The organism is Acinetobacter sp. PFS20, assembly GCF_052261015.1.
GTDB lineage: Bacteria > Pseudomonadota > Gammaproteobacteria > Pseudomonadales > Moraxellaceae > Acinetobacter.
On sequence record NZ_JBPVZE010000001.1, the window covers coordinates 2,594,486 to 2,652,156 of the forward strand.

Here is a 57,671-nt window from a genome sequence, read left to right on the forward strand (position 1 = left end):
TTTGGTTTTTATGCTCGTTATGCTGTTGATCTGCTAAGAACAGCTTTTGCCAAAAACTCATAGAGCCTTCATATACAACTTAACATAGATCGAAATATAGCCAGTTTAAAATAAAATACAAGTCTCTATAAGTGATAAAATCACCAATTGAACTCAAGAATTTTCGATAGGAATGCTTGAGTTAAACGAAATTATGACGAATAGATGACTTGATATTTTTTGAAAATTTAAATACTTAACTAATAAAGTGTTAAAAAATAAGGAGGTACAAAACCTCCTTATTTAAAACTTTACAATGAAAGATTTTGTTTAAATCTTCTCAAGTAATACACCTGACTCAACATGATGCGTATAAGGGAATTGATCGAACAATGCAAACTTAGTAATACGGTGAGTTAAACCTAATATTTTTAAGTTCTCATACAATGTATCCGGGTTGCATGAAATGTAAATAATACGTTCAAAACCTTGTAATAATTTCAAAGTTTCATCATCAATCCCTGCACGTGGGGGATCAACAAATACGGTATCAAAATCATAACTCTGAATATCAATATTCGCTTCTTGCAGACGGCGGAACTCACGCTCACCTTGATAAGCTTGAGTAAATTCTTCAGCTGAAAGACGGGCTACTTGAATATTATCAATCTGATTTTGTTCGATGTTCCATTGAGCAGCATAAACAGAGGATTTTGCAAGTTCTGTTGCCAAAACGCGTTCAAACTTTAAAGAAAGCGGAAGAGTAAAGTTACCGTTACCACAGTAAAGCTCTAATAAGTGTTTTTTCGATCCTTCCGCCGCATCGCATGCCCATTGCAGCATTTTTTTGCAAACCTGTGCATTTGGCTGAGTAAAGCTACTTTCAATTTGTTTGTATTTAAATGAACGGTTTAAAAGTTCAAATTCTTCAACGACGAAATCATCGCCAATAATAATTTTCTGGCCACGACTGCGGCCCATAATTTTAATGTCTAACTTCTCAGCAAGTGCTTTAGCTGCCTGTTCCCATTCTTGATCTAATTTACGGTGATAAATTAAGGTAACTAACATTTCTCCGCTAAGTGTAGCGAGGAAATCAGCTTCGAATATACGGCTAGAAAGCTTGGGTTCCGCTTTGAGTTCTTCCAAAAGCTTTGGCATTAAATCATTAATGCTTTGGTCTGCAATCGGAAATTCATCAATGCGTACAACAGTTTTTTGCTTGTCATCATCGTTACGTTCAAACATGGCATAGAACATGTCATTTTCTGTATGCCAGATACGAAACTCAGCACGCATACGGAAATGTTGTTCAGGTGACTCAAACACTTCTAATGTAGGTGGAGTAAATTCAGAAAATTGGGCAGTAATGCGGTCAATTTTAGTTTGAAGTTGTTGATGATAAGAAGAGGTCATAGACAAAGAAAATTTAGACAGAATCAAATAGTGAATGGTATCAAAAAAAACGGGGTTACAGGAGCCAATTTTAGCTAGATATCAATAAGCAAGACTAACGTTAAAATTAAGGATGTTTCAAAATGCGATTAATAAAATCTGCTTTTATTGTTCTATATTGGTCATGGTCTAAATAGCTACACTCTAATTTTAACTGGTTATATTCGTTGACTAGAGCTGGAGAATCCATAAGTTTATTTCTAAATGTTAAGAAAAATGTGAATACTGAATCCGTTACTACAATTTGAAATGCCACATCATCGTTGTTGAGTGATTCGAGCATACAAAGCTCATCTGTTCTTAGTGTATTTTGCTTCTCCATAAAATTAAGTGCTTTTAACTGCGCTATGGCGAATTCAAATTGATCAGGTTTAACTTCAACGTAAATATCTAGATCACCTTTTGAAATTGCATTAGGTATTGCAGATGAACCAATGTGTTCAATTTTGGCAAAGGGTAGAAGTGTAGAAATATCTTTTTTATACGAATTAAAAAGTTGAACGCATCTTTGTTGATATTGTTCTGGTTCTAAAAAGACCATTATGAAAATCTCGATTTGATAAAATTTATATATTTAAGAATAGATTACTTTATTAAATAAAAAAGCCCAAATACTGAGATTTGGGCTTTTTTAGAAAATTATCGATTAATCAGTCATTGTCATTAAGCTTGCGTTACCACCAGCTGCAGCTGTATTCACACTAATTGCACGTTCAATCACTAAACGTTCAAGTGGAATAGTTTCATTCGGCTCAACGTGTGTAATACCCACAATTGCACCAGAACGTTTAGCAACTTCTTGCTGTAATGAGAAGATTTCTTCACGGTTACCATGATGTAAAACTGCATCAAAATCATCTGATGTGATGTTTTTAACCGTAGTAATTGCTGCAAGCACATCTTTTGGCAAAGTTTGTTTGTATTTTGCCAATAATGGACTATTTGGCATTACTGCTGCTTGGCTACCCACTGCAAAAATTGCGAGCAACTGATGCAATTGATTTTGTTCAGTGTCTGCAATTGAAAGAACACGATGACGCGGTAAAATAATATATTGGTTACTTTCCCCAGTAGGGCCTTGTAACTCATAGAATTTACCAACACCAAATGGTTCGATATCACGATTAGCTTGCGGTAAATGCTGTTTCGTCCAATTTTGTAAGCTCTGATAAACCTCACGGTTAAAGCCTTCAAAAGCAGTTTGTTCAGTCTTCATGGCAAATGGTGTTGCCAATACTTTGTTTGAACAATGTTGCATTAAGCGATACATGTAAAGCGGACCGCCAGCTTTTGGACCTGTACCAGATAGGCCTTCACCTCCGAATGGTTGAACACCAACAACAGCACCAACAATATTACGGTTGATATAAAGGTTACCCACTTCAGCATGTTGAATGACTGTTTGGATGGTTTCATCAATACGGGTATGTAGACCCATTGTTAACCCATAACCTTTGGCATTAATTCGTGAAATGAGTTGTTCAAGCTCACCATACTTATAGGTAATGATGTGTAAAACTGGACCAAAAACTTCGCGTTGTAAGTCATCAAGATTAGGAAGTTCAATTGCTGTAGGTACAACAAAAGTCCCTTTATCTAATTTATTCTGGCTTGTTGCGCCGAACATCAACTGATGTACTGGGTAGCCTTTAGACTTCATTTTTTGAATGTGTTGGTCAATCGTTTGTTTTGCTTCGTCATCAATAACAGGACCAATGTCAGTTTTTAAAATTGCAGGGTTACCTACGATCAACTGTTGCATTGCACCTTTAAGCATTTTAATAACGGTTGCAGCACTGTCTTCTTGTACACATAAAATACGTAAAGCAGAGCAACGCTGACCCGCGCTATCAAAAGCAGAACTAACAACATCAAGCACAACTTGTTCAGTTAAAGCTGAGGAGTCCACAATCATGGCGTTTTGACCGCCAGTCTCTGCAATGAGAGGGATAGATTGCCCATTATCAGATAAGCGTTTCGCAACGGTCTTCTGCAAAATTTTTGCAACTTCAGTCGAACCTGTAAACATGATGCCATCGATACGGCTATCTTGGCTAAGCTGAGCACCGACTGTCTCACCGCGGCCAGGAAGTAGCTGTACAGCACCATGTGGAATACCAGCTTCCCATAAAATCTGAACTGCTTGAGCTGCGATTAATGGTGTTTGTTCAGCCGGTTTAGCAATAACACAGTTACCACTTACTAATGCGGCAGCAATTTGGCCAGAGAAAATCGCAAGAGGGAAGTTCCATGGGCTAATACAAAGTACCGTACCTAGTGGCTGAATAGCTGTATTTGCAGGAAGATTCTCAACTTGAGTTGCGTAGTAACGTAGGAAATCTACAGCTTCACGAACTTCTGCAATGGCATTGGCATAAGTTTTCCCGCTTTCACGGCAAAGTAAAACCATCAATTCTTGAATGCGACTTTCCATTAGGTCAGCTGCACGTTTTAAGTGTTGAGCACGCTGTTCTTTAGGCGTATTTGACCATTCTGATTGAGCTTGTTCAGCTGCAGTAAGAGCGATTTCGACATGCTTAAGATCAGCTTCTTGTACATAACCAACAATTTCATCATTTTGTGCTGGGTTTGTAATTGCAACAGAATGACCTTGCTCTAATGAATCGTTATTTGCCAATAATGGATGGCTTTGCCAAACACGATTACGCAATTCTTGAGCTGTGCTGTCTAGAGCTGCAAGTGGAGCATCATTTGCTAAATCATAGCCTTTAGAGTTTTTACGAAGTGTTCCGTACGTATCTAAAGGTAAAGGAATAGATGGATGTTTTAAACCAACTGAACCTTCAAGCTTAGCAGCATGACGAATGTCGTAAATTGGAGACTGGATAAGATCTTCAACTTTAAGTGTTTTGTCTGCAATACGGTTAACGAATGAAGTATTCGCGCCATTTTCAAGTAAACGACGAACTAAATAAGCTAATAACGTTTCATGGTTACCAACAGGAGCATAAATACGGCATGGCACGCCTAATTTATTTTGTTCACGTGGACCAACAACTTGTTCATAAAGCGGTTCGCCCATGCCATGTAAGCATTGGAACTCATATTGACCAGCATAATATTTGTTTGGATCAGCTAAATGATAGATTGTTGCCAATGTTTGAGCATTGTGAGTTGCAAATTGCGGATAGATAAATTCTGGCGCAGCAAGCAATTTTTTAGCACAAGCGATATAAGATAAATCGGTATGTACTTTACGCGTGAAGACAGGGTAATCGTCCATACCTTCGATTTGTGCTTTCTTAATTTCGCTATCCCAATACGCACCTTTCACAAGACGGATCATGAGGCGTTTTTGGCTGCGTTTAGCAAGGTCAATAATATAATCAACCACGAAGAAACAGCGTTTTTGATAAGCTTGAATAACGAAACCGATGCCTTTCCAGTTTGCAAGTTCTGGCTCGAAGCAAAGACGTTCAAGTAATTCAAGCGAAATTTCTAAGCGTTCTGATTCTTCTGCATCAATATTTAAACCAATATTGTAATTTTTAGCCAAAAGAGCGAGTTCAAATACTTTGCCGTAAAGCTCTTGATGAACACGTTCAATTTGCGCGCGTTGATAGCGAGGGTGTAAAGCAGAAAGCTTGATTGAAATACCTGGGCCATCATAAACGCCTTTACCATTAGATGCTTTACCAATTGCATGAATAGCTTGCGTATAATCGTTAAAGTAACGTTCAGCATCATGTTCGGTTAAGGCTGCTTCACCCAACATATCGTAAGAATAACGGAACCCTTTGTCTTCGAGTACTTTCGCATGGTCTACAGCTTCTTCAATGGTTTCACCAGTCACAAACTGCTCACCCATCATACGCATTGCGACGTCAACAGCTTTACGAATAATGCCACGACCACTACGTGCTAAGAGGCCAGTAAGTACACTTGAAAGACTGGTTTGCTTTGGAGTTTCCATAAGCTTACCAGTTAACATGAGGCCCCATGCAGCAGCATTTACAAACATTAAGCTGCTTTGGCCAACATGTTCTTTCCAGTTACCCTGATTGATCTTGTCTCGAATAAGCAAATCACGTGTTGCTGAATCTGGAATACGAAGCAAAGCTTCAGCAAGACACATGAGTGCCACGCCTTCTTGTGAAGAAAGAGAAAATTCTTGTAATAACCCTTGAACAATACCTGCTTTACCCGAAGAGGTCTTACGTTCACGTAAATTATTAGCAAGATTAAAAGCAAGATCATAAATTTTATGATCTAAATCATCAGATACCGCAGCAGCTTGTAAAAGCTCTTCTACAGCTTCTGGTTCAGCACGTCGCCAAGCTGTATTGATGCGTTGTTCAAACTCACTTTTATCGTTGAATTCGGTGATATAGCCTTGGTGAGATTTATCCATTTGATGAAAAGTATCCATTGTGTTCATATCTGTTTCCGCCAACCAGCTCTCGTAAACTCATCTTGAGTAGAGAGGTTTAGATAATTTATCATTACAGAAGAAACACCGAATAACTCACTATATTTAACCAATTTTTTAGAGGAAAATTCAGATGAATGGCCCAATATTAAGCCTTGACCGCACTGATTTAAAAATTTTGGATATTCTTCAAACAGATGGGCGAATTTCTAATAGTAAATTGGCCGAACTTGTGAATTTATCTCCAACAGCTGTGATGGCCCGAGTTCAGAAATTAACGAAAGATGAATTCATCTTAGGATATGAAGCTAAATTAAATCCAGTTAAGTTAAATGCTAATTTTCTGGTGTTTGTTGAGGTATTACTGGATAAAACGACACCTAACGTTTTAGATGAATTTATTGATGCTGTGGTGCACTATCCGGAAATTGTTGAATGCCATATGGTGAGTGGTGGCTTTGATTTTCTAATTAAATTACGCAGTGGCAGTATGGAGGAATTTAGACGCATTGCTGGGCAGGTGTTGTGGCAATTGCCGGGAGTCAAAGAGACTCGTAGTTATCCAGTCATGCAAGTGGTAAAAGACACTTCTAAAATTAAAATTAAAACCAAGAATAAATAAAGGGGCCGAAGCCCCTTTATTTATTTCAATAACTTATACACTTTCTTTGTAGAGTTCATCTGCTTTTTCAAAACGCCCAGTTACCGTAGTATTTGGCGCTTTAGTTAAAAGACTAACAACAATGATGCTAATAAATGCAAGGATAAAGCCTGGAATAATTTCGTAAACACCTGTGCTTGCGAAAAGATTTTTCCAGCCAATTACTACAACTGCACCAACGATCATACCAGCTAAAGCACCTTGTAAATTCATACGTTTCCAGAACAATGACAAGATGATAAGCGGACCAAACGCTGCACCGAAGCCAGCCCATGCATAAGCAACAAGACCAAGAACCTTACTATCAGGGTTCCCTGCAAGAAAAATTGCAAGAAGAGCAATGGCAAGAACCATGAGACGACCAACCCATACGAGTTCTTTTTGAGATGCATTTTTACGGAGGAAACCTTTGTATAAATCTTCAGTTAAAGCACTTGAACATACCAAAAGTTGACAGCTTAGCGTGCTCATAACGGCAGCTAAAATTGCAGCCAAAATGATACCCACAATCCATGGATTGAATAAAATTTTAGTCAATTCCATGAATACAGTTTCAGGGTTTTTACTCACAACTGCTGCTAATTCAGGGTGTTGTTCAAAATAAGCAATACCGAAGAAACCAGCACCTACAGCACCGATTAAGCATAAAATCATCCACGTCATACCGATGCGACGAGCAGCAGGAATAGATTTTACTGAATCAGCCGCCATGAAACGTACAAGGATGTGGGGTTGACCAAAGTAACCGAGGCCCCATGCCATGGAGGATAAAACTGCTACCACCCCAAAATCTGAGAAGATGTTAAATGCATGTGGACGAGCAGTTTCAATGAGGGTAACAAAATGTGTTGTGTCCCCGATTGCAAGATAAGTCACAATTGGTGTTAACAATAGAGCAAAAATCATCAATCCAGCTTGGAATGTATCAGTCCAGCTAATTGCTAAGAATCCACCAATACAAACATAACTGATGGTTGCAATAGCACTGAGCCAAATGGCTGTGTTGTATGACATGCCGAATAAATTTTCAAATAAACGGGCACCAGCTACCATGCCTGAAGCACAGTAAATAGCGAAGAAAACCAAGATGATAACGGCAGAGAAAATGCGAAGTACTTTTTTCTGATCATCAAAACGGCTTGTAAAATAATCTGGCAAAGTTAATGCATTGTTTTGAATTTCAGTATGAACGCGTAATCGACCAGCAACCAGTAGCCAGTTAAGCCAAGCACCGATAATTAGACCAATTGCAATCCACGCTTCAGATAGACCAGAAAGATAAATCGCTCCTGGTAAACCCATGAGTAGCCAGCCACTCATGTCTGATGCGCCTGCGGATAACGCAGTAACGAAACTGCCTAAACTACGACCACCGAGAATATAATCGGAGAAGTCGCTTGTAGCACGGTAGGCAAATAAGCCAATAAGTACCATTGCTACGATGTACACCATAAACATGATGAGGGTGGGATCAAAATAACTCATGATGGATGTGTGTCCTTATATCCATAATCCGTGATTGTAACCTAATCCAGGTCGCTGTTTTCTTGTACGGCATTCAAGAGGTTGAGATTCAACCACAAAAGATTTTTTTTACTCTGTTATTTTTATATTGTACTTTTGTATCATTGTGTAACTTAAAATAAGTGGTTTTTTAAAGAGAAAAATTATAATATTAATCATTAGCTTATAATTTTTTAATATTTATTTTTTTAAAATTTTGGGGAGAATAAAAAATATTTCAAAAAAATAACTCTAAATCTAGTTACAAAATGGTTAGGAGATAAAGTTTTATTGAGCAAAATTGAAACAATGTTAGGAAGTTTTATCTAAAAGATAGTAGTTTTTATTCAAATTACATTTATTTAATCCTTAAAATTAGCAATTAATTGATTAAATTTTCAAAAAGTTCATGCATTCCTTGAGTCGCTGACATCTTTAATAATTCATATTGGTGGGGAACACGCCTATGATCTGCTTTGGGATCTATATAGTATGCTTTACATTGAGCTGTAACTTCATGCACTAAACCCGCAACTGGATATACGCTTAATGTGGAGCCGATTACAATAAAAATATCTGCACTTTGCACGACTCTAATGGCTTCCTCATAAGCAGGTACAGCTTCACCAAACCAAACTACATGTGGACGAAGGGGATAACCATTTGGGCAAAAGTCATGTTCTAAGTCTAGTTTCCAACCGTTAATGTTATAAAACTGGGTTGTAAATTGTGCATTGGGGCCAGAACTTTTTGCTAACCGAATGTTTCCATGCAAATGTAAAACGTTGAAACTTCCGGCACGTTCATGTAAATCATCAATGTTTTGAGTAATAACTTGTACGTCAAAATAGTCCTGTAACTTGGCAATATATTGATGAGCTGAATTGGGTTGAGATTCTAAAATATTTCTACGTCGTTCATTATAAAAGCGTTGAACTAGAGCAGGGTTCTTTTGCCATGCTTCAGGTGTGGCAACTTGCTGAATGTCGTAATTTTCCCATAGACCATTACTATCACGAAAAGTGCTAATTCCACTTTCGGCACTCATTCCTGCGCCAGAGAATACAACAAGCTTTGTCATAGAAGTCACCGATTCATAAAAGTGAATTTGAATAGATAAAGAAAAAACCAGTTTAAGACTAAACTGGTTTTTATTAAATATGAAAAGCTATGACTATCTTTTATAGGCCGGCTTCATATTCTGCATTTGTTAAAAGTTTTTCAACATCGGCAATATTGTCTGGTTTGATTTTATAAATCCAACCCTTACCGTATGGATCGTCATTTACAAAATCAGGATCATCTTCAAGGTCAGTATTTACTTCTACTACAGTGCCTGAAACTGGAGCATGGATATCAGAAGCAGTTTTTACTGATTCAACTACACCAGCTTGTTCGCCCGCGGTAACTTGGCTTCCAACTTCTGGAGTTTCAACGTAAACCAAATCGCCAAGTTCATCTTGTGCATGATCGGTAATCCCTGTAATAACAAGATTACCCTCAATCTTTACCCACTCATGTGTACGTGCATACTTCAGTTCCGAAGGATGATTCATGGTAACTCCTTAAGCTTGTGTCCAATAGTTTTAAAAATTATAAGTATGGGTCTTTACGCCAGTTGCTCGGACTGCGGCCGCTCCAGCGTTTAAAAGCACGGCTAAAATTTGCAACGTCCGAATAGCCAAGTTCATCAGCAATTTGTTCAAGACTATAATCTGTACGTGAAAGTAAAGATGTTGCATGTCGATAGCGTACTTCATCAACTAACGTTGAAAATGATGTTCCTTCCGCTGCTAATTGACGTTTGAGCGTTCGATCAGACATATGTAGACATTCAGCTACATTTTCGATGCTTAAATAATGTTGTTCAGAATTACTTAAAATATCACGAACTCGCATTGCTAAACGACGGCGTTCACCTAAAGCGGATAGTTCAGCTTCGCACTGATTAATAGCAACTTGACTTGCGATAGGGTCAGCATTAACCAATTTTATCCCTAAATATTTTTTATCGAAACTTGAAATTAAATGAGGTTGGTTAAAGCGAATTGTGCTGCTTAGCTTATTTCTATATTTGTCAAAACCTTCTGGTTCTGGGAAATCTAAATCTACATCACCAGCTAAATCTTCAATACCAGTAATCGCTTTCGCCATGCTCATGATACCAATGGTTAAACCTAAAACGATTTCTGTACGCAAAGGTTCAAGTTCAATATCACACTGTAATTGTAAGGTTGCTTTGGGCCCAAAAGTTGAGAAATATAATTGTAAAAAGGGTAAGCGTAGCTGAATAAAGCGAGCCGCAAGAGCAATTGCTTCAGTAATATCTTTGGCTGTCATAATTGCATAGCCAATGAAGCCATGAATTGAAATACGCATTTGAGTACCAAGATGGTAACCCAACGTAGTTTCGCCAGTTAAATTAAGCGCGTGTTTTACCAGTTCATTTGCTACTGGTGTAGAAATACGATAGTCAGGATCCGCCAGTTGCTCGCTAGTAAGATGAAATGGAGCAAATAATGTTTCGTCGTTGTATCCCCAACGTGAAACAACATCTAATAGCAATAAGCCATAGACACCCGGAATACCCTGATCTTGACGAGCTGAGGTAATTTTCATATGCGTTCCATTGCTCTCATCAATTTTTCACATGCATTTCTTACACATATTGTCATGAAATATAATCTGAGTTTATAAAAACTGTTAGACAATCATATCAACCATTTTTAAACATTTTTTTTAAAGACAACAATTTTTGTTGTTGAAATAAGTAAAACATCCCCATGTTGATTTAAGGCTTGCGTAACGTAACTAACAATACCACGATCTAATTTTGTTTTGGATGGTGTGATAGCTGAAATTTCAGCTTCAACATGAATTCTATCACCAGGTCGAGTAGGGCGTGGCCATCGTAGACTAGATTCAGAACCTATTAGGCCGCCATGAATAGGCATGCATTCTGTCCATAAACGCATAGTGATAGCTGACGTATGCCAGCCACTTGCAGCAATCCCCTGAAAAATAGGGTCATGCTTAGCTTGCTCTTCATCTGTGTGAAATGTTTGAGGGTCATAGGAGTTTGCAAATTTTTTGATTTCATCTAAGGTGATTTCATATTCACGGCTAATGAAACGATCACCAATTTTCAAATCTTCTAAATAAAGCATTAATCTTGACCCTGTAAAACTTTTTGTTCAAATAGGAAACCGCCTGTTTGGCGTTTCCATAATTGTGCATATATTCCATTTTGTGCAATTAACTCTTCATGTGTTCCTTGCTCAGCAATTCGACCTTCATCAAGAACAATTAAACGGTCCATTTGTGCAATAGTAGATAATCGGTGTGCAATTGCAATAACCGTTTTATCAACCATCAGGTCATTTAAACTGGATTGAATCGCTGCTTCAACTTCTGAATCTAGTGCACTGGTTGCCTCATCTAAAATGAGAATAGGAGCATCTTTTAAGAATACACGTGCGATAGCAATACGTTGTCTTTGACCACCAGAAAGTTTTACACCACGTTCACCGACTTGGGCGTGATATCCATTACGACCTTTTAAGTCAACCAATTGAGGTATAAATTCGGCTGCTTTGGCTTTATTTACAGCATTCTCCATCTCGGCATCAGATGCATCTGGACGGCCATATTTAATATTTTCAGCCACTGAGCGATGTAATAAAGACGTATCTTGGGTTACTAAGGCAATATTGGCTCTTAGACTATCTTGAGTCACATTTTCAATATTTTGGCCATCAATTAAAATTTCACCGTCCTTAAGATGATAAAAATGTAAAAGCAGTTGGATTAGAGTTGATTTACCTGCACCTGAACGCCCAACAATACCAATCTTTTCACCTGCTTTAATATGTAAATTGAAGTGATCAATTACATTTTTATTGTTATAAGCAAAACTCACATCTTTAAATACAATCTCACCTTTGGCAACTTCAAGAGTTTTTGCATCTGGTTTGTCTTGAATATTGATTTTTTTACCTAATGTCTGCATACCATCTTGAATGGTTCCGACATTTTCAAATAACGCGGACATATGCCACATCATAAATTCAGCCATACTATTAAGCTTTAAAATCATGGCAGTAGTCGCTGCAATTACACCTAATGCTGCTAAACCTTGAGTCCATAGCCAAACTGACGTGCCAATAACACCAATAAATAAAACAGCTGATAGCATGTTGATACTTATTTCAAAAAGAGTGCCTAAACGCATCTGAGCATAGACTGTTGTCATAAACTCTTTCATTGAGGCTTTTGCATATTGGCTCTCACGTCCCGCATGAGCAAACAATTTAACAGTTTGAATATTGGTGTAAGCATCAGTAATGCGGCCAGTCATAACTGCTCTGGCATCAGCTTGTTGCTGAGAAACTTTACTTAAACGGGGAATAAAGAACCATGCACTTAAGAGAAATAAAGTTAACCAAACTAAAAGTGGTATTAACAAAATAGGGGAAATAGCCCCAAGGACAATGCTAACCGTAATAAAGTAAATAGCCACGTATGCTAACATGTCACCCAAAATAATCCAGAATTCACGGACTGCTAGGGCAGTTTGCATAACTTTTGCAGAAAGTCTTCCAGCAAAGTCATTATGGAAAAAATCTAAGCTTTGTTTCAATAACAGATTATGAAAACGCCAACGCAAACGCATTGGAAAAGTACTATATAAAATCTGATGTTTAATAATAGATTGAAAATTTACGAAAAAGATATTAGCAAATAAAACACTAATTAAAATTAGTAAATCAGTCGCATGTTGACTTAAAAAACTTTCAGGATGACTTTTACTTAACCAATCCACGAGTTGTCCAATCTTTGAAAAAAGTAAGGCTTCAAAGCTTGCAGCACCTGCTGTAAAAAGAATAAGTAAGAATAAGTAGGGGCGTAAGCCTTCTGTCGCTTGCCAGACAAATGGGAAAAAACGAGTTGGTAAAGGTTCATCCAGACCTTTTGTTGGGTAGGGATCTACAAGTTTTTCAAACCACTTCAGCATGAATTACTACCTTTAAGACAAAAGCCACTTAATTAAGTTTTTGCAATTAAATTTACAGAAAAGTCAGTTAGATCAATATTACTTAGGTTTTTGATCTTTTGAGCATGTGTAAATACATATGAACTGATTACTTTGTACGTCATTCATTAGTACATGACGTAAAAATTGGATGTCTGAAGAAATATTCAAGACTGTCGCGAGGACTTAAAAATTATGATTTATTATATCGGGATTAATAGATAAAGTGGTGAAGGAATTTATTCTTTAAGTATTTTTTTCTTAATATTTTGAACGTTTGTTAAATTAATACTTTTTAAGCCAAATCGAAAAAGGCCTTTATACCTGCATCATAAAGGCCCTTGTATGTATTACCACATTAAATCATCAGGAATAACATACGCTGCATAAGGATCTTCTTCATCAGTGGCTTGTTCATTTTTCTCAGCATTATTCATTAAAATGAAACCTTGCATTTTTTGATCTATTTTTTCAGCTAAAGCTTTTGGCAAATAAGCGTATTGATCTTGGTCTTTAGCAATGACTAAGCTACCGGTAACAAGTGCATTATATACTTGCTGAGAAATATATACCTTCTTGATCTTACTCTCATCAATAAATTGATAAACACTATCGCCATCAGTATTTGAAATTTTATGATGTTTAATCATTTGAATGATTGATGCTTTGAGGGCTTTTTCCTCAAGCTGTTGTTGTTTTTCTAAGTTTAAAGCCTGATCTTTAGCTAACTTTTCTTGTTGAGCTTTTTCAATATTTGCTTTGATTGCTGGTTCATCACTTTGACCGATACGTTGCTCATGGTGAGCTTGTTTTGTTAGTTTCTTTGCTTTTTTATTATCCACTAACCCAGCTTTCAGTAGCTGTGCTTGTAAGGCATTTTTAACCATGACTTAATCCTTATGTGAAGTTGAAGGGCTATAGAGATAAACTACCCAGTAAGAAATACTTAAGACTAAGCTTAAAGTTGCTGGCAATAAAAATGCTTGTAACTTTAAATACGGATGTACTAGTGCTGCGAGTATCCCACCAAGCAGAAAACCTGTAAAAATAAGTAAGTGTAAAACAATACGTCGGTTTTCTACTGGTAAGCCTCGAGCTTTGTATCCAAGGGCTAAACCAATATCTGTTAAAACACCAGATAGATGGGTAGTTCGAATAATGGTTCCTTTATAATGGCTTACCATCGCATTTTGTAGGCCCATCGCTGTACAAGCCCATAATAATCCATAGCGTGGAAAATAAGGTAGTAATAGCCAACAAAGAAAAATGAATAAGGCAACCAGACTCAAAGGTAAGCCATAGCGACGACCTAATCGAAAGTGACTGCTGCCTAAAATAAAACCACTGTAAAATGAACCACAAACATAACAAATAATTACTAGAAGCAAGAAAATGATATGTTTCGGCTGCCACTCTACCAAACTCATAGCTAGCATACTAACGTTGCCAGTCATATGTGAAATAGATTGATGCAAAAGGGTAATTAACCCTAATACATTAATCATTCCGGCATTGAATGCCAGTAAAAAGGCTCCGAGTTGGAACCAGTTTGGTAGACGTTGAAATGGCATGTGTTTAATAAGCTTGTTTAGAGCGAATATCTACAGCTGCGGTAAATAAAATATCCGTAGAAGAGTTAAGCGCTGTTTCTGTAGAGTCTTGCAATACACTAATAATCATACCCACTGCAACAACTTGCATAGCAATTTCGGTTGAAATACCAAATAAACTACATGCTACTGGAATCAAAAGTAAAGAACCACCCGCAACACCAGATGCACCACATGCTGAAACTGTAGCAACAACTGATAAAATAACCATTGTAGCTAAATCAACATGAATACCAAGTGTATGTACAGTTGCAAGTGTGAGTACAGTAATTGTCACTGCCGCACCAGCCATATTGATTGTCGCACCTAATGGAATAGACACACTTGCTGTAGATGGATTAACACCTAATCGCTCAGCCAGATCTAAGTTAACCGGAATATTGGCTGCAGAACTTCGTGTAAAGAATGCTGTAATACCACTTTCTTTTAAACATTTAAAAACTAATGGATATGGATTGCCGCGGATTGTTAAGCCTACCAAAATAGGGTTAACCACGAGGGCAACAAATAACATTGTTCCTAGTAATACCGCTAATAAGTGTGCATAGCTTTCAAGCGTCGCGAGACCAGCATCTGCAAAAGTCACTGCAACTAATCCAAAAATACCGACTGGTGCAAAAGCAATTACTTTGTGAATAATAGCACTGACAGCATGTGCAACATCTTGCATCACTTGTTTTGTGGTGTCTGAGCTATGGCGCATGGCTAAACCTAAACCAATTGCCCAAGCTAAAATACCAATAAAGTTTGCTTCACTAATTGCTTGAACAGGGTTCGCAATAAAGCTTAAAAGCAGATTTTTTAAAATATCAGCTAAACTTCCTGGTGCTTGTAAATTATTATGAGAAACCGTGTTGAGATAAAGAGTGCTTGGAAAAGATAAACTTGCAATAACAGCACTAAAAGCGGCTAGCAACATACCTATTACGTATAGAAGTAAGACTGGGCGTAAATTTGCACTATGGCCTACTTGGAAGTTGGCAATAGAGGAAAGCACCAATACAAAAACTAAAATAGGGGCAACCGATTTTAAGGCTTTAATGAAAAGCTCACCAAATAAACTTAAATAAGGCGTAACGTTCGGAAATAGTAATGCAACGCCTATCCCTAGAATAATGGCGATAATAATCTTAGTGACTAAGCTTAATCGAGAAAAGAATGCAAGCATATAAAGGCCTTATTAACCTAATCATGGCTAAAGGTTGAACAAGCGGAGTATTTTATACTTAAGTGCTGTGAATCTTAAGCTTTTTTATAGCAAGTATAAGTTTTTATAATTATTGGTAATATTAAGTCATTGTTTTTATTTTGATTAATTTTAAATATGGGAATCTATAATTGGTGATTTTGTTTGTTAAATGCTCATTGAAAAATTAATTAGATCAAAAAGCTGTGCAAGTATCCGATAAACTACAGAGAAATGAATTTTAAAAGAGTAAAGAGGTAAGTAAAACTTTGGAAAAGCTACGCGAATTTTCAAAACTTTGTGCTTGGACTAGACTCTAAGCTTTCAAGCTGAAAAATCGCATATTTCAGGAAATTACTACTATTATTATAAATTTATAATTTAAAGATTTTATTTACTTGCACAATACAGTTGGTGAAGCGTATTTAAAATTGAATGCATATTATCATCCTTAATAGAATAAAAAATTTGCTTACCATCGCGACGAGTTGATACAACATCACTTTTACGTAACATCATAAGCTGTTGTGAAAGAGTGGGCTGTGTAATTTGAGTCTTCTCTTCAATTTGTGAGACATTTAGCTCTTCATAAGCTAAGTGACATAAAATTAATAAACGATCTGTATTAGCCAAAGATTTGAGAATTCCAACGACTGAATCAGCCGCATTTTTCATTTCTTCAATTTGGAGTCCATCTTTCATACTTTATACCTATATCAATATAGCGGGCATAGTATAGATTGATCTTGCAGAAATGAATGTAGCAAAACTAATCAATCCAATTGTTTTTGTTGAAAAGCAATATAAGGGGAACTGATAAATAAGTAGTATTTTTAATTAAAAACAGTTGTTTGTAGTTCTTTTGTGTCTAAAGTGTTGCATTGTGTTATAAGTTTAATTGTTAAGTATAAGTGAATTGAAGTTAATATGAAATAACTGCTATTTCACTCGGATAAATAGTTAAATCTAATTTATCTTTAAAGGAATCATAAAAAGTGATTGAGTTTTTATTTTTTAAATATATAATCTGTTTTGTACAGACAGGTCTGTATATTTTGGTTCGGTAGGGTCGAAAAAAACGTCTAATTTAGAACCAAAATGACTTTCAGACGCAGCGTGATAGATAAGAAGAACATTAATATAAGAAGAAGAACATCACGCTTTATTTTTAAGCTGCTCTTTCAAAGTCGATTAACTTTTCAACCCGATTCCAATAATCATAGATTTTTATTGAACCATGTTCGACCTGAGCTTGAATGGTCATACCTTCCAATATATTAACGAGTAATAAAGATAAAGGACCTGGTTCTTTTACATCATATTGATTAAGAAGATTTTGCATAAGTTGAGTCAACCAAGCTTTATACAACGTAGCGGGTTGGTGTGTTGATGGATACTGTTTTAAAACTTCTTCCAAAGCTTTTTGAAACATACAGCCATTAAAATCTTCACTATTAAACCAGTCGGAATACCATAAAAATACTGCTTTAATTCTCGCGAGAGGATCTAACTCATCATGTTGTGATAAAGCAGAAGTAAGCGAATTTTGTAAAAGCGTATTCCGTAGAAGTAGGCATTCTTCAATTAACTTTTCTTTTGATGGAAAATGCTTATAGAAAGTCATTTTTGCAACACCAGATTCATTAATGATGCGATCTACACCTATAGAATTATAGCTATACGAGTTAAAAAGTCTTAATGCGGTGTTAATAATGTCATCTTTTTTCGACATATTTTTTTAGCCTCTCACAAATGAATTGCTATTTGCTTGAAATGTGATCTGTATTAATGAGAATCTGGACCTTTAATTTTACAAGGTATTGTTTGTTATTGATAGAAAAAAGATATTATTTTTTTAAACGGTATCGTTTAGATTTTAAGGAAAAAGTAAGTAAGAGGTATGCTATTTCTTTAATAATAAGATTTTCTATTTTTAATTTTGATTTCAAGATTTCTTACGCTTAATAACTTTGATTACGCGCTATTTAAGGATTTGCAGATAAATTTAATGAGCAATAATCGAGTTTATTTTGAGTTAGGTTGTTAATTTAAAAAGTAGACTTTTCCACGCTCATTAAAAAGTCTACTTTTATTAAGATGTTTACTCTGCAGGAGGTAAAAGCATCAGGATAGATTCATTTAACAAGTGAGCAACGTTTTCTAGCGTTTCATCATCACTAAATTGGCTATCGAAAGCTAGACTTTCTCCATTAGCAATTGCTTTTAATTTTTGCTCAAAGGACTCAACTATAAATAGCGCTTCACCATTTCCCCAAAAGTTTAGGCTTCCGCTTTTTTCTGTATAGAGTAGTCGAGAGGCTGGCTCTAAAAGAACCTCGTAACCTTCGTGCAAAATTTCCTTCAAGTCATCGGCTTCGATTTCATCAGCCTCTGGAATATTATCTGGATATTTAGGTTCACTCATATAAGACATAATAGCGGCATCAAGTGCTGCTGAATCTTGTAATTGAGCTAATACTAAGTCTTTTAAGTAGCCAAGTTCAGAGGTATTAATTTCACCAACTTGACTCATCTGTTTGCGTGCGATGTCGACAACAGGATTTTGCAATAAAGTGTTAGCTGAAAATTGATCACTAATACGTTCCATCATCCCTGCAACGTTTGGCATGCGAAAGCCAAATGAGAACGTTAGGCAATCATCTTCAGCAACGCCATAATGTGCCATTCCAGGCGGAACATATAGTAAATCACCAGGTGCCAAAATTTCATCAAATTGTACATCTATTTCTGGCAAGAGTTTTAATGGTTGATTTGGTACAAAGGAAGTATTTGCATCACACATTTGTCCTAACTGCCAGCGACGATGTCCATGACCTTGAACTAGAAACACATCATAAAAATCAAAATGCTTTCCTACTGAGCCACCTTTAGGAGCGTAGGAGACCATAATGTCATCGCGGCGCCATTGAGGAATAAATGGAAATTTTTTCCAAAGTTCAGACAGATCAAATGAATAATGATCTACAGCTTGTACTAAAAGCGTCCATAGTTTTGGGAGCTTTTGAAAATCACCCTTGGTTAAAGGTGAAGACTTGACGTGCCATTCATTTGGATTTTTATCTTTTTGGCGAATGAGTCGGGCACTCGCATGTTCTTCCAAAGCAAGTTCTTGCACATCTTGGGGTTCTAAAAGACCTACAATTTCTGGCAACCCGTTACGTACTAGTAAAGGTTTTTTCTGCCAATATTCTGCTAAAAATTGTTCGGCAGTAATACCGCCTAAAACTGCTAAAGGTTCTGTCATGGAAATAACCTATTTATAAAAACATCTAAAATTAAGGAATTTGTAGACCAAGCTGCCTTAAAATATGGCAAAGTTGAATCATGGGTAAACCCATAAGTGTCGTCTGATCTAGGCCAGTCATTTTTTTGAACAAACTAATTCCTAAACTTTCACACTTAAAGCTACCAGCGCAATGGAGTGGTTGATCTAATGCAATATATCGTTCAATTTCAGCTTGAGTTAGGGTTCGGAATTTAACTTGATAATGTTCAACAAGCGTTTGCTCAAAATTCCCATCAAGCCATTGCACACTGAGTGCCGTACTAAAGAAGACAGTTCGACCTGAGTTTTCTGCTAACTGTATTTTGGCATTCTCAGTGGTCATTGGTTTACCAATAAAGTCGTTAGGAGCGTGTTCTCGCCATGCGACTTGATCGGAACCAATAATAATTGCATGTGGGTTTTGTGCAGCAACCACTTGAGCTTTTGTGAAAGCTAGCCTTTTCGCAAGTTCATCGGCATGGGTTTCATTGCGAGGGCTCTCATCAATGTCAGGACTCACACAGATATAGTTAATCCCTAAGCGATCCATTAAGGCTTTACGTGTTTGACTGCTTGACGCCAAAATAATTTGTGGCTGAACCATTACACTGCAAATTCCATTAAAACATCTAAAGGTACATAGCTTAATACAGCTTGGTGACATGCATGTATTTTGATAGGAGGTGCCTGACCTGCTTGATATGCTTCTACCCAGCGGGTTACACAGATACACCAGAAATCACCGGGTTTTAGGCCAGGGAAATCTACTTCTGGTAACGGGGTAATAAGATCATTACCTATTTTTTGTGAAAAATTTAAAAAATCAGAGGTCATTTGCGCACATACGGTATGTTGACCAAGGTCTGTTACTGCTGTGTGGCAGAAACCATTTCTAAAATAGCCAGTAATAGGGTCGAAACAACAGCTTGCTAAAGGTTCCCCTAAAACATTTAAACGATTAATTTGCGGATCTGGATGAATAGACATAATGGATGAAATATCAAATAACTATGTCTATCATAATCAAAACTCACGCTTTCTACAGCTTTTATGCAAAAAAACTAACCTTTTTTGATGTAATCATTTAAAATTGGCGCGTTTTTAAAATCATAAAGAGAGCTTTACATGAATTTTCAGCGTATGACTGACCTTAACTTAACAGGTAAACGCGTCCTTATTCGTGAAGATTTAAACGTTCCTGTCAAAAATGGTGTGATTACTAGTGATGCTCGCTTACGTGCAGCATTACCAACAATCAAGGCTGCTTTAGAAAAAGGCGCAGCAGTGATGGTGTTTTCACATCTAGGTCGTCCTGTTGAAGGTGAACCAAAGCCGGAACAATCACTTGCACCAGTCGCTGCTTATTTAACAGAAGTATTGGGTCAAGAAGTTAAATTGTTAACTGATTACCTAGATGGCGTAGAAGTTGAAGCTGGTCAAGTTGTATTGCTTGAGAATGTACGCTTTAATCATGGCGAAAAGAAAAATAATCCAGAGCTTGCACAAAAATATGCTGCATTATGCGATGTATTTGTGATGGATGCATTTGGTACTGCTCACCGTGCAGAAGCCTCTACTGAAGGTGTAGCTCGTTTTGCTCCTGTAGCTGCAGCTGGCCCTTTATTGGCAGCTGAGTTAGATGCACTAGGCCGTGCAATGCAAACTCCTGAAAAACCAATGGTTGCAATTGTTGCAGGTTCTAAAGTTTCAACTAAACTGGATGTTTTAAACTCACTTTCTAGTATTTGTGATCAACTTATCGTTGGTGGTGGTATTGCAAATACATTCTTGGCAGCTGCTGGTTTCAATGTTGGTAAGTCACTATACGAAGCTGATTTAGTTGAAACTGCAAAACAAATTGCAGCGAAAGTAAGTGTTCCACTTCCTACAGATGTGGTAGTTGCGGATGCTTCGCAAATTAATTTTGAAGATTTCTTGGGTTCTTTAGCAGCAGCGCAAGCAGTTGTGAAGAAAGTAGAAGATGTAACTTCAAACGACATGATTTTAGATGTTGGCCCGGAAACAGCTAAAGCATTTGCAAATATTTTAACAACATCAAAAACGATTCTTTGGAATGGTCCAGTAGGCGTATTTGAAGTTGATCAATTTGGTGAAGGTACGAAAGCGCTTTCGCTGGCTGTTGCTGAATCTGCTGGTTTCTCTATTGCTGGTGGCGGAGATACTTTAGCTGCGATTGATAAATATAACGTTGCTGATCAAATTGGTTATATTTCTACAGGTGGTGGTGCATTCCTTGAGTTTGTTGAAGGAAAGACTTTGCCAGCAGTTGCAGTTTTACTTGAGCGTGCTTAATACTGTTATCTAAAAACAATAAGGGATTGGGTTGCCAGTCCCTTTTTTCATGGATAGGTCATTAAACTGTCATATATCTGCAATAAAATAGCGAGCATTAAATCACCAACTGTGGACAATAGTGATGAATTTAAAGCTTACATTTGCTGCTGTGTTAATTGTACCGATGATGTTGACTGCTTGTGCTAAGAAAGATGAAGCATCTCAGGCTGGACAAGAATCGGCAGCTTCTACTGCTGTTTCTGAAAAAGTAACGCCTGAGCAACAAGCAGCAATTGATGCGATTGATAAGCCAGTTTTAGATGAAAAGAATACTGATGTGGTTGAAGGTAGTGCATCAAGTGAGGCGGCTGCTTCAGAAACACATTAATTTGTTGTTTTTTGTTAAAAAATCCCTGCATATGCGGGGATTTTTTTTGAAATACTGTGATTTGTTGCTGAATTGAAATAAATGAAAGGGTAGAATAACCCGCACTACCTGGGAGGATATTATGGCACTCATTTCAATGCGCCAGCTCTTGGATCACGCTGCTGAACATAACTACGGCGTACCAGCATTTAACGTAAATAACTTAGAACAAATGCGCGCAATCATGCTTGCCGCGGATGCAACCAATTCACCTGTAATTGTTCAAGCATCAGCTGGAGCTCGCAAATATGCAGGCGCTCCATTCTTACGCCATCTTATTTTGGCTGCAATTGAAGAATGGCCACATATTCCAGTGGTAATGCACCAAGATCATGGTACAAGCCCTGATATCTGTCAGCGTTCAATTCAGCTTGGCTTTAGCTCTGTGATGATGGACGGTTCATTAGGTGTAGACGGTAAAACACCTACATCTTACGAATACAACGTTGATGTAACTCGTAATGTTGTTGCTTTAGCGCATGCATGTGGTGTTTCTGTCGAAGGTGAGATTGGCTGTTTAGGTAGCCTTGAAACTGGTATGGCTGGTGAAGAAGATGGTGTTGGCGCAGAAGGTGTGCTAGACCACTCACAACTTTTAACTTCTGTTGAAGAAGCGACTCAGTTCGTTGCTGATACGAATGTTGATGCACTAGCAATTGCAGTTGGTACTTCACACGGTGCGTATAAATTTACGCGTCCACCTACAGGAGATATTTTGGCAATTGACCGCATTAAAGAAATTCATGCGGCATTACCAAATACTCACCTTGTAATGCATGGTTCGAGTTCTGTTCCGCAAGAATGGTTAAAGGTAATCAATGAGTTTGGCGGTAATATTGGCGAAACTTATGGTGTACCTGTTGAGCAGCTTGTAGAAGCAATCAAACACGGTGTACGTAAAATCAACATCGATACTGATTTACGTTTAGCTTCAACTGGTGCGATTCGTCAATTTTTGGCAGAGAATCCATCTGAGTTTGATCCACGTAAATACTTTGCTAAAACAGTTGATACAATGAAGCAAATTTGTATCGATCGTTATGAAGCATTTGGTACAGCTGGAAATGCTGACAAGATTCGTCCAATTTCTTTAGAGAAAATGGTTGATCGTTATAAATAATTCCCGTTAGGGTTTAATTTAAAAAAACCGGTTATTTATAACCGGTTTTTTATTAAGTGAATTTTATTCATAAAAAAAACCTGCGATGAACGCAGGTTTTAATGAAGACAAAAGACTTACTTTTGTAAGTTCTTTTTGTCTAGACTTGGATCTTTAATTTCTACATAAGCATTCGCACGCACTTCACGCAACCAGCTGTCGATTTCAGTATTAAATTGACGTTCACCTAAAATTTGACGTGCCATACGCTCTTGATATTCATGAGTCATATCTTTTTCACGTTTTTCAGTTACTTGTAAAATATGCCAACCGAATTGAGTTTGGAATGGTTCGCTGATTTCACCGACAGGAATTTCCTGCATTTTCTTGTCAAATTCAGGCACCATCATGCCTGGAGTAACCCAACCTAAGCTGCCGCCATCTCGCGCAGAGCCTGTATCATTTGAGTAGGTCGCTGCAAGAGTTGCAAAATCATCGCCAGCTTTTAAGCGTTTATAGATGTTGTCAATAATTTGCTTGGCATTTTCAAGGCTAACCACTTCAGACGGTTGAATAAGAATATGGCGAGTTTGATATTGAGGTACTAAAGCTTTTTGCTCATTTTGTTTGCGTTCAATAAGTTTTAAAACATGTACACCATCACGTACTGAGATTAAGTCGGTTGTTTGACCTTCTTGTAATGGGGTAATACGGGCTGCAAGTTCGGCGGGAATGTCTGAAAGTGGGCGGAATCCCATGTCAGCACCTTCAACTTTTGTATTTGCAGTTGAAAGTTTTTTCAATGCGTTTATATCATTACTTTGTGCAAGCTTCGAACGTACTTCTTGAGCTACAGATTGAACTTCCTGCGGATTATCACCAGTAATACGCATATGAATTACGTGTGCTTGGTTGCCTAAAGCAGCCTGTCCCTGAGGTGATTTCAAGAAGTTTTCTACGTCTTGGTCACTAATTTTAATACGGGACATGACTTGTTGTTGGCGCAAACGGCTAATCGCTAAATCTTCAGCGATTCGGCCACGTAAACTTTCATAAGTTCCTGGTGCCATAGCATCCAACTTTTGCTGGAAAGCTTCTAAACTTTTACTTCCAGATTGACTTGCTACTTTTAAGACTGCTTCATTTAAGCTTTTTTCATCAGGTTTGATGCCATATTTTTTAACTTGTTCAAGTTGTGCCTCACGCAAGATGAGTTGATCTAACACCTGAAATTGTAAATATTGCTGAGGTGGAACCTCTTTTTTTTGTGCTTGTAGTTCGTGAGCGGCTTCAGCCATCCCTTGTTGAAGATCACTTTTTAAAATTACGCTATTGTCCACAATTGCCACAACTTCATCAGCGGGTTGGGCAAAACTATGCATTGATGAAGAGATTAGGGCAGCAAGGGTAGTTGCTTTAAAAAACTGTTTAAGATGCTTTGTCTTCATTAACGTTGTGTCCAAGATTGATTAATTTTGTTAAAACCTAAAACGCGATTTTCAAGTAAAGACGCGAGTTTATTGTTTAAACCACCTAAACCTTTTAGCGTAATTTCGGCCATAATGGCACGTTTTTCACTAACATCTGGAGATTTTGGATCATCTAGATCGTTATAGTATGAGCGACCATAGACAGAAATGCCCCAGCAACATGACTCATAGTTAACCCCTAGTAATATCTCGCGGGCAACATCATTGTCCATGTCATATTGTACGTGGCCCATAATACGCCAATTATCTTTAACTGGTTGTATAAACGATGCAACAACCTGATCGTAAGTATCTTGACGTCCTGCAATATCTTTACGGTAGAAATAGCCTAAGTTATATAGGTTTCCTTTATCTCCAGTATAATAAACTTGGAAATCACGCTGAGCATTGTCACCATTCGACATCCATGCTGAGTTAGCAGCAATGGTGAAGTTTTGGTTTAACTGGCTTGTTAAACTTACAACTGGACCAGTGTTACTTTCAGTATCAATCTCATCTTGTTGCTTTAATGTCACACGACGATCTTCAAAATAATAACTTTGACCAACACTTGCACGTAAACGCTCTAAGCCGACTGTGTCAAAAAGGCTATAGCTTACGCCAAGTGATAGAAAGTTGTTGTCTTCAAGACGGTCATGTCCGTAGAAGCGGTAAGGGTTAAATAATTGATCGTAACTTACTGATGCTGAAGTTGAGTCAAAATTTGGATAGTTGTCTTGGTTTTTGTATGGAGCATATGCATAAAACGCACGAGGGGTAAGTGTTTGTAGGTACTTGCCCTCACGTTCAAAATTCAGTCCAGTATCCAATGTGAATTGAGGTACAACGACTGATTTATTTTCAGAACCGCCATCTAGACCTTGAGATGCGATACTGTCCTTATCGTAGAATGTTTGAATAGAACGTACTGAAACTTCAGGGATTACAAATGCAGCTGGTGTGCGGTAGTTGTAACGTGTTGCAAACTGGTTGTAAATACGTGTACCGCTACTTTCCTGAGCAGAATCATCATTAATTGATTTCTTGAAGTATGCAGTATCGTTATTAAATTCGTATTGTAAACCTAATGGATTACCCGTGACATAATTTAATAAGAATTGTGGTAAGCGTGCATAAGGCTTATCAACATCGGCAATATCAGGATCAAGTGTTTGGAAATCTTCGACTTTAAGCTGAGCTTTTAAACCCGGAATACCGTGTTGATAGTTAAGTTCCCATGCTCTGCGTAAGTTTAGGTCTGTTTTAGAGTTAGGGCTGCTATCTAAATCTGAGAAATAGTCTTTATCTGAAGCGTAGTTGTATTCTAGATTGGTCGACCATTGATCGTTGATATTCCAGTTATGTAAGAAATGGAAATCTTTACGATCTTTATCATCATATTCTTTGTCAGATGGCAACATGCCACCCCACATTTCACCCGCACCAAAGCCATCGGTTAAATATCTAAAGTCACCTTTTAACATTGCACCGCGGTCTGCTAAATAGCGCGGAGTAAGTGTCAGATCATAGTTAGGTGCAAGGTTTAAATAAACTGGAACAGAAAGCTCAACACCACCATCGTTTGAGAAACCAAACTGTGGATTGAGAATACCTGTAGTTCGGCGATCATCAATTGGGAAATTAAAGTAGGGAATTGCTAGAACTGGAACATCTTTAACATATAGTTTTGTTCCGTGGGTTGTACCACGTCCAGTTTCCTGATTTAACTCAATTTTATTTGCTTGAATTTTCCAACCAGGTTTTTGACCCGGTGGACAAGTCGAGTAGGTAGCATCGTTAAGAACCATCACATTTGGTGATGTTCTTTCGATTTTCCCTGCATGACCATGAGCATGTTGCTGTTCAGAAATATAAAAACTATTTTCTAAATTACCAGTCTGGTTTTTTAGGTTGTAATTAATTTCGTCACTCTGTGAAAGCAACCCACCTTGAGCGAGTTGTACTCGGCCTTGTGCGTGTGCAAAGGTTTGTGTCTTATCAATCGTAACCTTGTCAGCACGAACTGTGCGTCCTTCCTGATCAATAGTGACATCGCCTTCTAAAACCGAGTCACCGGCAGGATTATAATGTCCATAATTAGCCGTAACGACAGAGGTTGTCTTATCGGCATCTAAGGCTTTGGTCTGTGGGTTAATCGGTGTAACCCAAGTACCCTGGCAAAATGCCGAGCTTAAATATTTATTGTCACGAAGCTGGGCCTCAGGTGCAGATTTATCAACATAGTACTGTTGAAAGAATTCTTGACCCGGGTAGGCTTCTTTGATGCTCGCTTTAAGTTGATTATTGTCTATATTGGAGACAACATCAGCTGACTCAGCATAACTTGATTGTATGGAGCCACATAAGAGCGTAAAAATAGCTGTCGCTAAAGGATTAAATTTAAACTGATGCTTCATTGTCTCATTAACCAAGTATGCTAATTCACAATTAATTATTGTCGCATCATAGAGAAAAAGTTTATAAGTGGCTACACTTAACCCTTCAAAAATCTCAGCTTGTTTTAGATTTTATTGCAAATGAATACACAACGTGAACAATTGATATATACATGGCTTACATCTGTTCTTAAAAATGATCAATTTAAGATCGCTTTTTTAGCAGGTGATGCAAGCTTCCGACGTTATGCGCGTATCCAGTTACAAAATAAAACGTATATGCTCATGGATGCCCCTCCAGAAAAAGAAGACTGTGTTCCGTTTGTGACCATTGACGAATTTTTTGCAGGCCATGGTGTACGCGTACCTCAGATCGTCGCGAAAGATTTGGTTCAAGGTTTTCTGTTATTGGAAGATTTTGGTGATGTGCTGTTGTCTACATTATTAAATGATGAAACAGTCGATAAATATTATGAACAAAGTTTTAAACAACTTATTCAATTGCAATCTATTGATGGGACTAACCAGTTTCCAGCTTATTCCTACGAAAAATTAATGTCGGAAATGCAGTTGCTTACAGACTGGATGTTGCCATCGCTTGCTATCCAGCCGACTGCTGAGCAGAAAAAAACGATTGATGATGCATTTGATTTCTTGGCTCGTGCCGCAGTAGCTCAACCGCAAGTTATTGTACATCGAGATTTTCACAGTCGTAATCTGATGAAAATTGAAAATGAACTAGAGCTTGGGGTAATCGACTTCCAAGATGCTGTTATTGGCGCTGATACATATGACTTAATTTCGATTACTCGTGATGCATATGTTCAATGGAATGCTGAGCATGTTTATCAATGGTTTAGAACCTTTTATGACTTATTGCCTGAGTCTGCCAAACAGAACCGCAGTTTTGAGCAGTTCAAGCGTGATGCAGATTTAATGGCTATTCAACGCCATATTAAAATTCTTGGCATTTTTGTTCGTTTGTTTGAGCGTGATGGTAAGTCTGGATACTTAAAAGACTTGCCGCGAGTCATGTGGTATTTACTCGAAGAAAGTCGTGGTTACGCTGAACTTGAAGAATTTATGGTATTTATGAATAACATAGTGATGCCTAAATTTATCGAGAAATATGGTAACTATGAGGTGGCAGCATAATGAAAGCAATGATTCTTGCTGCTGGCTTAGGTAATCGTATGCGTCCACTTACGCTATATACACCAAAGCCTCTGCTTGAGGTGGGCGGTAAGCCTCTAATTGTGTGGCATATTGAAAAGCTTAAGAAAATTGGTGTAACTGAAATTGTCATCAATTCTGCATGGTTGGCCGATAAACTCATCGGTAGTTTAGGTGATGGTTCGCAATTTGGTGTGGATATCCGTTGGACACGAGAGGATGAGGGGCTAGAAACAGCGGGTGGAATTATTAATGCTTTGCCACTGCTTGGAACGGATCCGTTTATTCTGGTGAATGGAGATGTATGGACCACAATGGATTTTGAAGCTCTACCCCATATTAAGTTAAATGATGATTTAGCACATCTTGTATTGGTTGATAACCCTAAACAGCATCCTGAAGGCGACTTTACATTATTGGATGGACGCACTTTTACATTTGATCAAGATGTGACGGGTGAGAACCTCACTTTTAGTGGTGTGTCTGTTATCAATCCTAAGCTTTTTGATGGATTGGAACCAGGTAAACGTCCTTTAGCTCCACTGTTGAAGCAAGCGATGCACAATCAAAAAATATCTGGTGAAAAGCTTAAAGGTGCATGGGTAGATGTGGGAACGCCTGAGCGTTTATTGGAGCTAGATTTGCAAATTCGTGAAGGCTTCTACGATTAACTGTGTAATCCCTAATCGTTAACTAGTGTTCCACGATGCATAAATGGGTATACTTTGTTTTAAATTTTACTTAGATGTTATCTGTTTATGCATCCGTTTTTTCAAGAGTTACAACAGGGTAGTCAAAAATTAGGTTTATCGCTTAGCGATGAAGCTTTGGCATTATTGTTAAAGTATCAAGATGCTTTGGTACTTTGGAATAAAGCATATAATCTGACAGCAATTCGTGATCCGAAAGAAATGTTAGTGAAGCATTTGTTGGATAGTCTAAGTATTTTAAATGACTTACCTGAAGGTAGACTGCTTGATGTGGGTACAGGTGGTGGAATGCCTGGCATGATTATTGCTCTTTGTCAGCCACAACGCCAATGTGTTCTTTTAGATTCTAATGGTAAAAAAATTCGTTTTTTGAAGCAATTTATTGCTGATCTTAAATTGAGTAACGTTGTGGCAGTGCAAACACGTGTTGAGAATCAAGATACAATTGATGAGCTTGGCCAGTTTGACGTCATAACAAGTCGAGCTTTTGCTTCTTTAACGGACTTTGTAGATGCAGCTCAGCCATACCTTCATCAGAGCAGTATAATCGCAGCGATGAAAGGTGTAGTGCCAGTTGAGGAAATTGAGCAGCTCAAGCAGGACTTTTCATGTAAAGTGATTGAACTGCGCGTACCAAGACTTGATGAACAACGTCATTTACTTTTACTTCAACGTATCTAAATAAAAAGTATTAAGGTTACCATGGCTCAAATTATTGCGATTGCAAACCAAAAGGGTGGTGTTGGTAAAACAACGACTGCAGTAAATCTTGCAGCGTCTCTAGCTGTATTAAAAAAACGTGTATTACTTGTAGATATGGACTCACAAGGTAATGCTACGATGGGGTCTGGTATTCAAAAGAACGATCTTTTGTATTCAATTACAGATGTTCTTCTTGGCGAAGTTCCAATTGAAACAGCCATTCAAAAAGCAGAAGTTGGATATAAAGTTCTAGGCTCTAATCGAGAGCTTTCAGGTGTAGAGCTCGCTATCGCAGAGCAGGAAGGTCGTGAATTCATTCTAAAGAATGCTTTGAATGAAATCAGAAACTCATTTGACTATATCATTGTGGATTGTGCTCCAAGTTTGAGTTTGATTACTGTCAATGCTTTGGCGGCTGTAGATAGTGTAATTATTCCAATGCAATGTGAATATTATGCGCTAGAGGGTTTGGCTGATTTAACTCAGACTATTGATCGTATTCAAAAAGCACTCAACCCTGATTTAGAAATTATTGGTGTATTACGTACGATGTACGATGCACGAAATGCTTTAACACGTGATGTGTCTGCAGAGCTAGAGCAATATTTCGGCAAAAAACTTTATGATACTGTTGTTCCACGAAATGTTCGCTTAGCAGAAGCACCAGCACACGGGTTGCCTGTTATCTATTTCGAAAAAAGTTCTAAAGGTGCAGTTGCATACTTAAATCTTGCAGCTGAGATGTTAAAGAGAAGTAAAGTGAAGAAAGGAAGTAAAGTATGAGCATCAAAAAACGCGGATTGGCTAAAGGACGTGGTTTAGATGCATTACTTGGTTCAATTCAAAAAGAAAAACTACAACTGGAAGCACAGGCGTTAGACCACGGACAGTTAAAGCAAATTGATGTGAATTTACTGAAACGTGGTGAATATCAACCACGTCGTTTTATTCATGAGCATGATTTACAAGAGTTAGCATCTTCTATTGAAAAACATGGAGTGATGCAGCCTATTGTAATCCGTCCAGTTGATGATGAAACACATCCATATGAAATCATTGCGGGTGAGCGTCGTTGGCGTGCAGCTCAACTTGCGGGTTTAACTGAAATTCCTGCAATTGTTCGTGACTTAAATGATCAGGTTGCAATTGCATTAGCGTTAATCGAAAACATTCAGCGTCAAGATTTAAATCCAATTGATCAAGCAATAGCTCTACAACGCTTTCATGATGAATTTGGTTTAAGTCATCAAGAAATTGCTGACACAGTTGGTAAAGCACGTACTACTGTCAGTAATCTACTGCGCTTATTGAGTTTAGCTGATGATATTAAAGATTTCATGCAGCAAGGGCAGCTCGATATGGGGCATGCTCGAGCAATTTTGACCTTGAAAGGTAAAGATCAATTAGAAGTTGCTAAAATTGTAATCGAGAAAGGATTGTCCGTTCGTCAAACAGAGCAATTGGTGCGTGATAGAAGTGAGCCTAAGCAGGAAAAGGAAAAAGCGCCTGTAGCACCAGATATTGAGCAATTGACACAGAAATTATCAGAGCGTTTTGGCGCTAATGTAAAAATTGATCATAACCAAAAAGGTAAAGGTAAACTTGTTATTCATTACCATACCTTGGATGAGTTAGATGGCATTTTAAATATTTGCTTGCCAGAATAATTTGCAGTTGGGTCATGTATTTCTAATTTTATATTCTTGGGGAAGAACATATGTGGGAACTTGTGAGAGCGGGTGGCTGGTTGATGCTGCCTTTAATTTTATGCTCAATTTTAACTGTTGCGATCAGTATTGAACGTTTTGTTCGGTTAAGACGTTCACAAGTTCTACCCGAAGCATTAAGCGGTAAGAGCTCTTTAAGAGCTGAAGATATAGTGGAAAGTTTAGAACAAAATGTAGAAGTGCAAAATAGTGCATTGGGACACATTTTAAAAGCAGGCTTTGAGCATCGCGAACAGGGCGAGCAATTTGCTCGTGCGCAAATGGAAGTTGCAGCTTCTCAAGAAATTTCCTATTTAGAAAAAAATATTAATTTCTTGGGTACTTTAAGTGCTGTAGCGCCGTTACTCGGATTGCTTGGCACTGTGGTGGGAATTATTGAATCATTTCTTGTGATTGATTTTGGATCGGCTGGTAGTCCAAGTTTAATGATCCCTGGTATCTCTAAAGCATTAATTACTACAGCTGTGGGAATGTTAATTGCAATTCCTGCTCTAATTGCTTATCGCTATTTCCAAAGAGTAGTGCAAGATTATATTGCTGAATTAGAACAGCAATCGACCTTGTTTCATGCTTCATTGTTCTATAAGCGCTCTTCGCCTTTAGCTGAACACCGCCGTGTTGGTTAAGAGGTGGATGCCAAGTGAAGTTTAAACGTTCTCAAGTTGAAGACATTCATATCAATTTAACGCCTATGATTGACTGTTTGTTATTCATTTTGGTTTTTTTATTGTTGTCGACCACTTTTAATCAGCCAAGTCGCATCAATTTAACATTACCAGATGCACAAGGTGTTCCACCAAAACAGTACGATCATAAAATTGAAGTCGTGGTAGACTCTGCTGGTCATTATGCTGTGAATGGTCAAGCGCTTTCATCTAAAGAGGTTGCTGATCTGAGTACTGCAATTAAGCAAGTTGCTCAAGAGCACCGTGACTTTATGTTCATCATTGCTGCGGATGCCAAAGCGTCTCATCAGGATGTAATTCGCGTTATGGATGTGGCAGGACAACTCGGTTTTGTTAACATCAATATTAGTACCAAAGTTCCTTCTAGAGGTTTTTCTGAGTGAATCAAGATTTTAAGGTTTATACGCGTCTCTTAGCCTATTTAAAACCTTATTGGGGCGTGGCCTTATTAGTACTTATCGGGTTCGGTATTAACTCAGCAACAGAAGTTTCCGTTGCTAAATTGATTAAATTTATTATTGATGCAATCCAAAACAGTAGTAGAGCAGATTTGGATTGGTTCCCGTTATTAATTATTTTATTAGTATTCTTCCGCGGCTTAGGCCTATTTATGGGCGGTTACTATACTGCGGTGATTTCCCGTAGTTTAGTTTTTAGTATTCGTCAGGAAGTTTATGCGAAACTTTTAAAACTCCCAGCACAATATTACTTAGATAATTCATCTGGTCATATTACCGCCAAAATTATGTATAACGTTGAACAGCTAACAGCTGCTTCTTCGGAATCATTAAGAACCATTGTTAGGGATGGGATGATTACTATTGGACTATTAGGCTATCTGTTCTATACCAATTGGCGTCTTACCTTATGCGTTTTTGTGTTTTTACCAGTCATTGGTGTATTGGTACGTAAAGCTTCGAAACGTATGCGAAAGCTTTCGTTACAAGTTCAAGATACAATGGGTGATGTGAACCATGTTGTTCAGGAAAGTATTAATGGTAATGCTGTAGTAAAAACTTTTGCTGGTGAAGAATCTGAACAAAAACGTTTTTATAAGTCATCGGAAGAGAACTTAAAACGTGGTTTAAAAATGGTGATTGTGCAAAACCTGAATAGTCCAGTTGTTCAGGTCGTAATGGCTTGTGCTATGGCCCTTATTGTATGGTTAGCTTTACGACCTCAGATTTTAGGTAATACAAGTGCTGGTGAATTTGTAGCTTACCTTACTGCAGCTGGCCTGTTAGCAAAACCTGTTAAAAGCTTGACTGATGTTAATGAAAAGTTACAACGTGGTTTAGCAGCAGCTCATTCTGTTTTCGAATTACTAGATTTACCTGAAGAGCAAAATAACGGTCAATTGAAACCTAAATTAAATGGGGCAATCCGTTTTGATCATGTGACATTAAATTATGCTGATGATGTGGCTGCTATTAAAGATTTTTCTTTAGATATTCTCCCAGGTCAAACAGTGGCATTGGTTGGTCGTTCAGGAGCTGGTAAAAGTTCATTAGTTAATATGTTGGTACGTTTCCAAGAAGTATCGAGTGGACAAATTTATTTAGATGATTTGCCAATTAATGATATTGAACTTTCTTGCCTGCGTACGCAAATTGCAATGGTAAATCAACAGGTTATATTATTTAACCGTACTGTTCGTGAAAATATCGCATATGGTCAGTTGGAAGGTGCATCAGATGAAAAAATCTATGCAGCGGCAAAAGCAGCCTATGCACATGACTTCATCATGAATTTGCCAAACGGTTATGACACTGTTTTAGGCGCACAAGGTTTAAACCTATCTGGTGGTCAGCGTCAACGAATTGCAATTGCTCGAGCAATCTTAAAGAATGCTCCAATTCTAATTTTAGATGAAGCTACAAGTGCTCTCGATAATGAATCTGAACATTTTATTCAGCAAGCATTTGATGAAGCGATGCAAGATCGTACAACAATCGTTATTGCACACCGTTTATCAACAATTGAAAATGCTGATCGTATTGTAGTGATGGATCAAGGACAAATCGTTGAGCAAGGTACTCATAAAGAGCTTCTCGAGAAACATGGTGCTTATTATCAATTACATCAGCGTAATTTTGAGGATAACTAAGCATGTCATTGGCCCAGCTGATCCAGAATGCATGGAATAAGCAATCGAGTTGGTTGATTGCTTTACGTCCATTATCTTGTTTGTATCGTGCTGGGTTTCTATTAAATCGTAATTTTTATACTGTGGGTTTAAAGAAAGTTTATAAGGCACCTGTACCTGTCATGGTGATTGGTAATATTACCGTGGGTGGAAGTGGAAAAACTCCATTATTAATACAACTGGTGAATTATCTACAACAGCATAATGTCAAAGTTGGGGTCATTAGCCGTGGGTATGGTGGTACAGGTCCTTTTCCAATGTTGGTTACTTCGGGTGCTCAAGCAACTCAGGTTGGAGATGAGCCTGCATTAATTGTTCAATCAACAAGTGTACCAATGGCAGTAGGTCCTAATAGGCAGGCTGCAATAGAACTTTTATTAGCATCAACATCAGTAGATTTAATTATTAGTGATGATGGTTTGCAGCATTGGGCACTGGGACGACAAATCGAGTGGATTGTACTCGATCAAAATCGCGGCTTAGGAAATCAAAAACTATTACCTGAAGGATATCTGAGAGAGCCAGTTGAGCGTTTAGAAACTGGAACAGTAATTGAACATGCGTATAAACCAACTACAGAGTTAAATATGCATCTTGAGACTGGACAGCCATATTTACTCAATCCTTCGCAAAGCGCCGAATACGGTTTTAATCCTCAAAGTAATTATCATGCTGTAGTGGGTATTGGCTTTCCACAGCGTTTTTATCAAACACTTAAAGGTTTAGGCCTGAAACAATTTCAAGAACATGCGTTTCGTGATCATCATGATTACTCAATCGATGATTTAATTTTTAATGATGAACTGCCACTTATTACAACTGAAAAAGATGCGGTTAAATTATTGCCATTGCTTGAAAAATATCCAGAATTTAAACAGCCTATTTGGGTTGTTCCTGTTAAAGCTATTCTGTCTGTAGAGTGTTATCAGGTTTTAAAGCAGCAACTGCAACAACTTGATATCCAATTATCTTAGGAAGAAAAAATGAAACACATCGTCATTCCAGCACGCTTCTCAAGTTCGCGTTTGCCAGGTAAACCCTTGTTGCTTATTCATGGCCGTCCTATGATTTTACGTGTAGTGGATCAAGCCAAAAAAGTCGAAGGTTTTGATGATCTATGTGTGGCAACAGATGATGAACGTATTGCTGAGATTTGCCGTGCAGATGGTGTAGATATTGTTCTTACAAGTCCTGATCACCCATCAGGAACAGACCGATTAAGCGAAGTTGCGCGCATTAAGGGTTGGGATTCTAATGACATTATTGTAAATGTTCAGGGAGATGAACCTTTATTACCAGCCCAACTTGTTAAGCAAGTTGCAAAACTTTTGGTTGATAAACCAAATTGTTCAATGTCGACGTTGTGCGAGCCTATTCATAGCTTAGATGAATTTCAGCGCGATAGCATTGTAAAAGTCGTCATGTCTAAACAAAATGAAGCTTTATATTTTAGCCGAGCAACTATTCCTTATGATCGGGATGGGGCTAAACGTGAAGAACCGACTTTACATACACAAGCATTTCGTCATTTAGGTTTATATGCGTATCGAGTGAGCTTATTGCAAGAATATGTGACCTGGGATATGGGTAAGCTTGAAAAATTAGAAAGTCTTGAACAATTACGTGTTTTAGAAAATGGACATCGTATTGCGATTGCTGTTGCTCAAGCAAATTTACCACCTGGTGTGGACACTCAAGCTGATCTTGATCGCTTAAATAATATGCCTGTCGAATCTTTTGAATAAGCGTTAATTTTTAATGAATCCGAATGTAACTTCAATGGTTTATCCTTGGCAGAAAACAACTTGGGATACCTTAACAACAAGGTTTCCCAATATTGGACATGGCCTATTATTCTATGGCAAGGAAGGCTGTGGGAAACATGCTTTTGCTAAGCATTTTTTGGCGTGGGTACTTTGTCTAAATAAGCAACCTCAGGGTGCTTGTGGTGAGTGTAGCAGTTGCCAATGGTTAAAATCGGATACTCATCCAAATTATGTCCATATCACAACAGATGAAGAAAATAAAAAGCAAAATGCAAAAATAAAAATCGAAAAGATTCGAGATTTACTGCCTTTTGTGCAACAAACAGGAGAGGGTTGGCGCGTTATTCTTATTGAACCTGCTGAAGCTCTAAACTTGGCATCTTCAAATGCGCTATTAAAAACCTTAGAAGAACCAGGTGAGCGTGTTGTTTTAATTTTATTGGCCGATCACTACCTTAAATTACCAGCCACTATTCGTAGCCGATTGCAGCACTTTGCTTTAGATCGCATTTCATATGAGCAGGCTACTTCATATTTGAATGAGCATTTATCTGAAATTGCAGAAGTACAACCTGATTTATTGCTTGGTCTATCTAATGATATGCCTTTACAAGCCATAAAAATTGCAAAAAGTGATTGGTTTACTAAACGACAGATTTTCTTAAATGACTGGCTAAAAATTGTAGCTCAAAAAAATATGCCTTTATTTTTCTCAGGAAAATGGCAAAAAGAATTAAGTTTTAGCGATTTTATCGTACTTTTTGAGTACTTGTTGGGAGATTTAATTTGTGTCAAGCTAAATCAACCGCAGAAAAATACAGATTTAGATTTTGATCAATTAAGTCCATATTACGATTTAGAAAGCTTATTCAATATTTATAGTGAACTACAACAAGCAAAAAAGCTTGTTGAGCAAAATGTACAAAGTCAACTTATTATAGATCAATTGTTTATAACTTTAATGAATATTTAAGGGGAAGATTATGCAGCCGCAAATGGGGGGGATTATTCAGGTAAATATTCCTGATAGAGCTACTTTGCAAGCAAGCTATATGGGATATGTGCAAGGTGGAGGCCTATTTGTACCATCAAAACAAAAAGTAAAAATGGGACAAGAAATTTTCATTTTAGCTACTTTGCCTGAGCAGTCTCAAAAGATTCCTCTTACTGGTAAGGTGATCTGGATATCGCACAAGCAGAGTGGATTTAAACCTCAAGGTTTTGCTATTCAATTAAGTGGGGATAAGGGAATTTACTATAAAGCTGAGGCAGAAAGAGTTTTGGCTGGTAGTATGTCTCTAGATCGTCCAAGTTATACCATGTAATCAAATAGGATAGAAAAGTGTTTGTTGATACGCATTGCCATTTAACGATGTTAGATTTAACGCCTTATAACGGCGATCTGGACCTTGCGCTTGCAGCAGCGCGAGCAGAAGGTGTGTCTAAATTTATGGCAATATCCGTTGATCTTGATGACCACATTGCACTAGCAGAGATTGCAAAGAGACATGAAGACGTTGGTTATACAGTAGGTGTTCATCCTTGCGAAGATGCCGATACAATGGCTCGTACCACGACCGAATACTTGATTGAATTGGCTCAGTCGAAAAAAGTATGGGCTCTGGGTGAAACTGGACTGGACTACTATCACAGTACAGATTTTGTTGAAGAGCAAAAGGCATGTTTTGCAAGACATATTCAAGCTTCGAAAACTGTAAAAAAACCAGTTGTCGTTCATACGCGTTCAGCAAAGCATGATACGGTAGATATTATTCGTGCTGAAAACTCCACCCATGGAATTTTGCATTGTTTTACCGAAGACTGGGAAACAGCAAAGGCTGTTCTGGATTGTGGTTATTACATTTCTTTTTCAGGTATTGTTTCATTCAAAAATGCACAAGACTTGCGTGATGTAGCTAAACAAGTGCCATTAGATCGGCTTTTAATTGAAACAGATAGCCCTTATTTGGCACCTGTTCCATACCGTGGAAAAACAAATGAACCAAAATATGTACCTTATGTAGCCAAAGCGCTCAGCGATGTATATGATAAATCGGTTGAGGAAATTGCAATGATCACCTCACAAAATTTTGAGAACTTGCTAAAAGCGATTTAAGTTATAGAAACTATATAAGAGAGTAATTGCGTGAAGATGGATCGTCAGGCTCAGTTCCGAGCAAGAGAAGTATTAATATTTCAGGTTGCGGAGCAATTATTGCTAGAAAATGGCGAAGCTGGAATGACACTTGATGTCTTGGCTGCTGAGCTTGATTTAGCAAAAGGAACTTTGTACAAACATTTTCAAAGTAAAGATGAATTGTACATGCTGTTGATTATTCGTAATGAGCGTATGTTACTCGAAATGGTTCAAGATACTGAAAAGGCCTTTCCAGAACATTTGGCCTTTTTTATGCTGCATCATTTACACCATCCTGAACGGACAGTTTTATTTCATCAAATTGAGGAAAAACTTTCGATTACAGCTCAAGGTGTGCATCACCTTTTTAATGAGCTTTATCAAGTGCGTAAACAGCGATTACGAATTATCATTCGCATGACAGATCACTATTTAGAATCGATTCAAAGCAATATGACAACTCGAGATTATCTGGCTTCCATTTGGTCGTTAACTCATGGTGCAGCAGCTATTCTCAACTCAAGTTTTTACCAACGCTATTTAGGTTCACGGGACACTTTAAGAGTGGCTTATATTGATCAGGCATTAGCCTTACCTAAACAAACTGCTGAACAATATGCTTAATAGGTCGATATGAAATCTCAATCACCGCCTAAATCACAAAAAGGTTTTACCCTCATTGAAGTGATGGTGGTGATTGTTATTATGACGATTATGACCTCTCTTGTTGTACTTAATATAGGTGGGGTTGACCAAAAGAAAGCGATGCAAGCAAGAGAGTTATTTTTGCTTGATGCCCATAAAATTGGTAAAGAGTCACTTGATCAGTCTCGTGTTTTAGCTCTATCTACTATGAGTGAAACTGACGTTTCTCCATTTTCTTATGAGCTGTATGAATACCACGATCAGAGTAAATTACAGGTACAAGATTTAAAAAATCGTTGGCAGAAATACCCAGAATTTACTACGCGCCAATTGCCTAAACATGTATCGTTTACAGTACAACCTCTAGATGGTCAAACCTATTCAAAAGCTACAAATACAGATTTAATTGGTGGGCAGGCTCCGCAGTTAATCTGGTTTGGAAATGGTGAAGCTAAAACAGTTAAAATACAGTTTTACTTTGAACAAAAACCAATTGGTTCAGAAATACAAATTGATCATTTGGGTAAAATAAATGAAATCTAAAGGCTTTACTCTATTAGAGGTAATGGTAGCTTTAGCAATTTTTGCGGTAGCTGCCGTCGCGTTAACTAAAGTAGCCATGCAATATACCCAATCTACCTCAAATGCAATTCTTAGAACAAAAGCTCAGTTCGTAGCAATGAATGAAGTTGCCTTAATGGAGATAAATCAAGAATGGCTTCAAGGTACTCAAAGTAAGCAAGTTACTTCGCAAGGTGAAACCTGGCAGATTGATAAATCTGCTGAATCTACAGTCAGCCCGAATGTTCAGAAAGTAGATTTGCAAATTAGCTTATATGATTCCGATAAAGGAAAAGTTCAAAATGGTATTACCCACTTGGTATTTTTTAATTATCCAATGAAAGCAAAATAATGATAAAAAATAATTATCTTCGCTCGAGAAGTCCAGCTTCTCGTCTTGCTGCACGATCGAGCAGTGCTCGATTAAATCGTGCATCAGGATTTACTTTAGTTGAGCTTTTAGTCGCAATTGCAATTTTTGCTGTTCTATCTTTGTTGGGTTGGAAGATTTTTGATTATTTATTAAAAGTCCGTGATCGTAATGCACAACACGAAGTGCAATTATTTGAATTGCAAGATGCTTATCAACAAATTTTACGTGATACGTTGCAAATTATACCTTTATCGGCTAATCAAGGCGGGCAATTACGTCCAGCCTTAGAACTTGATAATCAAGTTCTTCACTTTAGTAAGGCTGGTGTTACGGATCCCTTAAAACAAGGGTTGTCACCTTTTGAGCGTATCGAATATCGATATGATCCTGATCAAAAAAAGCTTTATCGTCTTAAATATAGTAATTTAAATACTTCAAACAGAGAGCAACCATTATCAAGTACGTTGTTAAACCAAGTTGAACAATTTCAAATTATGGTACTAACGCCTCAAGAAGTGACAAAGTGGCCAGAAATTAATATTAATCCCACAAAACCTGAAGAATTTAGAAAGCTGCCGAAAGGAATAAAAATACAGCTCACAGTTGCTGGTGTAAGTTATGAGTGGATTTATAGCTTAAATCAAGGTGATTTATCGCTCTCCAATAAAGGAGTGGGATAGTGTTGCATTATAAAAAAAGCCAGCAAGGCGTTGCTTTGCTCACCATTCTAATTATGGTTGCTTTGGCTACAATTTTAGCTGCCTCTATTGCAAAGCATCAAACCAATACGATGGAAAATACTGGTTATTTGATGCGTCAAAATCAGTCATTACTCTATGCAAAAAGTGCAGAGGCCTTTTTTTCTGAATTATTAATTCAAGATGCAAACAATGCTGGTGGCGTTGATCATTTAAAAGAAACATGGGCACAACCGATGCCACCTTTTCCAATAGAAGATGGAACAGTATCAGGACGTTTACTGGATGACTCAGGCAAATTTAACCTAAACAATTTGACGACGAATGAAGGTAAGGTAAACGAAGCTGCTAAAAATTGGTTTGAGCGATTACTTGTACGTGTAGGCTTGCCAGCAGAATTAAGTCAAGCAGTTATTGATTGGCAAGATCCAGATGACGAACCATCTGGGCCTATGGGTGCTGAAAGCAGTTATTATGAAGGTCTTGATCCTAGCTATTTAGCTTCAAATGCTAAATTTCATCGTATTGAAGAGTTAAAATTAGTAAGAGGGTTTGACGGTAAGAAATATGATTTAATTGCTCCTTATATTTCTGCATTACCTGAAAGTACAAAAGTGAATATCAATACAGCCTCGCCATTAGTTTTAGCGAGTATTGATCCAAAATTAGATTTAGGGGCGGTAGAAAAAGAGCTCCAGATGCGCCAACAAAATTTAAAATTCTTTCAAAATATTGATGAATTATGGCAATTGAATGCTTTTTCAACAGTCGACACTCAAAAGAGAACTGAAGTGAATAGCTTATTAGATGTAAAGTCGAGTTTTTTTCAAGCACAAATTGAGGTCGTGCTAAATAATCGAAAAAGACAATTTACAAGTGCACTAATGCGTAATGATAAGCAGGTTTATGTTTATTCTAGAAACATGTCACCATTTAACTAATTGAAAAATTTTGGTTTATTTGTTTTTATCATGTTGTTAAAAAGTCATATTTAGAAACTTCTCTGATGATTGAATAAAATGAAGATAAATTTTCTATATATTTATCTTCAATATTTCTTCACAAGTCTTATCATACTTTTCGCTAATTGTTTCTAATTGAAAAGTGGTGCGAAGTTTTCGTCTTTTGCTTTATAATAATGTTCCTAGAAGGAATGATCGATTTGGCACATGTTAATTCGTAAGTTATTTAAGTTTGAAAATGCACATGTTGTAAGAAACTGTACATCGGATCGTTGTAAGCGATCAATTCATGGACATAGCTATAAAGTCGAATTATTGCTTAAAGCTTCGAAATTAGATCATGGACAAATGGTTTATGATTTTGGGCTTCTAAAAGGGGTAATAAAAGACCTTATTGACAGCTTTGATCATGCAATCTGTTTTTGGGAAAAAGATGATTCTCAATACATTGATGCTTGTCAGACTTTTAGTGCTCGTTGGATTTCTTTACCTGTTTCACCTTCGGCCGAACAGTTTTCACGTATTTTCTTTTATCTAGCTCAGCAAGTTTTACAATCAACCATCACTCAAAATGGGGAAGGTGATGTTGAGGTTTATTCAGTTATTGTTCATGAGACTGATACTGGATATGCACAAAGCTTTATTGAAGATATTCAAAATGAACAAATGGGGATTTTAAGTCTCGATGGAATTGTTTTTTCAGACCAAATTCAGATAGAGTGGGCAAATCCTCAAATGTATGAAGACTTGAAAAATGGGATTAAATTTAATAATCCTCAAGTTGATTTACAAGTCGAAGTATAAGTCGAATTACTTACAGTATTTGTAGAATTGAAAATTGATCTAGGATGACATTAATGCAATTAACTGAGCAACAGCAAGATAAACTCAGTAAAGTTCAATTAGAAGAAAGCTGGAAAATACCTTTAGCGCCTTTTTTGTTAAGCCCTCAAATGGATAATTTGCGCGATTTCTTATTTCAAGAGAAACAAGCACAAAAAATAATATATCCACCGAGTAAACAAATCTTTAGTGCTCTAAACACGACACCATTGGCTGATGTGAAGGTCGTTATTCTTGGACAAGATCCATATCATGGACCAAACCAAGCAAATGGATTAAGTTTCTCTGTTCAAAAAGGTATTGCATTACCACCATCTTTACGTAATATTTTTCATGAATTACATACAGATTTGGGTATTCCAGCTCCTCGTCATGGCGACTTAACGAAATGGGCTACGCAAGGCGTACTTTTACTGAATAGCGTGCTTACTGTCGAAGCTGGACAGCCAACCTCCCATCAAAAGCAAGGTTGGGAAGCATTTACGGATGAAGTTATTGATGTCCTGAATGAGCAAAGAGAACATGTAGTATTTATTTTGTGGGGTGCTTATGCACAGCGCAAAGGACAACGTATAAATAGAGATAAACACTTGGTTTTAACCGCTGCACATCCATCGCCCCTTGCTGCAAACAGAGGTGGGTTTTTTGGATGTAAAGTGTTCTCAAAAACAAATCAATATTTGAAACAACATGGCATTGAGCCCATAGACTGGCAATTGGACGCATGATGAACTCTCCCAATCTAAATAACTATCACCCGGACTTGGTGGTCGAAGAAGCAAAAAACGGCTGGCGTATAGTACGTTTGAATCGTCCTAAATCATTGCATGCTTTAGATGAATCAATCGTAACGGCATTATTACGAGTATTTGAAGATTTTCGTGATAATGAGAGCGTTAAAGCAATTTGGTTAGATTCAACTACACCAAAAGCTTTTTGTGCAGGTGGTGATGTTAGAAAATTACGTCAACTTGTTATAAATCAAGAAGTAGACACAGCGAATAAGTTTTTCCAGCAAGAGTATGCTTTAGATTTACTCTTACATAATTATGCTAAGCCTGTAGTTGTTTGGGGCGAAGGTTATGTTATGGGTGGTGGTTTGGGCCTGTTTATGGCAGCTCCATTCCGTCTAGTAACTCCATATTCTCGTTTGGCAATGCCTGAGATTAATATTGGTTTATATCCAGATGTAGGGGCGAGCCGTTTCTTGGCAGATCGTGGGCCAATAGGCTTGTTTACTGGTTTAACTGGTTCAATCATGACAGCCGCTGGAGCATATAGCATTGGTTGGGCAACACATATTTGTGAAGCACAGCGTGATAATGTTTTGCAAAAAGTTTTAAATATTAATTGGGCTCATTATCCTGCTGGGGATTTCCGCGCAATTGATGATACTTTAAATAGTTTGCATCGTCCTGTTGCGGCCGGCCCATTACAAAACTCACTTGATGTGATTCATAGCGTTTGTCGCGGTTTTAATTTTGAACAAGATTATCAAGCTATTGTGAGCTTGCGTGATGCTAGTAGTGATTGGTTGCGCCAAGCGAGTGAGAACTTACAAAAAGGATCCCCTAGTACTGCGGCAATCACTTGGTTGCTGTGGCAATGGGGTAAACAGATACATTCTTGGGATGAGGTGTTTGACCTAGAAGCTCAGATTTCTGAGTGGAAAATTCGTCATCCTGACTTTGTTGAAGGGGTTCGTGCACGGTTGGTTGATAAAGATTTATCACCAGAATGGAAACCATGTGAAGACTTAAGCTTAAGAGGTATATTAGCTGATTGCCCGCCAGTGACTTCAATAGATAGCTGGAATGCGTTAGTTAGACAACACGGTGTGATCACCTAAATACATGACTGAATATAGTGATGAATATTGGATGCAGCTTGCTTACGAGCAAGCTGAATTAGCTGCACAACAGGGTGAAATTCCTGTCGGTGCGATTGTAGTAAGCCAAAATCGAGTGATTGGTTCTGGCTATAATGCTCCAATTAGTGTGTTAGACCCAACTGCACATGCAGAAATTCAAGCTATCCGTGCAGCATGCTTATCATTAAATAATTATCGATTACCTGACGATGCGACTTTATATGTCACTCTTGAACCATGCACAATGTGTGTAGGCGCATTAGTACATGCAAGAATCAAACATGTAGTTTTTGGTACAACAGAGCCTAAAGCAGGTTCATTGGTAAGTGCTCGTCAGTTATTACAAGATGGTTATTACAATCATAGATTTACCTTTCAACAAGGTTGTTTACAAGAAAAATGTGCCCAACAACTTAGCCATTTTTTCAAACAAAGACGCGAGCAAAAGAAACAAGAAAAACAACAGAAAACGTCCTTAAATGATTAAAAAGTAACACGAGCTTATGGCAAACTAACGCGATTTTACTGCCATGTTTTTTAATAAGGAATATTCAATGCGTAATGTAATTACCGTAAAAAAAGAATTTAATGCTCCTCTTAGTGACGTATTTAATTTGCTTTCTAAACATGCAACTTACAATACTGCTTTTGCGCCATTACAAGTCGTACGTGTGAAAGACTCAGCAGATTCTAAAAGACCTGATGGTTTAGGTTCAGTTCGTCGTATGGGATTTGGCCCAATCAAGCCAATTAAAGAAGAAATTACCTTGCTTGAAGAAAATAAAAGCATTGAATATAAATTAATAGACAATCCTTTGATTAAACATCATTTAGGTCGAATCGAGTTTTCTGAAATCACCCCATACATAACTTTAGTTACATATCGCATCGAGCTAACGGCAAAAGCTCCAGTGGTAAGTAAATTAATCCTTGCACAGCTAAAACTAGCCATTACACTAGGCTTTTCGAGATTAGCTAAAGCAGTTGCTTCTTAGTGAGAGTTCAATGACAGTTCAAATTATTACTATTGATGGTCCGAGTGGTTCGGGTAAAGGAACATTGGCAGCAAAACTTGCAGCATATTATCAATATCACTTACTCGATTCTGGTGCCTTATATCGTTTATTGGGGTTGTCATTACATAAGCACGATTTATTAGATAAATTAGACAGTCAACTCGATGAATGTATTCAATATGCACGTCAATTAGATATTAAATTTGAAACTTCCGCAGCAGGTATTCTAGTTTTTCTAGATGGCGAAGATGTATCTCAAACAATTCGTACAGAACGTGTGGGTGAATATGCATCGAAAGTTGCGGCAATTCCTGAACTTAGACAGGCATTATTTGAGAGACAAAGAGCTTTTGCACAAAAACCTGGCTTAGTTGCAGATGGTCGTGATATGGCTACAGCTATTTTTCCAGAAGCAAATGCAAAAATTTATCTGACTGCTTCGGCTGAGTCGCGTGCTGAGCGAAGAGTAAAACAGTTGCAGGGCATGGGCCTAGATGCTAAAATAAACGACATTTTAGCTAATATACAGGCGCGTGACAAAAGAGATATGGAGCGAGAAGTTGCTCCGCTCAAGCCAGCCAAAGACGCTTATATCATTGATAGTTCGGAATTAACGATCGATCAGGTATTTAAGTTGATGGTTGATTATGTCGATAGCCGTACCATTTAGCAAATAGAATTATCAGTTGACGCATAGCTTGATCAGTCTATAAAGACTATGTTGATACTTAACTAAACCGGCCTTGTCTGATCCAAGACCGCTGAATTTATCAGGTATATCATGACCGAATCTTTTGCAGCCCTCTTTGAAGAAAGTGAATTAAACCTCAACGTTGAAAAGGGTGCAGTCATCCAAGGTGTTGTTGTAAACATCGATAGCGACTGGGTAACTGTTGACACTGGCCTAAAGTCTGAAGGCATTGTTGACCGTGCTGAATTTTTAAATGAACAACGTGAACTTGAAGTTCAGGTTGGTGATACTGTTGACGTAGTTGTTGAAGCTCTTGACAATGGTATGGGTCAAACAGTTTTATCACGTGAAAAAGCTAAGCGTGCTGAAACTTGGACTAAACTTGAAAAAATCTTTGAAGATGGCGAAATCGTTACTGGTGTTATCTCTGGTAAAGTTAAAGGCGGTTTCACTGTTGACATCGGTCCTGTTCGTGCATTCTTACCAGGTTCATTAGTTGACACTCGTCCTATCCGTGACACTACTCACCTTGAAGGTAAAGAGTTAGAGTTTAAAGTAATCAAACTTGATGCTAAACGTAATAACGTTGTTGTATCTCGTCGTGCTGTTATGGAAGCTGAATCTTCTGCTGACCGTGAAGCATTACTTGCTCAACTTGAAGAAGGTCAAACAGTTACAGGTACAATCAAAAACCTTACTGATTACGGCGCATTCGTTGATCTTGGTGGTATTGATGGTCTTCTCCATATCACAGATATGGCTTGGAAACGTATCAAGCACCCTTCAGAAGTTGTTGAAGTTGGTCAAGAAGTTACTGTTAAAGTACTTAAATTTGACCGTGAGCGTAACCGCGTATCTTTAGGCCTTAAGCAATTAGGCGAAGATCCATGGTTAGCGATCATGAGCCGTTACCCTAAAGGTTCTATCGTTAAAGCTCGTGTAACTAACTTAACTGACTACGGTTGTTTCGCTGAAATCGCTGAAGGCGTTGAAGGTTTAGTTCACGTTTCTGAAATGGACCACACTAACAAAAACATCCACCCATCTAAAGTTGTTCAGATTGGTGATGAAGTTGATGTTATGGTTCTTGAAGTTGACGAAGAACGTCGTCGTATCAGCCTTGGTATCAAACAAACTCGTGCTAACCCATGGGAAGAGTTTGCTAAAGCTCATGAGAAAGGCGAAAAAGTATCTGGTACTATCAAGTCTATCACTGACTTTGGTATCTTCATCGGCTTGAATGGCGGTATCGACGGTTTAGTACACTTGTCTGATATTTCTTGGAACGAGCAAGGTGAAGAAGCTATTCGTCGTTACAAGAAAGGTGACACTGTTGAAGCTGTTATCTTGTCTGTAGACGCTGAAGGTAACCGTATCAGCCTTGGTATCAAGCAATTGAACAGCGATCCGTTCAATGATTTCTTAGCTGCTAACGAACGCGGTGCTTTAGTTAAAGGTACTGTAACTGCAGTTGATGCTCGTGGCGCAACTGTTAAGTTGGCTGACGAAGTAGAAGCTACTCTTAAAGCTTCTGAAATCAACCGTGACCGCGTTGAAGATGCAACTAAATTCTTAGAAGTTGGTCAAGAAGTTGAAGCGAAAATCATCAACGTTGATCGTAAATCTCGCTCTATCAACTTGTCTGTTAAAGCAAAAGACGAAGCTGAAGAGAAAGAAGCAGTTGCTAGCTTGCGTACAGCAACAACAAATCAAGAAAATGGTCCTAAGACTATTGGTGATTTGATTAAAGCTCAAATGAAGTAATAGGTTAACAAAGTACAGTTTCATGTAACGGAATTGTACTTTTTATACAAATTACTGTAAACGGTAGCCTAGTATTCAACATACTGCGCTACCGTTTTGTATTTAAACAGGTTATTATCAGACGACATAGAGTAGCAATAAATAACGAGGTCGTAGATGACTACTGAAGCTCTTAATAAGTCTGATTTGATTGAACGCATTGCGCTGAAAAACCCACACTTAGCTGAACCTTTGGTGGAAGAGGCGGTTAAAATTATGATTGATCAAATGATAGAGGCCCTATCAACTGATAATCGAATTGAAATCCGTGGTTTCGGTAGCTTTGCTTTACACCACCGTGATCCAAGAGTTGGTCGTAATCCTAAAACTGGAAGATCAGTAGAAGTGGCAGCTAAAGCTGTTCCACATTTCAAACCTGGTAAAGCACTGCGTGATGCAGTCAACGAATCCGGGAAATAAATAAAAATTTATAAGCGGGGTGCCTATGCGTTATATTTTAATTGCATTGCTTATTGTTGTATTTGGTTATTCTTTAGCACTTGTATTGCAAAATCCAACAGAGCTGTCTGTTGATTTGTTATTTACCCAAGTTCCAGCTATGCGTTTAGGCTTATTATTGCTACTCACATTGGTGCTTGGAACAGTGGTTGGTCTTTTGTTAGGTGTGCAAGTTTTCAGAGTATTTCAAAAAGGCTGGGAAATTAAACGTCTTCGTAAAGATATTGACCATTTGAGAAAAGAACAGATTCAAAGTGCTCAATTGGCAGCAGCAGAAGCCGCTGCAAATGTAAGACATGAAAAAACCGTTTTAGATGTTTATCCCCAAGATAAAAACTCTACTCCGTTATAATTTGAACACTACTCTTTATTTACGAGTAAAGAGTAGTAAATTCCTTAATTTATTAGCCTGTTTTTCTTTGTATTTATTCTAAAAATAAGTCCCCATAAGATTATTGTCTCTAAATTTGAAAGCCTTCCTTATACATTTCTTTATTACTTGATAACTTGTCTATTATAATGATGCTGATTTTATATGATGGAAGAAAGTCTCTTGAGTATCATTGTTGCGTTAGATGCAAAAAGCCAATATGACGCTTTAAAAATTGTTGAACAACTTGATCCTGCTTTATGTCGTGTAAAAGTGGGTAAAGAGCTTTTTACTCATGAAGGCCCATCTGTTGTAAAAAAACTTCAAGAACAAAACTTTGAAGTTTTTCTTGATCTTAAATTTCATGATATTCCAAATACTACCGCTCAGGCTGTTTGTGCAGCAGCTGACTTAGGCGTGTGGATGGTCAACGTCCATGCTTCAGGTGGCCGTAAAATGATGGAAACTTGTGTAGAACGCTTAAAAGCAGGTAACTATCAAACTCAATTAATTGCGGTTACTGTGTTAACTTCAATGGGACGTGAAGATTTAAAAGATATTGGTCTAGATGTTGAGCCAGTAGAACATGTAAAACGCTTAGCTAAACTCACTAAAGAAAGTGGATTAGATGGTGTGGTTTGTTCGGCGCAAGAAGCGAAAATTCTTCGCGACTTAATTGGAGACTTCTCTTTGGTAACACCTGGTATTCGTCCAGAAGGTTCAAATGCGGACGACCAAAAACGTATTGTGACTCCGAAGCAAGCTATACTTGATGGTTCTACACACTTAGTCATTGGTCGACCGATTACTAAAGCAGAAAATCCAACAGAAATGTTGAAGTCTATTCTTGCTTCAATTGCTTAAAAATTTAGGAATAAGCTAATTAATAGCGGGGCGAGTAGGCTTAATAATAAGCCGCTCATCATGGCATGTGGTACATAATGTGTACCACATGACTGTTTTACCATGGCCAAGGTAACATCCATTGACGTTGCGCCAGCACTTGAGATAGCAGGGCGTGGAAAACGCCATCCCATTGTATACATTAAAAATATAGCAACAATTTCTCTAAATAAGTCAGTTAATAATGCAATACCACCTAGTTCTGCCGAATGTAATTGCGTAAACAAGATCCCTGACATTGAGTACCAGCCATAACCTTGTGCTAATGCTAACGTCTCATTCAGTGCAAAATGCTTGCTAAGCAAAAAGTAGTTAAAGAAACCCGCTATACATGAACCGATAAATGCAGCCAAAGGTACAATTAAAATCTTCCAGCTTAACCACGTACGATTAAAATGAGTGAAGGCAAGTTCAATACCAATTAAGAAAATAAACAGTAATAATAAATACCAACTATTAAAGGCCATATGTGAATTGAATTGAGTGGCGATAGCTCCTAATAGAACACCCACGCCTAAAGCAAGAAAGGCCTTTGCAATATTTTTTAAAGCATTTACAAAAAGTTGAAGTGAGATTTTGCCTTTGACACTTTGTTTATCAAAAATTGTATAAGCCAATAAACAGATAAAGAAAGAACCAAAAGATGTTGTAATAGCGATAATAATAGCCGGTGGAAGTATGGCAGAAGGGTTCTCAATTTGATCAAGTGCTAGCGTTAATTCTAAAGCTACACTTGCTAAGAGAATATAAGAAAAATAGGGCAGTATTTTAAAAATAAACTTTTGGATATTTAAAGATAGTTTGGGTGCTAGAAAATAGCCTGAAGCAAGTGCTAAAAAAATTTGAATAATGAGATAAAAAGATTGCATATAAAAGGTGGATTGTTTTTAACCCACCTATTATGTCTTGAACATCTTAAGCTGCATAGCTCTGTGAGCTTTTATTTAGAAGTAAGTAATCTTTAGGATTAACTTTGCGTGTTTCTAACCAGTACTTCCATGTATAGGTGGGCCATAGTGAAAAGTTTTTTCCATCAGCAGATTGATACCAGCTACTACAACCTCCTGCTTGCCACACAGTTCCTTGAAGCTGGGTTTGAACCCGTTCATTAAAAGCATCTTGAACTTCTGGTTTAATCTCAACTGCTTTTTGTCCAGATTTTTCTACAAGTTGGATGAGTTGTAAAATGTAATTTACTTGAGATTCAATCATAAAAATAATCGAATTATGACCTAGTACTGTATTAGGTCCGACTAATTGAAATAGATTAGGAAAGTTTTTAGTCATAATGCCGTAATAGCTTTCAGCACCATCTTTCCAAGCCTGTTTTAATTCAACTTGATTGCGTCCAATACAAGTGAAATGTTTCAAGTAAATACGTGGATCAGTAATAAAACCAGTACCGTAAATTAAACAATCAATAGATCGTTCTTTACCATCTTTAGTGATAATGCTGTTTTCTTTAATTTCTTGAATACCATTTGTTACTAGTTCAACATTTTTACGGTTAAATGTAGGGAAGTATTTATTTGAAATAAGAATACGTTTACATCCCATCACAAAGTCAGGTGTGAGTTCCTTGGCTACTTCTTTGTCTTTCACTTGGAAGCGAATGAAAGCTTCTGCCAACTTTTGACCATATTTCATAATTTGGGGTTGAACGATGGGTACAACGCGCGACTCATTACTCCAATAAAGACGACTACGATGAATTTGGCGATAAAGATTAGAAGATTTGAATAATACTTTACTCAAACGAGAGTATTTGCGTTCATCACGTGGTATTACCCAAGCTGCCGTTCTTTGGAATACATAGAGCTGTTTAACATCTCCAACTATTTCTGGAATATATTGGATTGCACTACCACCTGTACCGATAGAAGCGACTGATTTACCGTTTAGGTTATAGTCATGCTCCCACTGTGAAGAGTGAAAAACTTTTCCTTTGAATTTTTCGATGCCTTGAATATGAGGGATTTGTGGGATATGCAACGGGCCTGATGCAAAAACAACAAATTGAGCTTCAATCGAAGGTTGATTTTTAAAATCTAAAGTCCACACATGACACATTTCATCATATTGGACATGAGTTACATCATGGTTGAATTTACAATAATTTTTAATCTTATATTTTTTTGTAATATCTTGAATATATTGAAAAATCTCTGGTGCTTCAGCATAGCGTTTTGACCAGTCAGTTTTGGGTGCAAAAGAGAGAGAATACATATGAGATTGAACATCACATGCCGCACCTGGATAGCGATTTTCTCGCCAAGTTCCGCCGACATCGTCTGATTTTTCTAAAATAACAAAGTCTTGCTGTTGATTTTGCAGTAAACGGATAGCCATTGCTAGGCCACCAAATCCAGCACCAATAATAGCGATTTTAGTTTTTTGAATAGCATCTTGCTTTGTGTTTAGCATTGGAAACCCTGCATAAGCTGAAAAGAGGATTGCAGGCAAGACTAACGTTTTTTGATCAGTTTAAACATGATTGTATCGACGTGAAAATTGATAGATTCGGCAATTAATTTTCTTTCTTCTTTATAGTAAAACATTTGAGTCTAGGGAAATTGATAGAAGAATGAAACGGTCGATACTTGGTTTAATGTATTTAATTCAAGGAATGCGCAATGCGGGCATTGATGTCGACTCACGTTTGGCTGGTATAGGAATTAAGGTTGATGCTTTAGATCCGAGCTCCACAATTCATGATCGCTTAGAATGGGATATACAACAAATTATTAGCGAAAATGTTGAGCCTGAAAAGGGTCTATTCATTGGACAGCATTATGCTTTGGCCGGTTACGGACCACTACTTATGTTGCTTGTAACAAGTAATGATGTTCAAACTGCATTAAGTAAAGGGATAAAATATCAAAGACTTACACATTTATTCGGTGCTTTAGGGCTTTATGAAACGGATGAGCGTACCAACTTAAATTATTTGCCTGTTGATTTGAAAACTCAAGTGGGACAGTTGCGGGCACAATGTGAAGTTTCAGGAACTTATAAATTTATTCAAGATATTTATATGATGATGGGATTAGAAATGCCCGCTATGCGTATAGAACTTCCATTTGAAAAACCAACGGATTCAGAGACCTTATCTCGCTATTTTGCATACTATGGCGATGATGTGCACTTTAATGGTAAATATGCAGCATTTAGCCTAAGCAAGGATGTGCTTGAAATCAAAATCCCTTCTGCGGACATCATTACACATCGGATTTATGAATCAAAATGTATTACAGAAATAACAAGATTAAATCAACAAGATCACCAAACTCCACATATCATACAATGTGTGCAAGATTATCTTGAGTTACAACAAGGAATTATCCCGAGCATGGCGGAAACAGCTTTTGCATTGAAAATGCCTGAAAGGACATTAAGGCATCAATTGCAACAGTTAAATACGAGTTATAAGCAAATTCGTGAACAAATTATCAAGAATAAGGCATTAAAGCTTATGGAATATAGAGAATACTCAATAGAAGTTATTGCCGACTTACTCGGTTATTCTGAACCAGCGGCATTTAATCATGCATTTAAACGATGGTTTGGGCAGAGTCCTCGACAATATGGCAAAGAGTCATCGTCGTAATTCTTGATGCTAAAAGCTAATGTGGTTGAACAAAATGTTCGCTATACTCCTATCAGTTAAAATTGAAATAAAACGATATGTTAAATTTAAAATCTTCTCATAGTACTGCATTCTCACCTTCTTCCCCAGCAGAACGCTATGCTGAGGCTTTAGCTTCAGGCCAGTTTATGGCAGATGAAGCGCAAGCACAGGCAGTGCAAGAATTAGACCGTGTATGGAAAGAACTTTTAAACCGTTATAAAGCCTCTAAAAAAGCTTTCCGTCGTTTTCGCCGCCAAACCTCACCTAAAGGTGTCTATATGTGGGGTGGAGTAGGCCGTGGAAAAACTTGGCTTATGGATCAATTTTATGAGTCAGTGCCATTTCGTCGTAAAACGCGTATGCATTTTCATCATTTCATGCAACATGTTCATAAAGAATTAAACAAGCTTTCTGGTCAACGTAATCCACTTGAAATTGTGGCTGACCAAATTTATAAAGATGCAGTCGTTATTTGTTTTGATGAGTTCTTTGTATCAAACGTAACTGATGCAATGATCTTGAGTGATTTATTCCAAAAATTGTTTGTTCGTGGTGTGACATTGATTGCAACATCAAACATTGCACCAGACGGTTTATATAAAAACGGTATTCATCGTGACCGTTTCTTGCCAACAATTGAAATGGTTAAAAAGAACTGTGCTATTTTAAACGTAGATGCAGGTGTGGATTATCGTTTACGTGTTTTAAAACAAGCTCAATTATTCAAATCACCATTAAGTAATGAAGTCCAAAGCTGGATGGCGGAACGTTTTAGCGCTTTAACTCACACACAAGCTCATTCTCAAGAGCCGATTGTGATTAATAATCGTGTGGTCGAGACTCTGGGGCATACAGAAGATGTGTTGTGGTGTGAGTTTTCTGAACTGTGCTTTAAACCACGCAGCCCAGCAGATTTTATCGAAATTGCAAATATCTATAATACGGTTCTGGTAAGTAATGTTCCGCATTTAACAGATTTCTTGTCTGAAGGTACACGTCGTTTTATTTACTTAGTCGATGAGTTTTATGATCGTGGAGTAAAATTACTTTTAACTTCGCAAGATAGTATTATTGATATTTATCAAGGTGAAAAATTAGCCTTTGAAATTGAACGTACACGTTCGCGTTTATTGGAAATGCAATCGGATGAATATTTGCATTCAGAACATCGCCATATTGATGAAGCTAAAAACGCATAAAAAATAGATATGAAAAGCGCTCTATATAGGGCGCTTTTTTTACAACAAAAATAGATAAATTTAGTTAAATAATGCTTTTTCATGCTGCAAAGTTTGATATAACTAAATACGCTTTAGAAAAATAAGATGGTGAAATTTTTTGTTTGTTAACAAAAAGTCTAGTTTCAGTATCTTTAAATATTGAATAAATTGTTGGGAATCCTAGTTAGAATTTTAATATTTCCTATATAGAGAAATTTATCTTTGTCAATATTCTTACAAGGGAAAATGCTCACTATTTAGGAATGTGATATTAGTATTCAGCTTAATTTAAATCGGTATACTAGGATTCTCTTGGTATAAAAAGTAGCAACTTCAGGAAAGACAATGACTGCACGTATTCAAAAAGGCAAGTTAGCGATTGCTAAAGAACTTTACGATTTTATCGAAAATGAAGCTTTACCAGGTTCTGGTTTAGATAGTGAAACTTACTGGAAGAACTTTGAGCAAGTTGTTGTCGATCTTAGCCCAAAAAATAAAGCATTATTGGCTAAGCGTGATGAATTACAAGCAAAAATTGATGAATGGCACCGCAACAATAAATTTGAATTAGGTGCTTATAAGGCGTTCTTAACAGAAATTGGTTATTTATTGCCAGAAGTTGAAGACTTTCAAATTACAACTGAAAACGTTGATGAAGAAATTGCATTATTGGCAGGGCCGCAGTTAGTTGTACCTGTACGTAATGCACGTTATAGCTTAAACGCAGCAAATGCGCGTTGGGGTTCTTTATATGATGCACTTTACGGCTTCGATGTAATTTCTGAAGAAGGTGGAGCTGAAAAAGGTAAAGGATATAACCCTGTACGTGGTGCAAAAGTGATTGAGTTCGCTAAAAACTTCTTAAATGAAGTTTTCCCACTTGCACAAGGCTCACATGCAGATGCGACAAAATATGCGATTGAGCAAAATAAACTTGTTGTGACTTTGAAAGATGGGTCAAAAACAGGTTTAGCTCATGAAGCTCAGTTCGTTGGTTTCAACGGTGAAGAAGCGAACCCTACAGAAGTTGTTCTTTTAAGTAATGGTCTTCATGTCATTATCGAAATTGATGCATCTAGCCCAATTGGTCAAACTGATTTAGCGGGTGTTAAAGATTTAACATTCGAAGCAGCTGTAACTACTATTCAGGATTTAGAAGATTCTGTTGCGGCAGTAGATGCTGAAGAAAAAGTTGAAGGTTACCGTAACTGGTTAGGTTTAATGAAAGGTACGCTTCAAGAATCTATCGAGAAAAATGGTAAAACGATTGTTCGTGATTTAAATAAAGATCGCGAAATTAAAAACTTAATTGGTGGCACTACAAAACTTCATGGTCGTTCACTTATGTTACTTCGTAACGTAGGTCACTTGATGACTAACCCAGCTATTTTGGTAGATGGTGAAGAGATTTTTGAAGGTATTATGGATGCATTGGTAACACCATTGTTGTCAGTTGCAGACATTCGTAGTGAAAACGAAAACAAGAACTCTCGTAAAGGTTCTATGTATATTGTTAAACCAAAAATGCATGGTCCAGAAGAAGTTGCGTTTGCTGTAGAGTTATTTGAACGTGCTGAACAAGCGATTGGCTTACCACCTAAATCGTTAAAAATCGGTATTATGGATGAAGAGCGCCGTACATCTGTAAACTTGAAAAACTGTATTGCTGCTGCAAAAGACCGCACAATCTTTATTAATACTGGTTTCATGGACCGTACTGGTGATGAAATTCATACTTCAATGGAAGCTGCCCCAGTTGTTCGTAAAGAAGCTGTAAAAACACAAAAATGGATTGCTGCTTACGAAAACCGTAACGTTGCAATTGGTTTGAAGACTGGTTTACAAGGTAAAGCACAGATTGGTAAAGGCATGTGGCCAAAACCAGATAGCATGAAAGATATGTTGGCAACTAAAGCTGCACATCCAAATGCGGGTGCTTCATGTGCTTGGGTTCCATCTCCAGCAGGTGCAGTACTTCATGCGATGCATTACCATCAAGTGAATGTTAAAGCACGTCAAGATCAGTTGAAAGCTGAAGAAATGTTGTCATTAGATGACTTGTTGACTCCTCCGTTTGCACCAGAAACAAACTGGTCAGCAGAAGAGATTAACAATGAGCTTGAAAATAACTGCCAAGGTATTTTAGGTTACGTTGTTCGTTGGGTCGACTTAGGCGTGGGTTGTTCGAAAGTTCCTGATATTAACAACGTGGGCTTAATGGAAGACCGTGCAACATTACGTATTTCTTCTCAACACGTTGCAAACTGGTTACGTCACGGTATTGTGACTCGTGAACAAGTTGAAGAAGTGCTTAAACGCATGGCAAAAATTGTTGATGAGCAAAATGCAAATGACCCATTGTATAAACCAATGGCTGCTAACTTTGAAACTAATATTGCTTTCCAAGCAGCTTCTGACCTCATCTTTAAAGGTTGTGAACAGCCTTCAGGTTATACTGAGCCGTTACTTCATGCTGCTCGTTTAAAGTTAAAAGGTTATACAGGTGACTAATTTTAACCTGTCATAAAAAAAGCCTCTTCGGAGGCTTTTTTATTTGAAAGAATAAATTAAATGTATGACTTAACTATTACTCACAATTCCAATTTTGGTGACACCTAAACGCTGTGCTGTAGCCATGACCATAGCTACATTTTTATATTCAGCCATTTGATCTGGTTTAAGTTTGATCTGGTCTTGATCTTTTTTAGCAACCACACCTTGGAATAATGTCTCAAGTGCGGTGCGGTCTGAAACCTGCTGGTTATTCCAAAACACTTTACCTGCTGCGTCAATTCTTACATCAATCACTTCAGGTGGCTTTTCATTTGTTGGAGGCGGTGTGCCGTTTGGCAAATTAATATTAATCGCGTTGTTTGGTGCAGGGATGGTAATAATGAACATAATAATAAGTACCAACATGACATCAATAAGAGGTGTCATGTTGACCTCTAACATCACATCGTCATCATTATTTGAACCGACATTCATACCCATAAAATTCTCCTTAAAATAATTACTGGGAGGCTGGTGGGGTAGTAACAAATGCAATTTTGCCAATACCAGCTTGTTTGGTCGTGCTAATGACCTGATCTATCGCCTCAAAATGAGTAAGCTGATCTCCACGAATATGAACTTCTGGCTGAGGCCTTTTTTGTGCAACTGCTTGAAGCTTTGATAGCAATATTTCTTTATTAGGCACATAGCTTTCATTCCAGAAAATATCTCCTTTCTTGTTCACAGAAAGTTGAATATTTTCAGGTGTGGTGGCATATGGTGTATTTTTTTCTTCTGGTAGTTTCACTGGAACCGTATGTGTAACTACCGGAATCGTAATTAAGAAAATAATAAGTAAAACCAACATGACATCAACTAGAGGCGTCGTATTAATTGCGCCAATCATTTCATCGTCATCTTCAGAACCAACACTCATACCCATAACGTTTGCTCCTCGTTATTTAATGCTGCGGTTAACCGAATTATTGGTACTAATTTCTCCGCTTAATAAAACTGCGTGTAAATCTGAACCAAACGAACGGACGTTTTCCATTACTGCTTTATTACGGCGAGTTAGCCAGTTGTAACCAAGTACAGCGGGTACTGCGACTGCAAGACCAATAGCTGTCATAATTAAAGCTTCACCGACAGGACCAGCAACTTTATCAATAGATGCTTGACCTGAAATTCCGATGGCAGTTAATGCGTGATAAATTCCCCAAACCGTACCAAAAAGACCGACAAATGGCGCAGTAGAACCAACGGTTGCCAAGAAAGCTAAACCACCACCTAAGTGATTT

60 protein-coding genes (2 of these 60 running past the window's edge) are annotated in these 57,671 nt (G+C 37.6%); 35 read left to right on the top strand and 25 right to left on the bottom strand.

Annotated features, from left to right (window positions below; translation table 11 throughout):
• The 4 genes from ACS125_RS12250 to putA form a co-directional block, all read right to left on the bottom strand.
• Positions 1–61, bottom strand: partial view of a hypothetical protein gene (locus ACS125_RS12250; RefSeq protein WP_003651412.1) — the 5' end (the start) only. 170 nt of this gene lie to the left of the window's left edge; the window shows 61 of its 231 coding nt (coding positions 1–61); its start codon is at positions 59–61; the stop codon falls past the left edge of the window.
• Between the two features lie 248 nt (positions 62–309).
• Positions 310–1,395: a tRNA (uridine(54)-C5)-methyltransferase TrmA gene (gene trmA, locus ACS125_RS12255; protein ID WP_312822419.1), complete on the bottom strand. Its 1,086-nt coding sequence runs from the start codon at positions 1,393–1,395 to the stop codon at positions 310–312.
• A 106-nt stretch (positions 1,396–1,501) separates the two neighbouring features.
• The gene (locus ACS125_RS12260) at positions 1,502–1,975 is read right to left on the bottom strand and encodes a GrpB family protein (protein ID WP_312822417.1); all 474 of its coding nucleotides are present in this window, start codon (positions 1,973–1,975) and stop codon (positions 1,502–1,504) included.
• A gap of 105 nt (positions 1,976–2,080) precedes the next feature.
• Positions 2,081–5,833 (bottom strand): trifunctional transcriptional regulator/proline dehydrogenase/L-glutamate gamma-semialdehyde dehydrogenase, encoded by a 3,753-nt coding sequence (putA, locus tag ACS125_RS12265; protein WP_443272388.1) that lies wholly within the window; start codon positions 5,831–5,833, stop codon positions 2,081–2,083.
• A gap of 124 nt (positions 5,834–5,957) precedes the next feature.
• On the opposite strand from putA, the gene ACS125_RS12270 reads away from it, so the two are divergent.
• Positions 5,958–6,446 carry an Lrp/AsnC ligand binding domain-containing protein gene (locus tag ACS125_RS12270; protein WP_004792785.1) on the top strand — a complete coding sequence of 163 codons (489 nt, stop codon included), beginning with the start codon at positions 5,958–5,960 and terminating at the stop codon, positions 6,444–6,446.
• Between the two features lie 33 nt (positions 6,447–6,479).
• Here the strand turns inward: ACS125_RS12270 and putP are convergent, their stop codons facing one another.
• The 14 genes from putP to ACS125_RS12340 all read right to left on the bottom strand — a co-directional run bounded on the left by putP (position 6,480) and on the right by ACS125_RS12340 (position 20,089).
• Entirely contained in the window at positions 6,480–7,970 is a 1,491-nt protein-coding gene (gene putP, locus ACS125_RS12275) for a sodium/proline symporter PutP (RefSeq protein ID WP_004792784.1), read from the bottom strand.
• 400 nt (positions 7,971–8,370) lie between these two features.
• Positions 8,371–9,078: an SIR2 family NAD-dependent protein deacylase gene (locus tag ACS125_RS12280; RefSeq protein WP_443272390.1), complete on the bottom strand. Its 708-nt coding sequence runs from the start codon at positions 9,076–9,078 to the stop codon at positions 8,371–8,373.
• Positions 9,079–9,169: 91 nt separating this feature from the next.
• Positions 9,170–9,544: a glycine cleavage system protein GcvH gene (gene gcvH, locus ACS125_RS12285; protein ID WP_443272392.1), complete on the bottom strand. Its 375-nt coding sequence runs from the start codon at positions 9,542–9,544 to the stop codon at positions 9,170–9,172.
• Positions 9,545–9,581: 37 nt separating this feature from the next.
• A complete protein-coding gene (locus ACS125_RS12290) occupies positions 9,582–10,607 on the bottom strand; it encodes an AraC family transcriptional regulator (RefSeq protein WP_004792780.1) in 1,026 nt (341 codons plus the stop codon).
• Between the two features lie 107 nt (positions 10,608–10,714).
• Positions 10,715–11,155, bottom strand: coding sequence for a MaoC family dehydratase (locus tag ACS125_RS12295; protein WP_004792778.1), 441 nt, complete (start codon positions 11,153–11,155; stop codon positions 10,715–10,717).
• The gene (locus tag ACS125_RS12300; protein WP_004792777.1) at positions 11,155–13,002 is read right to left on the bottom strand and encodes an ABC transporter ATP-binding protein; all 1,848 of its coding nucleotides are present in this window, start codon (positions 13,000–13,002) and stop codon (positions 11,155–11,157) included. The genes ACS125_RS12295 and ACS125_RS12300 overlap by 1 nt, the downstream gene beginning before the upstream one ends.
• 368 nt (positions 13,003–13,370) lie before the next feature.
• The gene (locus ACS125_RS12305; RefSeq protein ID WP_004792775.1) at positions 13,371–13,907 is read right to left on the bottom strand and encodes a DUF2058 domain-containing protein; all 537 of its coding nucleotides are present in this window, start codon (positions 13,905–13,907) and stop codon (positions 13,371–13,373) included.
• 3 nt (positions 13,908–13,910) lie between these two features.
• Positions 13,911–14,591: a YoaK family protein gene (locus ACS125_RS12310; protein WP_004792773.1), complete on the bottom strand. Its 681-nt coding sequence runs from the start codon at positions 14,589–14,591 to the stop codon at positions 13,911–13,913.
• Between the two features lie 4 nt (positions 14,592–14,595).
• Positions 14,596–15,798 carry a serine/threonine transporter SstT gene (gene sstT / locus ACS125_RS12315; RefSeq protein ID WP_296511002.1) on the bottom strand — a complete coding sequence of 401 codons (1,203 nt, stop codon included), beginning with the start codon at positions 15,796–15,798 and terminating at the stop codon, positions 14,596–14,598.
• Positions 15,799–16,206: 408 nt separating this feature from the next.
• A complete protein-coding gene (locus tag ACS125_RS12320; protein ID WP_002121379.1) occupies positions 16,207–16,518 on the bottom strand; it encodes an ArsR/SmtB family transcription factor in 312 nt (103 codons plus the stop codon).
• Between the two features lie 466 nt (positions 16,519–16,984).
• Positions 16,985–17,548, bottom strand: coding sequence for a TetR/AcrR family transcriptional regulator (locus ACS125_RS12325; protein WP_004792769.1), 564 nt, complete (start codon positions 17,546–17,548; stop codon positions 16,985–16,987).
• Between the two features lie 369 nt (positions 17,549–17,917).
• A complete protein-coding gene (locus ACS125_RS12330) occupies positions 17,918–19,081 on the bottom strand; it encodes a ribosomal protein uL16 3-hydroxylase (RefSeq protein ID WP_004792768.1) in 1,164 nt (387 codons plus the stop codon).
• Positions 19,082–19,112: 31 nt separating this feature from the next.
• Positions 19,113–19,706 carry a Maf family protein gene (locus tag ACS125_RS12335; protein ID WP_174728443.1) on the bottom strand — a complete coding sequence of 198 codons (594 nt, stop codon included), beginning with the start codon at positions 19,704–19,706 and terminating at the stop codon, positions 19,113–19,115.
• A complete protein-coding gene (locus ACS125_RS12340; protein WP_003651438.1) occupies positions 19,706–20,089 on the bottom strand; it encodes a DUF2237 family protein in 384 nt (127 codons plus the stop codon). The genes ACS125_RS12335 and ACS125_RS12340 overlap by 1 nt, the downstream gene beginning before the upstream one ends.
• 138 nt (positions 20,090–20,227) lie before the next feature.
• Here ACS125_RS12340 and ACS125_RS12345 point away from each other — a divergent pair, with 138 nt between their 5' ends.
• The 3 genes from ACS125_RS12345 (at position 20,228) to fba (ending at position 22,944) form a co-directional block, all read left to right on the top strand.
• Positions 20,228–21,415 (top strand): phosphoglycerate kinase, encoded by a 1,188-nt coding sequence (locus ACS125_RS12345; RefSeq protein WP_004792764.1) that lies wholly within the window; start codon positions 20,228–20,230, stop codon positions 21,413–21,415.
• Positions 21,416–21,539: 124 nt separating this feature from the next.
• The gene (locus ACS125_RS12350) at positions 21,540–21,785 is read left to right on the top strand and encodes a hypothetical protein (RefSeq protein ID WP_013198094.1); all 246 of its coding nucleotides are present in this window, start codon (positions 21,540–21,542) and stop codon (positions 21,783–21,785) included.
• Between the two features lie 121 nt (positions 21,786–21,906).
• Entirely contained in the window at positions 21,907–22,944 is a 1,038-nt protein-coding gene (fba, locus tag ACS125_RS12355; RefSeq protein ID WP_005304678.1) for a class II fructose-bisphosphate aldolase, read from the top strand.
• Positions 22,945–23,060: 116 nt separating this feature from the next.
• Here fba and ACS125_RS12360 read toward each other — a convergent pair whose 3' ends face one another.
• Both ACS125_RS12360 and ACS125_RS12365 read right to left on the bottom strand, forming a co-directional pair.
• Positions 23,061–24,371, bottom strand: coding sequence for a peptidylprolyl isomerase (locus tag ACS125_RS12360; RefSeq protein ID WP_174739164.1), 1,311 nt, complete (start codon positions 24,369–24,371; stop codon positions 23,061–23,063).
• The gene (locus ACS125_RS12365; protein ID WP_238611169.1) at positions 24,371–26,809 is read right to left on the bottom strand and encodes an LPS-assembly protein LptD; all 2,439 of its coding nucleotides are present in this window, start codon (positions 26,807–26,809) and stop codon (positions 24,371–24,373) included. Before ACS125_RS12365 ends, ACS125_RS12360 begins: the two co-directional genes overlap by 1 nt.
• A gap of 120 nt (positions 26,810–26,929) precedes the next feature.
• Between ACS125_RS12365 and ACS125_RS12370 the strand changes: the two genes are divergently transcribed.
• The 28 genes from ACS125_RS12370 (at position 26,930) to pyrF (ending at position 48,990) form a co-directional block, all read left to right on the top strand.
• Positions 26,930–27,943: an aminoglycoside phosphotransferase family protein gene (locus ACS125_RS12370; protein WP_443272401.1), complete on the top strand. Its 1,014-nt coding sequence runs from the start codon at positions 26,930–26,932 to the stop codon at positions 27,941–27,943.
• A complete protein-coding gene (gene murU / locus ACS125_RS12375; protein ID WP_443272403.1) occupies positions 27,943–28,632 on the top strand; it encodes an N-acetylmuramate alpha-1-phosphate uridylyltransferase MurU in 690 nt (229 codons plus the stop codon). Before ACS125_RS12370 ends, murU begins: the two co-directional genes overlap by 1 nt.
• Before the next feature lie 87 nt (positions 28,633–28,719).
• The gene (rsmG, locus tag ACS125_RS12380; protein ID WP_003651451.1) at positions 28,720–29,352 is read left to right on the top strand and encodes a 16S rRNA (guanine(527)-N(7))-methyltransferase RsmG; all 633 of its coding nucleotides are present in this window, start codon (positions 28,720–28,722) and stop codon (positions 29,350–29,352) included.
• A 21-nt stretch (positions 29,353–29,373) separates the two neighbouring features.
• On the top strand, positions 29,374–30,156 hold the full coding sequence (locus ACS125_RS12385) for a ParA family protein (RefSeq protein WP_003651453.1): 783 nt from the start codon (positions 29,374–29,376) through the stop codon (positions 30,154–30,156).
• A complete protein-coding gene (locus tag ACS125_RS12390; RefSeq protein WP_005304694.1) occupies positions 30,153–31,040 on the top strand; it encodes a ParB/RepB/Spo0J family partition protein in 888 nt (295 codons plus the stop codon). Before ACS125_RS12385 ends, ACS125_RS12390 begins: the two co-directional genes overlap by 4 nt.
• Positions 31,041–31,090: 50 nt before the next feature.
• Positions 31,091–31,726, top strand: a complete 636-nt coding sequence (locus ACS125_RS12395) for a MotA/TolQ/ExbB proton channel family protein (protein WP_174739156.1) — start codon at positions 31,091–31,093, stop codon at positions 31,724–31,726.
• Positions 31,727–31,740: 14 nt separating this feature from the next.
• Entirely contained in the window at positions 31,741–32,169 is a 429-nt protein-coding gene (locus tag ACS125_RS12400; protein WP_004642621.1) for an ExbD/TolR family protein, read from the top strand.
• Positions 32,166–33,893 carry a lipid A export permease/ATP-binding protein MsbA gene (gene msbA / locus ACS125_RS12405; RefSeq protein ID WP_174728425.1) on the top strand — a complete coding sequence of 576 codons (1,728 nt, stop codon included), beginning with the start codon at positions 32,166–32,168 and terminating at the stop codon, positions 33,891–33,893. The genes ACS125_RS12400 and msbA overlap by 4 nt, the downstream gene beginning before the upstream one ends.
• Positions 33,894–33,895: 2 nt before the next feature.
• Positions 33,896–34,906: a tetraacyldisaccharide 4'-kinase gene (gene lpxK / locus ACS125_RS12410; protein WP_443272408.1), complete on the top strand. Its 1,011-nt coding sequence runs from the start codon at positions 33,896–33,898 to the stop codon at positions 34,904–34,906.
• 9 nt (positions 34,907–34,915) lie between these two features.
• Positions 34,916–35,677: a 3-deoxy-manno-octulosonate cytidylyltransferase gene (gene kdsB, locus ACS125_RS12415; protein ID WP_443272410.1), complete on the top strand. Its 762-nt coding sequence runs from the start codon at positions 34,916–34,918 to the stop codon at positions 35,675–35,677.
• A gap of 13 nt (positions 35,678–35,690) precedes the next feature.
• Entirely contained in the window at positions 35,691–36,671 is a 981-nt protein-coding gene (locus ACS125_RS12420) for a DNA polymerase III subunit delta' (RefSeq protein WP_443272412.1), read from the top strand.
• Between the two features lie 10 nt (positions 36,672–36,681).
• Positions 36,682–37,023 (top strand): PilZ domain-containing protein, encoded by a 342-nt coding sequence (locus ACS125_RS12425; RefSeq protein ID WP_003651467.1) that lies wholly within the window; start codon positions 36,682–36,684, stop codon positions 37,021–37,023.
• A gap of 17 nt (positions 37,024–37,040) precedes the next feature.
• A complete protein-coding gene (locus ACS125_RS12430) occupies positions 37,041–37,814 on the top strand; it encodes a TatD family hydrolase (protein WP_443272414.1) in 774 nt (257 codons plus the stop codon).
• A gap of 36 nt (positions 37,815–37,850) precedes the next feature.
• On the top strand, positions 37,851–38,459 hold the full coding sequence (locus tag ACS125_RS12435; protein WP_013198082.1) for a TetR/AcrR family transcriptional regulator: 609 nt from the start codon (positions 37,851–37,853) through the stop codon (positions 38,457–38,459).
• Positions 38,460–38,468: 9 nt separating this feature from the next.
• The gene (locus tag ACS125_RS12440) at positions 38,469–39,023 is read left to right on the top strand and encodes a type II secretion system protein (protein WP_005304714.1); all 555 of its coding nucleotides are present in this window, start codon (positions 38,469–38,471) and stop codon (positions 39,021–39,023) included.
• Positions 39,013–39,393 (top strand): type II secretion system minor pseudopilin GspI, encoded by a 381-nt coding sequence (gene gspI, locus ACS125_RS12445; RefSeq protein ID WP_004792732.1) that lies wholly within the window; start codon positions 39,013–39,015, stop codon positions 39,391–39,393. Before ACS125_RS12440 ends, gspI begins: the two co-directional genes overlap by 11 nt.
• Positions 39,393–40,094, top strand: a complete 702-nt coding sequence (gene gspJ / locus ACS125_RS12450) for a type II secretion system minor pseudopilin GspJ (RefSeq protein ID WP_443272417.1) — start codon at positions 39,393–39,395, stop codon at positions 40,092–40,094. The genes gspI and gspJ overlap by 1 nt, the downstream gene beginning before the upstream one ends.
• Positions 40,094–41,053, top strand: a complete 960-nt coding sequence (gspK, locus tag ACS125_RS12455) for a type II secretion system minor pseudopilin GspK (RefSeq protein WP_443272419.1) — start codon at positions 40,094–40,096, stop codon at positions 41,051–41,053. The genes gspJ and gspK overlap by 1 nt, the downstream gene beginning before the upstream one ends.
• Positions 41,054–41,281: 228 nt before the next feature.
• Entirely contained in the window at positions 41,282–41,878 is a 597-nt protein-coding gene (locus tag ACS125_RS12460; RefSeq protein WP_353155157.1) for a 6-pyruvoyl trahydropterin synthase family protein, read from the top strand.
• Between the two features lie 53 nt (positions 41,879–41,931).
• Positions 41,932–42,645: a uracil-DNA glycosylase gene (gene ung, locus ACS125_RS12465; protein ID WP_353155155.1), complete on the top strand. Its 714-nt coding sequence runs from the start codon at positions 41,932–41,934 to the stop codon at positions 42,643–42,645.
• A complete protein-coding gene (locus ACS125_RS12470; protein ID WP_443272422.1) occupies positions 42,642–43,766 on the top strand; it encodes an enoyl-CoA hydratase/isomerase family protein in 1,125 nt (374 codons plus the stop codon). The genes ung and ACS125_RS12470 overlap by 4 nt, the downstream gene beginning before the upstream one ends.
• A gap of 4 nt (positions 43,767–43,770) precedes the next feature.
• Positions 43,771–44,274, top strand: coding sequence for a tRNA adenosine(34) deaminase TadA (gene tadA, locus ACS125_RS12475; RefSeq protein ID WP_443272424.1), 504 nt, complete (start codon positions 43,771–43,773; stop codon positions 44,272–44,274).
• 67 nt (positions 44,275–44,341) lie between these two features.
• Positions 44,342–44,782 carry an SRPBCC family protein gene (locus ACS125_RS12480; RefSeq protein WP_013198075.1) on the top strand — a complete coding sequence of 147 codons (441 nt, stop codon included), beginning with the start codon at positions 44,342–44,344 and terminating at the stop codon, positions 44,780–44,782.
• 10 nt (positions 44,783–44,792) lie between these two features.
• The gene (gene cmk, locus ACS125_RS12485; RefSeq protein ID WP_049836527.1) at positions 44,793–45,473 is read left to right on the top strand and encodes a (d)CMP kinase; all 681 of its coding nucleotides are present in this window, start codon (positions 44,793–44,795) and stop codon (positions 45,471–45,473) included.
• Positions 45,474–45,584: 111 nt separating this feature from the next.
• Positions 45,585–47,258 carry a 30S ribosomal protein S1 gene (gene rpsA, locus ACS125_RS12490; protein ID WP_004792715.1) on the top strand — a complete coding sequence of 558 codons (1,674 nt, stop codon included), beginning with the start codon at positions 45,585–45,587 and terminating at the stop codon, positions 47,256–47,258.
• A 156-nt stretch (positions 47,259–47,414) separates the two neighbouring features.
• Positions 47,415–47,717: an integration host factor subunit beta gene (locus tag ACS125_RS12495; RefSeq protein WP_003651488.1), complete on the top strand. Its 303-nt coding sequence runs from the start codon at positions 47,415–47,417 to the stop codon at positions 47,715–47,717.
• 25 nt (positions 47,718–47,742) lie between these two features.
• Complete coding sequence (locus ACS125_RS12500) at positions 47,743–48,108, top strand: lipopolysaccharide assembly protein LapA domain-containing protein (RefSeq protein ID WP_004792713.1); 366 nt, start codon at positions 47,743–47,745, stop codon at positions 48,106–48,108.
• Between the two features lie 186 nt (positions 48,109–48,294).
• On the top strand, positions 48,295–48,990 hold the full coding sequence (gene pyrF / locus ACS125_RS12505; RefSeq protein WP_443273970.1) for an orotidine-5'-phosphate decarboxylase: 696 nt from the start codon (positions 48,295–48,297) through the stop codon (positions 48,988–48,990).
• Here pyrF and ACS125_RS12510 read toward each other — a convergent pair.
• A complete protein-coding gene (locus tag ACS125_RS12510; protein ID WP_174732208.1) occupies positions 48,987–49,898 on the bottom strand; it encodes a lysine exporter LysO family protein in 912 nt (303 codons plus the stop codon). The genes pyrF and ACS125_RS12510 overlap by 4 nt on opposite strands.
• Before the next feature lie 46 nt (positions 49,899–49,944).
• Complete coding sequence (locus ACS125_RS12515) at positions 49,945–51,492, bottom strand: flavin-containing monooxygenase (protein ID WP_443272430.1); 1,548 nt, start codon at positions 51,490–51,492, stop codon at positions 49,945–49,947.
• A 121-nt stretch (positions 51,493–51,613) separates the two neighbouring features.
• On the opposite strand from ACS125_RS12515, the gene ACS125_RS12520 reads away from it, so the two are divergent.
• From ACS125_RS12520 to ACS125_RS12530, 3 genes are all read left to right on the top strand, one after another.
• Positions 51,614–52,636 carry an AraC family transcriptional regulator gene (locus tag ACS125_RS12520; RefSeq protein ID WP_312821823.1) on the top strand — a complete coding sequence of 341 codons (1,023 nt, stop codon included), beginning with the start codon at positions 51,614–51,616 and terminating at the stop codon, positions 52,634–52,636.
• 77 nt (positions 52,637–52,713) lie between these two features.
• Complete coding sequence (gene zapE, locus ACS125_RS12525; RefSeq protein WP_443272433.1) at positions 52,714–53,856, top strand: cell division protein ZapE; 1,143 nt, start codon at positions 52,714–52,716, stop codon at positions 53,854–53,856.
• A gap of 366 nt (positions 53,857–54,222) precedes the next feature.
• Positions 54,223–56,388, top strand: coding sequence for a malate synthase G (locus tag ACS125_RS12530; RefSeq protein WP_111853776.1), 2,166 nt, complete (start codon positions 54,223–54,225; stop codon positions 56,386–56,388).
• A gap of 69 nt (positions 56,389–56,457) precedes the next feature.
• Here the strand turns inward: ACS125_RS12530 and ACS125_RS12535 are convergent, their stop codons facing one another.
• The 3 genes in view from ACS125_RS12535 to ACS125_RS12545 are tightly spaced (at most 19 nt apart) and all read right to left on the bottom strand, a layout consistent with a single transcriptional unit that may run on beyond the window.
• Positions 56,458–56,871 carry a biopolymer transporter ExbD gene (locus tag ACS125_RS12535; RefSeq protein WP_312821825.1) on the bottom strand — a complete coding sequence of 138 codons (414 nt, stop codon included), beginning with the start codon at positions 56,869–56,871 and terminating at the stop codon, positions 56,458–56,460.
• A gap of 19 nt (positions 56,872–56,890) precedes the next feature.
• Positions 56,891–57,313 (bottom strand): ExbD/TolR family protein, encoded by a 423-nt coding sequence (locus tag ACS125_RS12540; RefSeq protein ID WP_004792697.1) that lies wholly within the window; start codon positions 57,311–57,313, stop codon positions 56,891–56,893.
• 15 nt (positions 57,314–57,328) lie between these two features.
• Positions 57,329–57,671: the final stretch of a MotA/TolQ/ExbB proton channel family protein gene (locus ACS125_RS12545; RefSeq protein ID WP_004792695.1), read on the bottom strand. Its footprint extends 539 nt past the window's final position; 343 of the gene's 882 nt are visible here — the last part of the coding sequence; the start codon falls outside the window, past its right edge; the stop codon is at positions 57,329–57,331.

Excerpts from the sequence above, each read along its gene's own strand:
- gspI (WP_004792732.1), top strand. The coding sequence starts at position 39,013 with ATGAAATCTAAAGGCTTTACTCTATTAGAGGTAATGGTAGCTTTAGCA.
- ACS125_RS12435 (WP_013198082.1), top strand. The coding sequence starts at position 37,851 with ATGGATCGTCAGGCTCAGTTCCGAGCAAGAGAAGTATTAATATTTCAG.
- ACS125_RS12270 (WP_004792785.1), top strand. The coding sequence starts at position 5,958 with ATGAATGGCCCAATATTAAGCCTTGACCGCACTGATTTAAAAATTTTG.
- sstT (WP_296511002.1), bottom strand. The coding sequence starts at position 15,798 with ATGCTTGCATTCTTTTCTCGATTAAGCTTAGTCACTAAGATTATTATC.
- ACS125_RS12345 (WP_004792764.1), top strand. The coding sequence starts at position 20,228 with ATGAATTTTCAGCGTATGACTGACCTTAACTTAACAGGTAAACGCGTC.
- ACS125_RS12390 (WP_005304694.1), top strand. The coding sequence starts at position 30,153 with ATGAGCATCAAAAAACGCGGATTGGCTAAAGGACGTGGTTTAGATGCA.
- murU (WP_443272403.1), top strand. The coding sequence starts at position 27,943 with ATGAAAGCAATGATTCTTGCTGCTGGCTTAGGTAATCGTATGCGTCCA.
- cmk (WP_049836527.1), top strand. The coding sequence starts at position 44,793 with ATGACAGTTCAAATTATTACTATTGATGGTCCGAGTGGTTCGGGTAAA.
- ACS125_RS12350 (WP_013198094.1), top strand. The coding sequence starts at position 21,540 with ATGAATTTAAAGCTTACATTTGCTGCTGTGTTAATTGTACCGATGATG.
- rsmG (WP_003651451.1), top strand. The coding sequence starts at position 28,720 with ATGCATCCGTTTTTTCAAGAGTTACAACAGGGTAGTCAAAAATTAGGT.
- ACS125_RS12320 (WP_002121379.1), bottom strand. The coding sequence starts at position 16,518 with ATGAAAGATGGACTCCAAATTGAAGAAATGAAAAATGCGGCTGATTCA.
- ACS125_RS12295 (WP_004792778.1), bottom strand. The coding sequence starts at position 11,155 with ATGCTTTATTTAGAAGATTTGAAAATTGGTGATCGTTTCATTAGCCGT.
- ACS125_RS12370 (WP_443272401.1), top strand. The coding sequence starts at position 26,930 with ATGAATACACAACGTGAACAATTGATATATACATGGCTTACATCTGTT.
- ACS125_RS12530 (WP_111853776.1), top strand. The coding sequence starts at position 54,223 with ATGACTGCACGTATTCAAAAAGGCAAGTTAGCGATTGCTAAAGAACTT.
- ACS125_RS12360 (WP_174739164.1), bottom strand. The coding sequence starts at position 24,371 with ATGAAGACAAAGCATCTTAAACAGTTTTTTAAAGCAACTACCCTTGCT.
- ACS125_RS12425 (WP_003651467.1), top strand. The coding sequence starts at position 36,682 with ATGCAGCCGCAAATGGGGGGGATTATTCAGGTAAATATTCCTGATAGA.
- fba (WP_005304678.1), top strand. The coding sequence starts at position 21,907 with ATGGCACTCATTTCAATGCGCCAGCTCTTGGATCACGCTGCTGAACAT.
- gspJ (WP_443272417.1), top strand. The coding sequence starts at position 39,393 with ATGATAAAAAATAATTATCTTCGCTCGAGAAGTCCAGCTTCTCGTCTT.
- ACS125_RS12385 (WP_003651453.1), top strand. The coding sequence starts at position 29,374 with ATGGCTCAAATTATTGCGATTGCAAACCAAAAGGGTGGTGTTGGTAAA.
- ung (WP_353155155.1), top strand. The coding sequence starts at position 41,932 with ATGCAATTAACTGAGCAACAGCAAGATAAACTCAGTAAAGTTCAATTA.
- ACS125_RS12470 (WP_443272422.1), top strand. The coding sequence starts at position 42,642 with ATGATGAACTCTCCCAATCTAAATAACTATCACCCGGACTTGGTGGTC.
- ACS125_RS12535 (WP_312821825.1), bottom strand. The coding sequence starts at position 56,871 with ATGGGTATGAATGTCGGTTCAAATAATGATGACGATGTGATGTTAGAG.
- ACS125_RS12300 (WP_004792777.1), bottom strand. The coding sequence starts at position 13,002 with ATGCTGAAGTGGTTTGAAAAACTTGTAGATCCCTACCCAACAAAAGGT.
- ACS125_RS12420 (WP_443272412.1), top strand. The coding sequence starts at position 35,691 with ATGAATCCGAATGTAACTTCAATGGTTTATCCTTGGCAGAAAACAACT.
- ACS125_RS12395 (WP_174739156.1), top strand. The coding sequence starts at position 31,091 with ATGTGGGAACTTGTGAGAGCGGGTGGCTGGTTGATGCTGCCTTTAATT.
- ACS125_RS12500 (WP_004792713.1), top strand. The coding sequence starts at position 47,743 with ATGCGTTATATTTTAATTGCATTGCTTATTGTTGTATTTGGTTATTCT.
- ACS125_RS12365 (WP_238611169.1), bottom strand. The coding sequence starts at position 26,809 with ATGAAGCATCAGTTTAAATTTAATCCTTTAGCGACAGCTATTTTTACG.
- trmA (WP_312822419.1), bottom strand. The coding sequence starts at position 1,395 with ATGACCTCTTCTTATCATCAACAACTTCAAACTAAAATTGACCGCATT.
- ACS125_RS12495 (WP_003651488.1), top strand. The coding sequence starts at position 47,415 with ATGACTACTGAAGCTCTTAATAAGTCTGATTTGATTGAACGCATTGCG.
- kdsB (WP_443272410.1), top strand. The coding sequence starts at position 34,916 with ATGAAACACATCGTCATTCCAGCACGCTTCTCAAGTTCGCGTTTGCCA.
- putP (WP_004792784.1), bottom strand. The coding sequence starts at position 7,970 with ATGAGTTATTTTGATCCCACCCTCATCATGTTTATGGTGTACATCGTA.
- gcvH (WP_443272392.1), bottom strand. The coding sequence starts at position 9,544 with ATGAATCATCCTTCGGAACTGAAGTATGCACGTACACATGAGTGGGTA.
- ACS125_RS12460 (WP_353155157.1), top strand. The coding sequence starts at position 41,282 with ATGTTAATTCGTAAGTTATTTAAGTTTGAAAATGCACATGTTGTAAGA.
- putA (WP_443272388.1), bottom strand. The coding sequence starts at position 5,833 with ATGAACACAATGGATACTTTTCATCAAATGGATAAATCTCACCAAGGC.
- ACS125_RS12325 (WP_004792769.1), bottom strand. The coding sequence starts at position 17,548 with ATGTCGAAAAAAGATGACATTATTAACACCGCATTAAGACTTTTTAAC.
- ACS125_RS12330 (WP_004792768.1), bottom strand. The coding sequence starts at position 19,081 with ATGACAGAACCTTTAGCAGTTTTAGGCGGTATTACTGCCGAACAATTT.
- ACS125_RS12305 (WP_004792775.1), bottom strand. The coding sequence starts at position 13,907 with ATGGTTAAAAATGCCTTACAAGCACAGCTACTGAAAGCTGGGTTAGTG.
- lpxK (WP_443272408.1), top strand. The coding sequence starts at position 33,896 with ATGTCATTGGCCCAGCTGATCCAGAATGCATGGAATAAGCAATCGAGT.
- ACS125_RS12440 (WP_005304714.1), top strand. The coding sequence starts at position 38,469 with ATGAAATCTCAATCACCGCCTAAATCACAAAAAGGTTTTACCCTCATT.
- ACS125_RS12540 (WP_004792697.1), bottom strand. The coding sequence starts at position 57,313 with ATGGGTATGAGTGTTGGTTCTGAAGATGACGATGAAATGATTGGCGCA.
- zapE (WP_443272433.1), top strand. The coding sequence starts at position 52,714 with ATGTTAAATTTAAAATCTTCTCATAGTACTGCATTCTCACCTTCTTCC.
- ACS125_RS12310 (WP_004792773.1), bottom strand. The coding sequence starts at position 14,591 with ATGCCATTTCAACGTCTACCAAACTGGTTCCAACTCGGAGCCTTTTTA.
- pyrF (WP_443273970.1), top strand. The coding sequence starts at position 48,295 with ATGGAAGAAAGTCTCTTGAGTATCATTGTTGCGTTAGATGCAAAAAGC.
- tadA (WP_443272424.1), top strand. The coding sequence starts at position 43,771 with ATGACTGAATATAGTGATGAATATTGGATGCAGCTTGCTTACGAGCAA.
- ACS125_RS12520 (WP_312821823.1), top strand. The coding sequence starts at position 51,614 with ATGAAACGGTCGATACTTGGTTTAATGTATTTAATTCAAGGAATGCGC.
- ACS125_RS12510 (WP_174732208.1), bottom strand. The coding sequence starts at position 49,898 with ATGCAATCTTTTTATCTCATTATTCAAATTTTTTTAGCACTTGCTTCA.
- ACS125_RS12340 (WP_003651438.1), bottom strand. The coding sequence starts at position 20,089 with ATGTCTATTCATCCAGATCCGCAAATTAATCGTTTAAATGTTTTAGGG.
- ACS125_RS12260 (WP_312822417.1), bottom strand. The coding sequence starts at position 1,975 with ATGGTCTTTTTAGAACCAGAACAATATCAACAAAGATGCGTTCAACTT.
- ACS125_RS12335 (WP_174728443.1), bottom strand. The coding sequence starts at position 19,706 with ATGGTTCAGCCACAAATTATTTTGGCGTCAAGCAGTCAAACACGTAAA.
- rpsA (WP_004792715.1), top strand. The coding sequence starts at position 45,585 with ATGACCGAATCTTTTGCAGCCCTCTTTGAAGAAAGTGAATTAAACCTC.
- ACS125_RS12290 (WP_004792780.1), bottom strand. The coding sequence starts at position 10,607 with ATGAAAATTACCTCAGCTCGTCAAGATCAGGGTATTCCGGGTGTCTAT.
- ACS125_RS12480 (WP_013198075.1), top strand. The coding sequence starts at position 44,342 with ATGCGTAATGTAATTACCGTAAAAAAAGAATTTAATGCTCCTCTTAGT.